Origin of the sequence: Aeromonas sp. QDB34 (genome assembly GCF_027705405.1) — a bacterium.
GTDB classification, from domain to species: Bacteria; Pseudomonadota; Gammaproteobacteria; order Enterobacterales; family Aeromonadaceae; genus Aeromonas; species Aeromonas hydrophila.
In genome coordinates this window covers 1-54,448 of record NZ_JAPDBT010000025.1, presented here as the reverse complement: position 1 = coordinate 54,448, position 54,448 = coordinate 1, and the positions used below count along the sequence as shown (strand labels likewise).

Annotated in this window: 51 protein-coding genes, 1 tRNA gene and 1 pseudogene; 29 read left to right on the top strand and 24 right to left on the bottom strand. The window is 62.4% G+C overall.

The features are described from left to right. Positions 1-131: 131 nt before the first annotated feature. From OKC29_RS20640 to rsmC, 4 genes are all read right to left on the bottom strand, one after another. Positions 132-217 (bottom strand) — tRNA-Leu (locus OKC29_RS20640). 116 nt (positions 218-333) lie between these two features. Further along, positions 334-1,794 (bottom strand): glycogen synthase GlgA, encoded by a 1,461-nt coding sequence (glgA, locus tag OKC29_RS20635; protein WP_073351890.1) that lies wholly within the window; start codon positions 1,792-1,794, stop codon positions 334-336. Further along, positions 1,784-3,001 carry a glucose-1-phosphate adenylyltransferase gene (glgC, locus tag OKC29_RS20630; protein ID WP_011707513.1) on the bottom strand — a complete coding sequence of 406 codons (1,218 nt, stop codon included), beginning with the start codon at positions 2,999-3,001 and terminating at the stop codon, positions 1,784-1,786. Before glgC ends, glgA begins: the two co-directional genes overlap by 11 nt. A gap of 149 nt (positions 3,002-3,150) precedes the next feature. After that, a complete protein-coding gene (rsmC, locus tag OKC29_RS20625) occupies positions 3,151-4,179 on the bottom strand; it encodes a 16S rRNA (guanine(1207)-N(2))-methyltransferase RsmC (RefSeq protein ID WP_073351873.1) in 1,029 nt (342 codons plus the stop codon). Between the two features lie 280 nt (positions 4,180-4,459). Here rsmC and dapA point away from each other — a divergent pair, with 280 nt between their 5' ends. The 4 genes from dapA to OKC29_RS20605 all read left to right on the top strand — a co-directional run bounded on the left by dapA (position 4,460) and on the right by OKC29_RS20605 (position 8,831). Then, the gene (gene dapA, locus OKC29_RS20620) at positions 4,460-5,332 is read left to right on the top strand and encodes a 4-hydroxy-tetrahydrodipicolinate synthase (RefSeq protein WP_073351870.1); all 873 of its coding nucleotides are present in this window, start codon (positions 4,460-4,462) and stop codon (positions 5,330-5,332) included. Positions 5,333-5,426: 94 nt separating this feature from the next. Continuing rightward, positions 5,427-7,067: a GGDEF domain-containing protein gene (locus tag OKC29_RS20615; RefSeq protein ID WP_073351868.1), complete on the top strand. Its 1,641-nt coding sequence runs from the start codon at positions 5,427-5,429 to the stop codon at positions 7,065-7,067. 4 nt (positions 7,068-7,071) lie between these two features. Continuing rightward, complete coding sequence (locus OKC29_RS20610; RefSeq protein WP_011707509.1) at positions 7,072-8,175, top strand: EAL and HDOD domain-containing protein; 1,104 nt, start codon at positions 7,072-7,074, stop codon at positions 8,173-8,175. A 65-nt stretch (positions 8,176-8,240) separates the two neighbouring features. After that, positions 8,241-8,831: an HAD family hydrolase gene (locus OKC29_RS20605; protein WP_049046126.1), complete on the top strand. Its 591-nt coding sequence runs from the start codon at positions 8,241-8,243 to the stop codon at positions 8,829-8,831. Positions 8,832-8,970: 139 nt separating this feature from the next. On the opposite strand, the gene hfq is transcribed toward OKC29_RS20605, so the two are convergent. After that, positions 8,971-9,333, bottom strand: coding sequence for an RNA chaperone Hfq (gene hfq, locus OKC29_RS20600; RefSeq protein ID WP_011707507.1), 363 nt, complete (start codon positions 9,331-9,333; stop codon positions 8,971-8,973). 177 nt (positions 9,334-9,510) lie between these two features. Between hfq and OKC29_RS20595 the strand changes: the two genes are divergently transcribed. Genes OKC29_RS20595 through OKC29_RS20585 form a run of 3 tightly spaced genes read left to right on the top strand, consistent with a single transcriptional unit; the run spans position 9,511 to position 13,005 of the window. After that, complete coding sequence (locus OKC29_RS20595) at positions 9,511-10,797, top strand: paraquat-inducible protein A (RefSeq protein WP_073351864.1); 1,287 nt, start codon at positions 9,511-9,513, stop codon at positions 10,795-10,797. Beyond that, on the top strand, positions 10,790-12,436 hold the full coding sequence (pqiB, locus tag OKC29_RS20590; RefSeq protein ID WP_011707505.1) for an intermembrane transport protein PqiB: 1,647 nt from the start codon (positions 10,790-10,792) through the stop codon (positions 12,434-12,436). Before OKC29_RS20595 ends, pqiB begins: the two co-directional genes overlap by 8 nt. Continuing rightward, positions 12,436-13,005 (top strand): PqiC family protein, encoded by a 570-nt coding sequence (locus OKC29_RS20585; protein ID WP_073351861.1) that lies wholly within the window; start codon positions 12,436-12,438, stop codon positions 13,003-13,005. Before pqiB ends, OKC29_RS20585 begins: the two co-directional genes overlap by 1 nt. Before the next feature lie 84 nt (positions 13,006-13,089). Here OKC29_RS20585 and ompA read toward each other — a convergent pair whose 3' ends face one another. Continuing rightward, the gene (ompA, locus tag OKC29_RS20580) at positions 13,090-14,148 is read right to left on the bottom strand and encodes a porin OmpA (RefSeq protein WP_073352600.1); all 1,059 of its coding nucleotides are present in this window, start codon (positions 14,146-14,148) and stop codon (positions 13,090-13,092) included. 233 nt (positions 14,149-14,381) lie between these two features. Between ompA and OKC29_RS20575 the strand changes: the two genes are divergently transcribed. Continuing rightward, a complete protein-coding gene (locus OKC29_RS20575; protein WP_043127047.1) occupies positions 14,382-15,116 on the top strand; it encodes a substrate-binding periplasmic protein in 735 nt (244 codons plus the stop codon). Positions 15,117-15,172: 56 nt separating this feature from the next. Here OKC29_RS20575 and OKC29_RS20570 read toward each other — a convergent pair whose 3' ends face one another. Beyond that, entirely contained in the window at positions 15,173-16,189 is a 1,017-nt protein-coding gene (locus tag OKC29_RS20570) for an SGNH/GDSL hydrolase family protein (protein ID WP_162275780.1), read from the bottom strand. A 237-nt stretch (positions 16,190-16,426) separates the two neighbouring features. On the opposite strand from OKC29_RS20570, the gene OKC29_RS20565 reads away from it, so the two are divergent. Beyond that, the gene (locus OKC29_RS20565) at positions 16,427-16,807 is read left to right on the top strand and encodes a YgiW/YdeI family stress tolerance OB fold protein (protein WP_024944710.1); all 381 of its coding nucleotides are present in this window, start codon (positions 16,427-16,429) and stop codon (positions 16,805-16,807) included. 74 nt (positions 16,808-16,881) lie between these two features. Here the strand turns inward: OKC29_RS20565 and mltC are convergent, their stop codons facing one another. The 5 genes from mltC to exeA all read right to left on the bottom strand — a co-directional run bounded on the left by mltC (position 16,882) and on the right by exeA (position 21,942). Beyond that, positions 16,882-17,982 carry a membrane-bound lytic murein transglycosylase MltC gene (gene mltC, locus OKC29_RS20560; protein ID WP_005305423.1) on the bottom strand — a complete coding sequence of 367 codons (1,101 nt, stop codon included), beginning with the start codon at positions 17,980-17,982 and terminating at the stop codon, positions 16,882-16,884. A gap of 93 nt (positions 17,983-18,075) precedes the next feature. Beyond that, complete coding sequence (locus OKC29_RS20555; protein WP_005305420.1) at positions 18,076-18,348, bottom strand: oxidative damage protection protein; 273 nt, start codon at positions 18,346-18,348, stop codon at positions 18,076-18,078. An 8-nt stretch (positions 18,349-18,356) separates the two neighbouring features. Beyond that, positions 18,357-19,418, bottom strand: coding sequence for an A/G-specific adenine glycosylase (mutY, locus tag OKC29_RS20550; RefSeq protein ID WP_060390644.1), 1,062 nt, complete (start codon positions 19,416-19,418; stop codon positions 18,357-18,359). Between the two features lie 197 nt (positions 19,419-19,615). After that, positions 19,616-20,296 (bottom strand): GspB family T2SS assembly factor variant ExeB, encoded by a 681-nt coding sequence (exeB, locus tag OKC29_RS20545; protein ID WP_073351855.1) that lies wholly within the window; start codon positions 20,294-20,296, stop codon positions 19,616-19,618. Then, complete coding sequence (exeA, locus tag OKC29_RS20540; RefSeq protein WP_162275779.1) at positions 20,296-21,942, bottom strand: type II secretion system protein ExeA; 1,647 nt, start codon at positions 21,940-21,942, stop codon at positions 20,296-20,298. Before exeA ends, exeB begins: the two co-directional genes overlap by 1 nt. Before the next feature lie 271 nt (positions 21,943-22,213). On the opposite strand from exeA, the gene OKC29_RS20535 reads away from it, so the two are divergent. Then, a complete protein-coding gene (locus tag OKC29_RS20535) occupies positions 22,214-23,452 on the top strand; it encodes a multifunctional CCA addition/repair protein (RefSeq protein WP_016352105.1) in 1,239 nt (412 codons plus the stop codon). A 74-nt stretch (positions 23,453-23,526) separates the two neighbouring features. Here OKC29_RS20535 and OKC29_RS20530 read toward each other — a convergent pair whose 3' ends face one another. The 4 genes from OKC29_RS20530 to OKC29_RS20515 all read right to left on the bottom strand — a co-directional run bounded on the left by OKC29_RS20530 (position 23,527) and on the right by OKC29_RS20515 (position 26,576). After that, positions 23,527-24,405 carry a hypothetical protein gene (locus OKC29_RS20530; RefSeq protein WP_073351853.1) on the bottom strand — a complete coding sequence of 293 codons (879 nt, stop codon included), beginning with the start codon at positions 24,403-24,405 and terminating at the stop codon, positions 23,527-23,529. Between the two features lie 76 nt (positions 24,406-24,481). Next, a complete protein-coding gene (locus OKC29_RS20525; RefSeq protein WP_073351852.1) occupies positions 24,482-25,396 on the bottom strand; it encodes a hypothetical protein in 915 nt (304 codons plus the stop codon). 96 nt (positions 25,397-25,492) lie between these two features. Further along, positions 25,493-26,182: an LrgB family protein gene (locus OKC29_RS20520; protein WP_011707492.1), complete on the bottom strand. Its 690-nt coding sequence runs from the start codon at positions 26,180-26,182 to the stop codon at positions 25,493-25,495. Then, on the bottom strand, positions 26,175-26,576 hold the full coding sequence (locus OKC29_RS20515; protein ID WP_011707491.1) for a CidA/LrgA family protein: 402 nt from the start codon (positions 26,574-26,576) through the stop codon (positions 26,175-26,177). The genes OKC29_RS20520 and OKC29_RS20515 overlap by 8 nt, the downstream gene beginning before the upstream one ends. A 127-nt stretch (positions 26,577-26,703) precedes the next feature. Between OKC29_RS20515 and OKC29_RS20510 the strand changes: the two genes are divergently transcribed. Further along, positions 26,704-27,597, top strand: coding sequence for a LysR family transcriptional regulator (locus OKC29_RS20510; protein WP_044800874.1), 894 nt, complete (start codon positions 26,704-26,706; stop codon positions 27,595-27,597). Between the two features lie 15 nt (positions 27,598-27,612). Here the strand turns inward: OKC29_RS20510 and pdxR are convergent, their stop codons facing one another. Beyond that, complete coding sequence (gene pdxR / locus OKC29_RS20505; protein ID WP_073351850.1) at positions 27,613-29,040, bottom strand: MocR-like pyridoxine biosynthesis transcription factor PdxR; 1,428 nt, start codon at positions 29,038-29,040, stop codon at positions 27,613-27,615. Between the two features lie 128 nt (positions 29,041-29,168). On the opposite strand from pdxR, the pseudogene OKC29_RS20500 reads away from it, so the two are divergent. From OKC29_RS20500 to OKC29_RS20485, 4 genes and pseudogenes are all read left to right on the top strand, one after another. Then, a pseudogene (locus OKC29_RS20500) lies at positions 29,169-29,634 on the top strand (OsmC family protein). 17 nt (positions 29,635-29,651) lie between these two features. Continuing rightward, entirely contained in the window at positions 29,652-30,089 is a 438-nt protein-coding gene (locus tag OKC29_RS20495; protein ID WP_073351848.1) for a rhodanese-like domain-containing protein, read from the top strand. Continuing rightward, entirely contained in the window at positions 30,079-30,801 is a 723-nt protein-coding gene (locus OKC29_RS20490; protein WP_073351846.1) for a GNAT family N-acetyltransferase, read from the top strand. Before OKC29_RS20495 ends, OKC29_RS20490 begins: the two co-directional genes overlap by 11 nt. A 224-nt stretch (positions 30,802-31,025) precedes the next feature. Beyond that, a complete protein-coding gene (locus OKC29_RS20485; RefSeq protein WP_073351844.1) occupies positions 31,026-32,288 on the top strand; it encodes a DUF1479 domain-containing protein in 1,263 nt (420 codons plus the stop codon). 48 nt (positions 32,289-32,336) lie between these two features. On the opposite strand, the gene ybaK is transcribed toward OKC29_RS20485, so the two are convergent. The 3 genes from ybaK to OKC29_RS20470 all read right to left on the bottom strand — a co-directional run bounded on the left by ybaK (position 32,337) and on the right by OKC29_RS20470 (position 34,915). Further along, on the bottom strand, positions 32,337-32,798 hold the full coding sequence (gene ybaK, locus OKC29_RS20480; RefSeq protein ID WP_073351841.1) for a Cys-tRNA(Pro) deacylase: 462 nt from the start codon (positions 32,796-32,798) through the stop codon (positions 32,337-32,339). A gap of 147 nt (positions 32,799-32,945) precedes the next feature. Beyond that, positions 32,946-34,211, bottom strand: coding sequence for an inorganic phosphate transporter (locus OKC29_RS20475; protein ID WP_016352095.1), 1,266 nt, complete (start codon positions 34,209-34,211; stop codon positions 32,946-32,948). Between the two features lie 23 nt (positions 34,212-34,234). Next, positions 34,235-34,915: a TIGR00153 family protein gene (locus OKC29_RS20470; RefSeq protein WP_005305357.1), complete on the bottom strand. Its 681-nt coding sequence runs from the start codon at positions 34,913-34,915 to the stop codon at positions 34,235-34,237. Between the two features lie 169 nt (positions 34,916-35,084). On the opposite strand from OKC29_RS20470, the gene OKC29_RS20465 reads away from it, so the two are divergent. Continuing rightward, complete coding sequence (locus tag OKC29_RS20465; protein ID WP_045788952.1) at positions 35,085-36,044, top strand: CYTH domain-containing protein; 960 nt, start codon at positions 35,085-35,087, stop codon at positions 36,042-36,044. 88 nt (positions 36,045-36,132) lie between these two features. Here OKC29_RS20465 and OKC29_RS20460 read toward each other — a convergent pair whose 3' ends face one another. Both OKC29_RS20460 and lpxL read right to left on the bottom strand, forming a co-directional pair. Then, positions 36,133-36,600, bottom strand: coding sequence for an energy transducer TonB (locus OKC29_RS20460; RefSeq protein WP_073351840.1), 468 nt, complete (start codon positions 36,598-36,600; stop codon positions 36,133-36,135). 152 nt (positions 36,601-36,752) lie between these two features. After that, the gene (lpxL, locus tag OKC29_RS20455) at positions 36,753-37,676 is read right to left on the bottom strand and encodes an LpxL/LpxP family Kdo(2)-lipid IV(A) lauroyl/palmitoleoyl acyltransferase (protein WP_045788954.1); all 924 of its coding nucleotides are present in this window, start codon (positions 37,674-37,676) and stop codon (positions 36,753-36,755) included. Positions 37,677-37,981: 305 nt separating this feature from the next. Here lpxL and hldE point away from each other — a divergent pair, with 305 nt between their 5' ends. Further along, the gene (hldE, locus tag OKC29_RS20450; RefSeq protein WP_016352090.1) at positions 37,982-39,409 is read left to right on the top strand and encodes a bifunctional D-glycero-beta-D-manno-heptose-7-phosphate kinase/D-glycero-beta-D-manno-heptose 1-phosphate adenylyltransferase HldE; all 1,428 of its coding nucleotides are present in this window, start codon (positions 37,982-37,984) and stop codon (positions 39,407-39,409) included. 103 nt (positions 39,410-39,512) lie between these two features. Here hldE and tolC read toward each other — a convergent pair whose 3' ends face one another. Next, positions 39,513-40,838, bottom strand: a complete 1,326-nt coding sequence (gene tolC, locus OKC29_RS20445) for an outer membrane channel protein TolC (RefSeq protein WP_024944694.1) — start codon at positions 40,836-40,838, stop codon at positions 39,513-39,515. A 304-nt stretch (positions 40,839-41,142) separates the two neighbouring features. Here tolC and nudF point away from each other — a divergent pair, with 304 nt between their 5' ends. The 12 genes from nudF (at position 41,143) to OKC29_RS20385 (ending at position 53,504) form a co-directional block, all read left to right on the top strand. Then, complete coding sequence (gene nudF, locus OKC29_RS20440) at positions 41,143-41,784, top strand: ADP-ribose diphosphatase (RefSeq protein WP_162275778.1); 642 nt, start codon at positions 41,143-41,145, stop codon at positions 41,782-41,784. 46 nt (positions 41,785-41,830) lie between these two features. Beyond that, positions 41,831-42,232, top strand: coding sequence for a DUF1249 domain-containing protein (locus OKC29_RS20435; protein ID WP_198426826.1), 402 nt, complete (start codon positions 41,831-41,833; stop codon positions 42,230-42,232). 26 nt (positions 42,233-42,258) lie between these two features. Continuing rightward, positions 42,259-43,077: a 3',5'-cyclic-AMP phosphodiesterase gene (cpdA, locus tag OKC29_RS20430; protein WP_011707475.1), complete on the top strand. Its 819-nt coding sequence runs from the start codon at positions 42,259-42,261 to the stop codon at positions 43,075-43,077. A 9-nt stretch (positions 43,078-43,086) separates the two neighbouring features. Continuing rightward, positions 43,087-43,674, top strand: a complete 588-nt coding sequence (locus OKC29_RS20425; protein ID WP_270669581.1) for a YqiA/YcfP family alpha/beta fold hydrolase — start codon at positions 43,087-43,089, stop codon at positions 43,672-43,674. 2 nt (positions 43,675-43,676) lie between these two features. Then, positions 43,677-44,300, top strand: coding sequence for an NUDIX hydrolase (locus OKC29_RS20420; protein WP_073351834.1), 624 nt, complete (start codon positions 43,677-43,679; stop codon positions 44,298-44,300). A 36-nt stretch (positions 44,301-44,336) separates the two neighbouring features. Further along, a complete protein-coding gene (locus tag OKC29_RS20415) occupies positions 44,337-44,738 on the top strand; it encodes a GFA family protein (RefSeq protein ID WP_043171324.1) in 402 nt (133 codons plus the stop codon). Positions 44,739-44,804: 66 nt separating this feature from the next. Further along, complete coding sequence (locus OKC29_RS20410; protein WP_011707471.1) at positions 44,805-45,074, top strand: DUF1656 domain-containing protein; 270 nt, start codon at positions 44,805-44,807, stop codon at positions 45,072-45,074. Further along, positions 45,067-45,933, top strand: coding sequence for an efflux RND transporter periplasmic adaptor subunit (locus OKC29_RS20405; RefSeq protein WP_073351832.1), 867 nt, complete (start codon positions 45,067-45,069; stop codon positions 45,931-45,933). Before OKC29_RS20410 ends, OKC29_RS20405 begins: the two co-directional genes overlap by 8 nt. A gap of 1 nt (position 45,934) precedes the next feature. Then, positions 45,935-47,986, top strand: coding sequence for an FUSC family protein (locus OKC29_RS20400; protein ID WP_073351829.1), 2,052 nt, complete (start codon positions 45,935-45,937; stop codon positions 47,984-47,986). Between the two features lie 114 nt (positions 47,987-48,100). After that, complete coding sequence (parE, locus tag OKC29_RS20395; protein ID WP_073351828.1) at positions 48,101-50,011, top strand: DNA topoisomerase IV subunit B; 1,911 nt, start codon at positions 48,101-48,103, stop codon at positions 50,009-50,011. A 71-nt stretch (positions 50,012-50,082) separates the two neighbouring features. Next, entirely contained in the window at positions 50,083-52,377 is a 2,295-nt protein-coding gene (parC, locus tag OKC29_RS20390) for a DNA topoisomerase IV subunit A (protein WP_073351827.1), read from the top strand. 122 nt (positions 52,378-52,499) lie between these two features. After that, positions 52,500-53,504: an alpha/beta hydrolase family protein gene (locus tag OKC29_RS20385; protein WP_232090975.1), complete on the top strand. Its 1,005-nt coding sequence runs from the start codon at positions 52,500-52,502 to the stop codon at positions 53,502-53,504. A gap of 267 nt (positions 53,505-53,771) precedes the next feature. On the opposite strand, the gene OKC29_RS20380 is transcribed toward OKC29_RS20385, so the two are convergent. Beyond that, positions 53,772-54,221 (bottom strand): hypothetical protein, encoded by a 450-nt coding sequence (locus tag OKC29_RS20380; RefSeq protein ID WP_123785053.1) that lies wholly within the window; start codon positions 54,219-54,221, stop codon positions 53,772-53,774. Positions 54,222-54,448 lie beyond the last annotated feature (227 nt).

Below are 54,448 nucleotides of genomic sequence, written 5' to 3'. Positions count from 1 at the left end.
AGAGGGACTCGAACCCTCACACCCGGGGGGCACTAACACCTGAAGCTAGCGCGTCTACCAATTCCGCCACCTTCGCACATTCGGGTTATCAGTCTGGATTGACATGCTGTCTGATAAAGCATGTTGCAGTATGGTGCGAAGAGAGGGACTCGAACCCTCACATCCGTGGGACACTAACACCTGAAGCTAGCGCGTCTACCAATTCCGCCACCTTCGCATCACTGCGGTGGGGGATTCTATAGAGTTTTGAAGGAGCGTCAACAGCCAAAGGGGACTTTTTTCGCTGTTGACGTTCAAAGCAGCATCAAGGGGACAAAACTTCAGCAATCTGCCTCAGTGGCGGGCCAGTGCGTCCTGATACATCTGCTCGTATTGAGTGACCGAATCCGGCCAGTTGAAGCGGGTGTTCATGGCATTGCGCTGCACCCGGGCAAACTGTTCGGGATCCTGCAGGTAGTAGAGCAGGCTGCGGCGCATGGCATCGAGCAAGATGTTGGCGGTTGGATCGTTGAAGCAGAAGCCGGTTGCGTGCTCCGGGTCGGCATCCCAGTCCACCACCGTATCTTTCAGGCCACCGACGGCCCGCACCAGCGGCAGGGTGCCATAGGCCAGGCTGTACATCTGGTTGAGTCCACACGGTTCGAACAGAGAGGGCATCAGGAAGAAGTCGGCACCCGCTTCCACCAGATGAGCGAGCCGGTCGTCATAGATGTTGATGAAGGCGAGCCGGTCCGGGAATTGTTGCGCCAGGGTCTGCAGTTGAGCTGCGAGGGAGGGATCCCCCGAGCCGACGATCACCACCTGCACCTTGTGATGCAGAAACTTGTCCAGCACCGGCAGCAGCAGGTGAACGCCCTTCTGTTCGGTCAGCCGGCACACCATGCCATAGATGGGCAGATCCGCCACCGGCAGGCCGGTTTCCTGTTGAAGACTCTGCTTGCAGATACGCTTGCCGGCCAGATTGTCGACGTCATAGGTGGCCGGCAGGAAGTCGTCAAACGCCGGATCCCAGTCCTGATAGTCACAGCCGTTGAGGATGCCGCGCAGATCCGCCGCCCGTTGCTGGAAGATGCTGGCCATGCCGTGGGCACCCAGGTGGGTCAGCAATTCGCTGGCATAGTTGGGGCTGACCGCGTTGATCTTGTCGGCATAGAGCACGCCGCATTTGAGCAGGTTGACGTGGCCGTAGTCGTAACTGATGCGCTGTTCGTAGTCGGCAATCTCGGGCACGGCCCAGAACTGCTGGCGCTCGAATACCCCCTGAAAGGCCGCGTTGTGAATGCTGATCACGCTGCGGGTGTGCTGGAAGAAGGGATTGTGGGCGTGACGGGTTTTCAGCAGCAGCGGCAGCAGGCCGGTGTGCCAGTCGTTGCAGTGCACTATGTCGGGGGCAAAGGCTAGCTGTTCACTGGCGTGCAGCGCTGCCGCGGCCAGAAAGGAGAAGCGCTCGCCGTTGTCCGGATAGGCCTGGTTGTTCTCGGCGTAGAGCTGGGGGCGATCGAAGTACTGCGGGCAGTCGAGCAGGTAGACGCAGACTCCCTCCAGATCCATCTGATAGATGCGGTAGCCGATATCCGGCAGGCCCGGGTGGGTTGGCAGCCAGCGCGAGACCAGCAGTTTGGCCTCATCCCGTCGCTTTATCGTCTTGTAGAAGGGCAGCATGATCCTGACATCATGCCCCTTCTGGGCCAGGTACAGCGGCAGGGCTCTGGCCACGTCTGCCAGGCCCCCGGTCTTCACAAGCCCCTCAACTTCCGAGGCAACGAACAGGATTTTCAGTGGGTTAATAGCCAACTCTTGCTCCCTTAGGTACCACGACGATACCGCCTTCGGACACGGTAAATCGTTCTCTGTCATGGTCCAGATTTTCACCGATCACGGTGCCGGGCGCAATTTCAACGTTCTTGTCGATGATGGCGCGGCGAATTGAGCAGCCCTCGCCGATCTTCACGTCCCCGAGCAGGACCGACTCGCTGATGTGGCTGCAAGGTCCCACGTTGCAGCGAAAACCCAGGATGGATCGCTGGATCTGGCTGCCCTGAATGAAGCAGCCGCCGGAGATCAGCGAGTTGGCAATCTTCACCTTGCAGTCGTCGGTATCGACGAAGGTGGCGGGCGGCAGCGGCGGGTAGTGGGTATGCAGCGGCCACTTGCGGTTGTAGAGAGAGAAGGGGGCATCGTCGGCCACCAGGTCCATGTGCGCCTGCCAGTAGGAGTCCAGCGTCCCCACGTCGCGCCAGTAGACGTTGGGCTTCTCGCCCGGAATGACGTTGGTGCTGTAGTCATAGACATAGACGGGGGCGCGCGGGAACAGGCTGGGGATGATGTCCTTGCCGAAATCGTGGCTGGAGTTCTCCTCGGCGGCATCGCGCTTGAGTTCGCGATAGAGCGCCTCGGTCTCGAAGATGTAGTTGCCCATGGAGACCAGCGCCTGGGTGGGATCGCCGGGGATGTGCTTGGGTCGCTTGGGCTTCTCTTCGAAGCCGATCATCCGGCCCTCCTGATCCACCTCGATCACCCCGAAGGCGCTCGCCTCCTCGATGGGCATGCGCAGGGCGGCGACGGTCAGGGCGGCGGCCTTCTGCTTGTGGAAGGTCACCATCTGGCTCACGTCCATCTTGTAGATGTGGTCGGAGCCGAAGATGCAGACGTGCTCGGGGTCGGAGATCTCGATGAAACGCAGGTTCTGGTAGATGGCGTCGGCGGTGCCGTCATACCAGCGTTTGCCCATCCGCATCTGGGCCGGAATCGGGTCGATGAAGCGATCCGTGATGCCGACGATGTTCCAGCCCTTCTTCATGTGCAGATAGAGGGACTGGGACTTGAACTGGGTCAATACGTAGATGCGCAGGAAGTCGGCGTTGACGAAGTTGTTGAGGACGAAGTCGATCAGTCGGTAGCTGCCGCCGAAGGGAACCGAGGGCTTGCTGCGGGTGGTGGTGAGTGGCTGGAGGCGAGTACCTTCGCCGCCGGCCAGGATCATGGTGAGTATGCCTGCCATCGTATTTCTCTCCCTGAATTCATACTATGAAAAGGTTTTCAGCTCGATGCAAAAAAACACCCCTAAAGGGGTGGTTTGAGGTGTGACAATTACCTTATCAGATCCCGTATGGGGCTCTCTACCTGTTTCCGGTGACTGGTTACACTTATTTACACTTTGCTCAGATAGACCTTGAATTTGGCATCGCTGCTGATCACTTCAGTCCGTTTGAAGTGCGTCTCCAGTATAGGCTGATATCGCAGGAAGGCGTTGGCAACTATCGTCAGCGAGCCCTGGGACTGCAGATGATCCGGCGCCTTGGCCAGGAAGGTCTCGGTGGCCGCGTAGAAGGTTTTGAGGCCGGCGTGGAACGGCGGATTGGAGACGATCCGGTCAAATTTCCCCTGAATGTCGGAATAGACGTCGGACGCCCGCACCTCGCCCTGCAGGCCGTTGATGGCCAGAGTGCGGCGGCTGGACGCCAGCGCCAGCGCGTTGATATCCACCATGGTGACCCTGAGTTCGGGATTGCGCTTGGCCAGCACCGAGCCAATCACCCCGGCGCCGCAACCAAAATCAAGCAGCGAGCCCTGCATGGCTGGCAGGCTGGCCAGCAGCATCTGGCTGCCGAGATCCAGTTCGGATGCACTGAACACGCCGGGCAGCGCAAGCACGGTCAGTTCGGTGTCGCCGGCCTTGCATTGATAGCGACCAAACCAGCTATCCAGCTCGAACGGGGCGACCGGTTTGCTCAGCTCGCCGTGATAGAGGGAGCAGCGGCGGGCCGAGTCGCGCTTGACCGGTTTGTCGCCATAGGGGGCCAGCAGCTTGTCGGCCCCATTGATGCCGCCGCGGTTTTCACCGGCGAGGAACAGCTCGGCACCGGCTTCCAGCAGCGGAGTCATCATGGCCAGCAGATACTGGGCCTCGGCCTTGGCCTTGGGCATCAGCAGCAGCAGGGCATCGAAACGGGGAGCGCCGCCGAGCTGATGGTCGAACAGGATGGCATCCCCCAGCGCGGCCTGCTGGCTGCGGTAATAGCAGTAGTCTGTGGTAAAGACGGTGAGGGAGTGGGCCAGGGTCGCCAGCTGGCGCGGATAGTCATCCTCCAGCGCGCCGCACACCAGCAGCCGCTTGCCGACAAAAAGGGCTTGGTTTCGTTCCAGCATCTGGCTGACGGCACTGATCGGGCTGCTCATCGGGTCTCTCCACGCAATTTTGGGCGGCCATTATACATAGCCGCTTTCGCCTTGACATTTATGCCGTGTTCCCGAAATATGCCCAGACACCATTTTTTGAGCAGAGATGACGCAATGCGGTTCAACGGGTTGAAACGAAAGCATAAAAAGAGCCTGACATTCGGGCCTGCCGACGTTCGCGCGTAACCTTTCATCCCTGAGCAGATTCAAACCCCGGTTGCGCACATCGTACCGGGGTTTTTTATTGCCACATTCATGAGTCAACGGAGAAGGAAATTCCATGTTCAAAGGTTCAATCGTCGCCCTGATCACCCCCTTTCGACAGGGCAAGCTGGATGAAGAGGCGCTGGCGCGTCTGGTGGAGTGGCATATCGAACAGGGTACCCACGGCATAGTGCCGGTGGGCACCACGGGCGAGAGCCCGACCCTGACCCATGACGAACACTGCCGGGTAGTGGAGCTGGTGGTCAAGCTGGTAGCGGGCCGCATTCCGGTGATTGCCGGGGCCGGCTCCAACAACCCGGTCGAGGCGATCGAATACACCCGTCATGCCGAGCAGGCGGGAGCCGATGCCACCCTGCACGTGGCCGGTTACTACAACCGCCCCAATCAGGAGGGGCTCTACCACCACTTCAAGGCGGTGCACGACGCCACCAGCAAGCCGATCATCGTCTACAACATCCCGCCGCGCGCCATCGTCGACGTGCAGTCGGCCACCCTGGCCCGACTGGCCGAGCTGCCGCGCATTGCCGGGGTGAAAGACGCCACCGGCGATCTGGCCCGCCCCTGGACCGAACGCCAGCTGATCAAGAAGCCGTTTGCCTGGCTGTCCGGTGAAGATGCCACCGCAGTGGCCTACAACATCGGCGGCGGTCAGGGCTGTATCTCGGTGACCGCCAACGTGGCTCCCAAGCTGGTGGCTGAAGTGCAGAACCTCACGCTGGCCGGCCAGTGGCAAGCCGCGCGTGAACTGCAAGACAAGCTGATTCCGCTCCATCAGGCGATGTTTGCCGAGCCGAGCCCCGCCGGTGCCAAGTATGCGGTCTCCCTGCTGGGCTTTTGCAGCGAGGAGTGCCGCCTGCCGGTGATGCCGCTGTCCGAGGCGACGCGCACCCGCATTCGTGACGCGATGCAGGCGTTGAATCTGTTATAAAAAGTGGGCTCTGGATCGCGCTTTTGACTGGCTAGTCAATTAAAGTGCAATGTTTGTCGATATACTCGCTTGGATACAACCAAGGATGACAGGCATGCAGGAATGGGATCCAGAGCACTTCACCAGTTTTGAACATCTCTGTGAAGTGACGCTGGCGGCAGTCAGGGAAAAAACCGAAGCCGAACAGATCTACTTGTGGCTGCGGGCGCCCGAGTCCCAGCTATACAGCTTTCAGCTCGAACAGGGGCTGGTCTGCCTGACTGCCGACGCCCTTGCTACGCTCCAGCTGCCAATCGTTTTCATCGAACATGCCCTCGACAAGGGACAGCTGGTGGTGGAGCAGCTAGCCCACCCTCACGACATCTGGGAGGCGGTTGAGCCGCAGACGACACGCCTGCGCGCCTGTTTCCCGCTCAAGCGCCACAAGGGGCTGGAGGCAGTGGTCTATCTGGAGACCCGCCGCCGCCTCGATCGTCTCTCCCGTCGCCAGCAACAGAGCATTCAGCTGCTGATGCACTATCTTGCCGCCGAGCTGGAGAGTCGGTTGCTCGCCAACCAGATCGATCTGGAACGGGATCAACGACTGCATACCCAGGCCGATCTCATCCGCAGCCAGGCGCTGCAAGGTTCCTTCCTCAGCATGTTGCAGGCGCTGCATCAGGTGGGGGTTCAGCTCTCCCGCTGCGACAGCGAGCATCAACTGCTGCGTGAGGCCGTGGTGCTGGCCCGCCAGGAGCTGCAGTTCGATCGCATCGCCATCTTCCTGGTCGACGCCGAGTTCAAGACCATGCACGGGACCTGGGGTACCAACGAAGCGGGCGAGCTGATCGACGAACATCACTTCATCAGTCCCATTCCGGATCACCCCACGGTGCAGGAGGCGCTGCGCCGCAAGGATTATGTGCTGGTGCTGGAGGATGCGCCGCTCTACTACGAAAAGCAGGAGGTGGGGCGCGGCTGGAACGCCATGGTGTCGCTGTGGGACGGCGCCACCCCGATCGGCTGGATTGCGGCCGACAACCTGCTGTGGCGTCGACCGCTCAAGGCCTATCAGAGCGAGATCTTCAAGCAGTATGCGGCCATGCTCTCCCAGTTGCTGATCCGCCAGCGCACTCAGGAGGCGCTTGAGCGTTTCAATCGTGAACTGGAGCTGCGGGTCAGCGAGCGCACCATGCAGCTGGCGGAGACCAACCGGGCGCTGGAGGAGGCCAACAAGCGTCTGTCGCTGCTGTCGCTGGAGGACCCGCTGACCGGCATCGCCAACCGCCGCCACTGGGATCTCACCATGCAGCGGGAGTGGGAGTGGGCGCGCCGCCATCAAAACCTGCTGGCGGTGCTGATGATCGATGTGGATGAGTTCAAGTCCTACAACGATCACTTCGGTCACGCCAAGGGAGACCAATGTCTGCAACAGGTGGCCGGTCTGCTGCAGGAGGCGGAGCGGCGGCGCACCAACCTGGTGGCACGCTATGGCGGCGAGGAGTTCGTGATCCTGTTGTGCGGTCCGCAACCCGGCGAGGCGGAGCGATTGGCGGAGCAGATTCACCAGGGGCTCAGCGAATTAAAGATCCCGCATCCGGCCTCCCGAGTTGCTGATTTCATTACGGTTAGCATAGGCTTTAGCTATCTGGTTCCCTCGCTGGATGGAACATGGCAGAGCTTGACCGAACAGGCTGATCAGGCGCTCTATCATGCCAAATCGCAGGGGAGGGCGTGTACGCTAGCCTATCGGTGAGCCCATGTTGTTACGTCGCTATCCCATCTTCAACCGCCGCCTCGCCCTCGTCGCCTATGGCATCGACTATCAGCTTGCCGACCCGTCCGAGTGGACGCTGCTGGCGGCCCAGTGCCGGCTGCTGGCACAGGGGCGACAATACCTGCTGCCCTTCACCCACGAGCAGCTCGATGAACTGCGTCCCCTGCTGTTCGATCAGGACACCATACCGCTGGTCGAGGCCTCGGCCGATCGGCTGCCCGCCTCCTTCCCCGTGCTGGAGCAGTGGCGCGACTACCGGCGCCGGTTGGCGGTGCACGGTGCCCAGCGCGAGCCGCGCTGGTTCAACGCCTCCCGGCTGCTGGTGTTCTGGATGGGCGAAGAGGGGATCCGCCAGCCGACCGAGCACAAGCGGATGGCGCTCGACATCGAGACCTGGGGAGACTTCCTGCCGCTCAAGGAGGCGGGGGTCGACTTCTTCGCCGGCGGTTTTCTCGCCCGCCCTGAGCTGGTCAACCAGCGTGCCGCCCAGCCGGACATGAAGCTGGTGCAGGAGATACTGCAGCTGATCTGCCGCGAGGAGTTCTCCTTCGCCCGGGTGGCCACCCTGCTGGAGCAGGATGCCTGGTTGCCGGGGCAACTGCTGAGCTATGTCAACGCCCCCGGTTTCGATCACGCCAGCCCCATCGTCTCGGTCACCCGGGCGCTCTCCTATCTGGGGGAGCAGGAGATCCGCAAGTTCGTGCTCATCTATGGGCTGGCCAGAGTCAGTCAGCACATGCCGGAGGCCTGCACCCGTATGGCCATCGCTCGCGGCCGCTTCTGCGAGCTGATCGCACTGAATGCGCTCGGCAAGGCGGCTGCCAGCTGGGCCTTTCTGGTGGGGTTGGTACTGGATGGCTCGCTGCTCTCCGAGCAGCTCAAGGCCCACCTGCCCAAGGACGTGAGACGGGCGCTGGAGTCTCGCGAGGGGCCGCTCTTTCATCTGTTTCAGCTGGTGAAGAGCTATGAACAGGGGGATTGGCCCTTGCTGGCCCAGCTGGCGCCCACTTATCAGCTGGAGCCAGCCAGACTGACGCCCATCTATTTTCAGGCACAAATGTGGGGGCAAGCGTTTCTCGCCACCTAGGTCGTGGCGAGCAAAGATGGCTCTGGCTAGAATGGGGGCCCTTTGTTCAGAGACAGACTCCGCACATGACCCTATCCGGATTTCAAGGCCTGGTATTTGACCTCGACGGCACCCTGGTGGACTCCATGCCGCTGCACCTCGCCGCCTGGGCGCACACGGCCCGCGAATTTGGCTTTCACTTCGATGCCGACTGGTTCTATGAGCTGGGCGGCATGCCGAGCCGCAAAATCGCCCTGCTGGTGGCCGAGCAGCAGCAGATCGCCCTGGATCCCCTCATCGTGACCCGCTGCAAGACCGAACACTACGTGGCCAACCTGCACAAGGCGACCGTCTTCCCGGCCATGCTGGAACTGGTTGAGCGCTATCATGGCCGCATCCCGATGGGGATCGGTACCGGCTCGCCCCGCATCAATGCCGAGGCCGTGCTGCGCAACACCGGGCTGGATCGCTACTTCCCCGTGGTGGTGACCGCCGATGACGTGGAGCTGCACAAACCCCATCCCGATACGTTTCTGCTGGTCGCACGTCGGCTGGCTGTCGAGCCGGCAGGCTGTCTGGTATTCGAGGATACGGGGATCGGTGTGCAGGCCGGTCAGGCTGCGGGGATGCAGACCTGCATGGTCAGGGATGGCAGACCGGTCGACTTGCAGTATTGAAGGGAAGAGAGAGAACACGGACGGATCCACTCGGAGGAAGAGTGGAGTCCATTCTCATACGGGACAGACATGATACATGAGAATGGACTCGGTCACCCTTTGACGCAGCAATGGCGTTGGGGTGACTCAGGCAAGTGCATTACTGCTCGCTGCTACCGCCGCCCTGGTTGTCGTCATAACGACCGGGAGCGCCGTGGGGGCGCGGCGCCATGGAGACGCGGGGCTTGCGGGCACGCTGGATGCTGACCTGTGGCCGGCCTGAGTGCATGGCGATGGTGGAAATCTTGGCCTTGTAGACCAGCTGCTGGTTGCCGTGGGCATCGGTCAACAGCACGCTGTACTGGTCGAAACCGCTGATGGTCCCCTCCAGCTTGATGCCGCTCACCAGGAAGATGGCGACCTGACTGCGATTCTTGCGCAACCAGTTGAGGGCAGAATCTTGCCCGTTCCCGAGGGAGAAGGCTTGCTCAATCGTGGAGTAGCTTGGGGATTCAGTTGTCATAAATTATTGTCCCGCGGAAAAAAAGTGGCGTTTGATTGTGCTAAATGGTCACTAGCTTGTCAAAGTCATTCTCACACCTGACCCGGATGGTGCAACGACAGGGCTGGTCGGCGCGGGCCGCTGCTGTAATAATTGGCTGCTCTGGCCCCGTGGCGGGCCTCATGCTGGGGTTTCATCTTGCATCCGGTTTCACACCAACACCAACACCAACCCACCTATACCCATGACGCTACTGCGTGCGAAGAGTGCGACCTGCTGGTGCCGGCCACCACGCTGGCCGTGGGGGAGGCGAGCAGCTGCCCGCGTTGCGGTCATACCCTGAGCCGCCATCTGCCGGAGCAGGAGCGCAGGCCCATCGCCTACGGCTTTGCGGCCATCATCATGTTCGTGCTCTCCAACTCCTTTACCTTCATGTCCTTCTCCGCCAAAGGGGTGGGGCAGGAAATGACTTTTCTGCAGTGCATCACCACCCTGGTGGATCAGGGCTACCTGTTCCTCGGGGCCGTGCTGAGCCTGACCCTGATCGGCCTGCCGCTGGTCTATATCGGTTCCATCATGCTGGTGCTGTGGCGGGTCGACAAGGATCTGCACAGCAACGCCCTGCGCTCCCTCGGCCGGCTGCTGTGCCGGATCAAGCCCTGGCTGATGGTGGATGTGTTCCTCATCGGGGTGCTCATCTCGCTGGTCAAGCTGATGGGGATGGCCGACATCAAGATGGGCCTGTCGTTCTGGGCGTTCGTCGGTTACACGGTGCTGCTGATCAAGATGATCTCATCGCTGGACCGGATGTGGCTGTGGCAGCGGCTGTTCGGGCCGAGCGAGCTGCACGGGCTGACGGTGGAGGATGAAGAGGCCAGCGCCATGACCTCCGGGCTGGTGGGCTGCCACATCTGTGGCGCCCTGAGCGAGGCCGGTGCCGACAGTTGCAAACGGTGCGGCGATCATCTGCACAGCCGCAAACCGGGTGGGCTGAACCGGACCTGGGCGCTGCTCTTCACCTCGGTGATCCTCTACATCCCGGCCAACCTCTATCCCATCATGGACACCGTCTTTCTCGGGGATGACAGCCCCTCCACCATTCTCGGCGGGGTGGTACTGCTGTGGGCCATGGGCTCCTATCCGATTGCCGCGGTGATTTTTTTCGCCAGCGTGGTGGTGCCGCTGGTGAAAATCCTGGCGCTGCTGTGGCTCTGCTACATGGTACAGCGCGGCCAGGGGGCATCGCCCCTTGGCAAGCTCAAGCTTTATCGCATGACTGAATTCGTGGGACGCTGGTCGATGATCGACGTCTTCGTGGTGGCCATCCTGGCGGGCCTGATCCGGCTCGACAACCTGATGACCATCTATCCGGGCCCTGCGGCCGTCGCTTTTGCGGGTGTGGTGCTGATCACCATGGTGGCAGCCATGAGCTTCGATTCCCGCCTGATCTGGGATTTACAACAAGGAGAACGCGAATGTGAGTGAGCGTAAGAAAAGGTGGAAACCCGGCTCTGATTTTCTGAGCTCGGCCGCCGCTATCTGGATGGTGCCGCTGCTGGCGCTGTTCATCGGGATCTGGATGCTGTTCCAGCACTGGTATTCACAAGGTCCCAGCTTCACCCTGACGGTGGCGACGGCCGAAGGCATAGTGGCGGGCAAGACGGTGATCCGCTCCCGCGAGGTGGAAGTGGGCCGCATCGAGGCGGTGGAGCTCAGCGAGGACTACAGCCATGCGGTGCTGAAGGCCCGTTTGACCAACGCCGCCGCCGGCATGCTCAAGAAGGACAGCCAGTTCTGGGTGGTCAAGCCCAGGGTCGGCCGGGAGGGGGTCTCCGGCCTCGGCACCCTGCTCTCCGGCGCCTACATCGAACTGGCACCCGGCAAGAAGGGCAAGGCGCGCGACGAGTACGCCATGCTGGACAAGCCGCCACTGGCCTCCCAGGACGCCAAGGGGCTGCGACTATCGCTGAGCAGCCGCGACACCCGGGCGCTCGGGGTCGGCTCGCCCATCAACTATCAGGGCTTCACCATAGGCCAGGTGGAAGAGGCGAAGTTCCTGCCCGAGAAGAGCGAGATGCAGTATCAGATCTTCATCAACGCCCCCTATGACGTGCTGGTGAGCAGCAACTCCCGCTTCTGGATGACCCCGGGTTTCGAGGTCTCCATGAGCAGCGAGGGGATGAAGGTGAAGATGGATTCGCTGGAGAGCCTGCTGGACGGCGGCATCACCATGGGGCTGCCGCCCGGCTGGGCGCCCGGTGAGCCGGTCAAGCAGATGGACGACTTCACCCTGTTCCAGGATCAGGCCAGCGTACTGGCCGGTAGCCTGGATCAGTTCATCGACTACGTGTTCCTGTTCGAGGACAGCGTCGGCGGCCTGCACCCGGGCGCGGCGGTGGAGTATCGCGGCATCCGGGTCGGCACCGTCATCTCGGCCCCCTATCTCATCGACGAGAAAGGGGTGCAGATGTTCCAGAGCCGGCAGATCCCGGTACTGGCGCGGATCGAGGTGCAGCGCCTCTCCCACCGCTATGCCAATGCGGAGAAGGAGCAGTGGCGGGCACTGTTCGGCAGGCAGTTCAAGGAGGGGTTGCGGGCGACGCTCAAGACTTCCAGCCTGCTGACCGGGGGCAAGGTGGTGGATCTGAACTTCTATCCGGATGCGCCCAGGTTCCAGCCCACCAAGCTGGCGGGCTATCAGGTGTTCCCGACCGTACAGGCCGGGCTGGATCAGATTGAGCGCAAGGTGAACCAGATCCTCGACAAGTTCGTCGACATGGACACCGCCAAGACGCTGAACCAGGTCAACCACACCCTGGTGACCTTGGAGCAGACCCTGAAGAACGTCAGCGCGGTGAGCGCCAATCTGGACAAGTTCACCGGTCAGAGTGCGACCCAGCAGTTGCCGGCGTCCCTCAACGACAGCCTGAAGCAGTTGCAGAGCACGCTGCAGGAGTATGACGCCAACTCCCAGACCAACCAGGATCTGCGGCAGTCGGTGCAGTCGCTCAACCAGCTGATGCGCGAGTTGCAGCCGCTGGTGCATTCGCTCAACGAGCAGCCGAGCTCGTTGATTTTCGATCGGGCTCGCCCCCGTGATCCCGAGCCCAAGCGAGGTCAATGATGAAAAAACAGATGATGGCGCTGGCCTTGCTGGGCCTGTTGGTGGGGTGCAGTTCCGCGCCGACGCAGCTGCACTACTACTCCCTCGACGCCGAGTCGCAGCAACCGGCCGCAGTGGTGGCTCAGCCGCAGCACCAGCTGGTGCTCAAGCCGGTGTCCCTCTCCGGCCAGCTGGATCGGATGAGCCTGGTCTATCAGCTGGAGGGCAAGGAGCTGCACTTCGCCGAGTACCATCGCTGGGCGGGGTCGCTGGATGCCCAGCTCGATCAGCTGACCCTGAACGGCCTCTCCAGCCGCTTGCCGGGTTGGGTGGTGCGGCAGGACGGTGCCCGCAAGGGGCCGGTGTTGACCATTGCGGTGGAGCGCTTCCAGGGGCGCCACGATGGTCGTGCCGTGCTGAGCGGCCGCTGGCGCCTGCTGACCGAAGAGGGCACGGTACTGCGTGACGTCCCCTTCCAGCAGGTGCGGGTGTTGCCGGCCGATGGCTACGGCACTCTGGTGAGCGAGCTGGGGGCTGGCTGGCAGCAACTGCTCGATCAGATTGCGGCAGAGGTGCGCAAGGGCGCCTGACGCTGTGCCGATGCACGACCCAAAATGGAACGGGAGGCCTTGGCCTCCCGTTTTTCATTCGTGGCCGTCAGCCACGCTTGAGGATCACTGCTGAACTTCCGAGATCCCTTCGACCTTGACCTCAACCCGGCGATCCGGGGCCAGGCAGACGATCAGCTCTTTCTTGGACTTGCTGGTGCAGCTGTCGCCGGTGACCGGATTGCCCTTGCCGCGACCTTCCACGTTGACCTTGCCTGCCGGCAGGCCCTTGCCGACCAGATAGTCGGCGACGGTCCGGGCGCGCTGCTCGGAGAGCTTCTGGTTGTAGGCATCGGAGCCGATGCGGTCGGTATAGCCGATCACGGTGGCGACGCCATCCTTGGGTCTGGCCTGCTCAATCTGGCTGTAGAGGTTATCCAGCGCCTGGCCGGCGGCCGGCTTGAGGGTGGCCTTGTTGAAGTCGAACAGCACGTCCGAGCTCAGGGTGAACTGCTTGTCGACCACTACTGGCTCGGGCGCCGGGGCCGGCACCGGTGCGGCCACCACGGGGGCTACCTGACCGAAGCGATAGACCACGCCGACCGCCAGCAGACCGTTGTCGAGTTCGGCCCCGGTCTTGTCGAGTGCCTTGTCGCCGAGCGGGGTGGTGTACTGGTATTCGAGACGGGCGGCCCAGTCGCGGTTGAAGGCGTATTCGGCGCCCAGGGCACCGACGAAGGCGGCGCCGTTGTCATTGTCCAGCTGCTTGCTGTCGGTCCAGGCGTAGGCGCCCCCCAGGCGGGTATAGAGATCCAGGCTCTCGTTGACCGGCAGGCCGATCTTCATGGTGAGCTGGGCCAGCTGGGCCTTGATCTCGTCCCGGCTGATGTCGGTGGGGATCAGTTTGTCGGTCGCCGTGTACTTGTATTTGCCGAGCCAGTCATAACCGAGCTCGACACCGAGGTTCTGGTTGATTTGATAGCCGAGGAAGGCGCCGGCACCGACGTCATTCTTGTCCTCTTCACTGATGGCGTAGTCGTCCTTGATAGCCTGGTTGTGATCGACGCCATAGACGTTGGACCAACCCAGCTTGGCACCGCCATACCAGGTGTTGTCCTGTCCGGCTGCCTGGGCGTTGGCCGCAAGCAAGCCTGAAACCAGCAAGGTAATCAGTGTTTTATTCATGTTGAGCCTCTGCAATTTCATATTGTCGGGGGGAGGTTGATAGGGTCGCCTCTCCTTATGGGTCGGGGCTTATAGCACAGCCACAACAGATTAAGGGTAGTCGCTTTAAGCAGGTTCTCAACCAACTGATATAAAACATAATGTGATTACCATTGCCGCAATTTGCCGCGGAAGTTTGCGCTCTGGCGAGGGAGCGCAATAGTTAACCGAGGCGGATTTGCTGCGAGGTGGGCATGAACATCAGATGGATATGGCTGTGCTGGGCATTGTGGCTGGCGCCGGGCTGGGCGGCAGAGACCCTGCAGGTGGTGACCGAGGACTATGCGCCCTACAACTATCTGGAGGAGGCTGACGTCAAAGGGCTCGGTACCGAGGTGGTGGAAGCCATGCTGGAGCAGGCCGGCTTCGAATACACGCTGGATATCTACCCCTGGGCGCGGGCCATCTCGCTGGCGCGCAGCCGCCCCAACGTGCTTATCTACAGCATCAGTCGCTTCCCCGAGCGCGAGGCACAGTTCCAGTGGATCGGGGCGATAGCGCAGATCAATTTTCACGTCTTCGCCCTGGCCAAGCGGGACGACATCAAGCCGTTCAGCCAGCTGTCGCAGGCACGGGCCTGGTCCATCGGTACGGTGCGCAACGACGCGCTGGAGCAGTACCTGATCGGTCGCAAGTTCTCCAACCTGCAACGCAACAACAACCACGAGGCCAACATGCTCAAACTGCTGATGGGGCGCATCGATCTCTGGCCGGTGTCGCAGGAGACGGCCAACTACTATGTGCGCCAGGCAGGCTATGGGCCTGAGGCCCTCAAGATAGTGCACGACATCGAAGATTTTACCGGGGGCGATCTGTACGTGGCGGCGAGTCTGAAGACGCCGCCCGAGGTGATCAAGCGGCTGCAGGAGGCGCTGGCCACCATCAAGCAGAACGGCATCTATGACGGCATAGTGAAGCGCTATCGCTGATTGATGGTGTCGTGACGAGGCAAAAGAGGGGCCGACCGAGTGTCGGCCCCTTGTCATCAGTGGGCGAGGAACTCGTACTGGCTCTCGATGAAGGTGGCGGCGCGCTCGCTCAGGGCGGCGTGCACGACAGTGGTGGGGTGCACCTGATCCCAGAACATCTTGCCCTCACAGTTGAGGGTGCTGGCGCTGCGGCGAGCCATGGGGCTGGCGACGGCCTGGGCCAGCAGCGGGTTGCCGGCGATGGCGAGCCGCTCCTGCGGGTTGAAGGCGGAGAGGCTGCTGTCGCTGGCGACGCTGGCTGCACTGCGGGAGGCAAACGGCTTCCACACATAGCCGCCGCCGTAGCAGGCGTTCTCGGTGTCGCTCAGACCGAAGTTCTGCGGCTCGCGCAGCATCTCGGCGAACTGCTTGTCGATCTCGAACAGCTTGACGATGCCGGTGGGGGCCAGCTGGCGTGCCAGGTTCAGCAGCAGCTGGTTGTGGTAGGCGGAGACATGGCTGGCCGCCTCGACCACCTTCTGGCTGCGGGCCGAGGGGTTCTGGCCCAGATCCGGCAGGTTGAACAACAGAATCTGCTTGGCGCCGTTCAATACCATGCGGTTGGCCGCATCGCTGATGGCGTCGCGCACCCGCTTGGCATCCTGTTCGGTGTTCCAGCCATAAGCCAGGTAATCGTTGGCGCCGACCCAGAGGATCACCAGATCATCGGGCTTGAAGCTGTCCTTTTGCAGGAACTGGGTCACCTCGTAATCCAGGTTGTTGATGACCTGATACTTGGGATTCCAGGAGATCTTGTTGTAGGCCACCGCGGTGGCGCCCCCTTCCGCCTCGTTGGCGATGGTGAGCCCCGGGAACTGCTGGGTCAGCTGCTCCAGCCAGACCGGCCCGTTGGAGAAGCGGCCCTGATAGTAGGGGGGGCTGGAGGGGAGGTAACCGCGCATCTTGCTATACATCTTGCCGGTATCGGAGAGGCTGTCGCCAAACATCACGATCCGGGAGAAGGCGGGGCGACTGTCGGCTGCCTGAACTGTCAGCGCGAAGAGTCCCAATAAACACACAAACCATTTCTTCATCTTGTTGTTCTCATTGGTTGGAAGCAGGTGGTGCCTGCAGACTGTTCCTCGATAGGCAAAGGTGCTGGGAAGCTGTTTTGCCATCTTGCAGGGTATCTAGCCGAATTTAATTTCGCAGTATGCGATATGGATTAAATCGATTACGGTCACACCGCTGTCCCCCAGATGGGGAGGCTTCACGTTTGTTTCACGCACCGGCCGGCACACTGCTCCCGTACCCAATGACAGGAGCATGAAATGAACAAGGCAAGCGTAATCGGTCTGTTGACCCTGATGTCCATCTCTTCTTTCGCCATGGCGGCCTATACCGGCCCGCAGGAGCAGAACAAGGTGTCCGTCGCGCAGTTGAAGGATCTGGCCGATGACAGCTGGGCCACCCTGGAAGGGAAGCTGGTCAAGCACCTGGGCGGCGAGAACTACCTGTTCCGCGACGCCAGTGGCGAGGTGGAAGTGGAAGTGGATCAGGATGTGTGGCGCGGCACCGAGGTGGGCCCGGACGATCTGATCCGCATCCGTGGCGAGGTGGACCACAGCTGGAACAAGACCGAAGTGGAGGTGGAGAGCCTGGAGAAGGTGGGCGCCGCTCCGCAGAGCAAGGGCGGTTTCATCGCCAAGTAAGGTCTGTATCCCTACGCCAGACGTAACAAGGGCGCCTCCATGGGGGCGCCCTTTTGCTTTTGGTCTTGGTCTGCTTAGCCGGTGCGGGCCAGCGTGCGCTTGAACCCCTTCTCGGCCTGATTGACCTTGTAGAGATAGCGCCTGGCTTCCGCCTTGGGGTGCTGTTCGGTCAGGATCTGGTACACCGCCTCGGGCGAGAGCTGGTTGATCATGCCGGGCGCCGCCTTGCGGTCGCTGGAGAAGGTGTTGAGCACCCCGCCGGCGCCGCCGTTGTAGGCGGAGATGACGGCGTAGCGACGCGAGCGCGGATCCTGGATATCCACCAGATAGACGGTCTGCAGCAGGTGCAGGTAGGCGGTCCCGACGTCGATGTTGTAGGCCGGGTTGAACAGGTCCTCCCGGGTCGGCTGGCCGCTCTTGCCCTTGACCCGCACGTAGACGTCCCGCCCGGCGGTGGCCGGGATCACCTGCATCAGGCCGTAGGCATTGGCATGGCTGACCGCATAGGGGTTGAAGCTGCTCTCGGTCTTGATCACCGCGTAGATCAGGCTCTCGGCCACCCCGTACTTGCGGGAGGCTTCCCGGATCAGGCTGGCGTACTTGTAGCCCCGTCGGTCCTCATGGTTGGCCACCATGGGGATGTCGACGAAGAAGATGGTGCGAATGCCCAGGGTGCGCTTCTTCATCGCCGTGTTGAGCAGGTAGTCGGCATAGCGCTCGGCGCGCCAGTCGAAGCGGATCGGCTGGCCCTGGTTGTCCAGCACCTGGCCGTAAAGGAAAGGCTCGCCGCCGGGCAGGATCTCGGCGTCGGAGTAAAGATCCACTTCCGCCGGATCGTCCGGGGTGAGCAGGGTCTCGATGATGGCGCGGCGCAGGTGGGAGCGCGGGTCGATGCCGGAGACGGTCTCGACCATGATGTGGCCGCTGGAGAAGTCGATGTGGGCCCGGCTCTTGTACTGATCCGTGTATTTGACGTAGTCAAACTTGCCCGCAAACAGCGCCTCACGCCCCCATATCTCGTTCACGTTGTGGGAGAGCGCGCTGATCATGTGTTCGAAACCGCGGATGTCCTTGCCGTTGACGAGATCGTCATCCTCGTTGCCATTGGGCTTGGGGGAGGATGAGCAGGCAGAGAGAAACAGCAGGGTGCACAGCAGCCAGAAAATTCGGCCCATAAAGTCCTCAAACTGGGCGGCGGGCCGCCCGTCACTTCCGTCGTTGCCGTGAGTCGGCGGGGCCGGCCTGCGCAGGCCGGCCCCGTTCACGGATTATTTGCTGGGCGGGGTATAACCGTCGATGGCCACTTCACCCGCTTCGAACAGGTAGTTCACCATCTCTTTCTCCAGCAGCTGGCGATGCTCGAGGTTCATCATGTTCAACTTCTTCTCGTTGATCAGCATCACCTGCTTCTTCTGCCACTCAGTCCAGGCTTCCTTGCTGATGTTGTCAAAAATGCGCTTGCCGAGTTCACCGGGGTAGAGCTGGAAATCGAGACCCGGGCCCTCTTTTTTCAGGCGCTGGCAAAATACGGTACGGCTCATGTTGACCTCTATGGTTGTAAGTCCGGATAGGCGAGCAGACGGGCCGTGGCGGCCGCCAGACCCACCTCTGCAGGATGGCGTAAGTTATACCAGAGTCGGTTATCCGCTTCCATGAGCAGGGGGGCCGGCGGCGCGTCGGTTTCGATCAGCATGGGCCGGATATCGAGGTGAAAGTGGCTGAAAGTATGGCGAAAACCGGCCAGTTCACGGGGTTCGCTGCCGGTCAGGCCGAGCCGCTGCAACAGCCCCGCCACCTCGGCGTCCGACTCCACCTGGGGGAAGCAGTAGAGCCCGCCCCAGATCCCTTGCGGCGGCCGCTTCTCCAGCAGCAGCTGATCGCCGTGGCGGATGAGCAGCATGATGCCGGTACGGGCCGGGATGCTCTTCTTGGGCTTGCTGTTGGGGTAGGCGGTGGGGTTGCCCTGCGACAGCCCCTGGCAATCCTCCCGCACCGGGCAGCGCTCGCAAGCGGGCTTGCTGCGGGTGCAGACGGTGGCCCCCATGTCCATCATGGCCTGGTTGTAGTGGGCCACTCCGAGCTTGGGGGTGAGGCGGGTGGCCAGCTCCCACAGATCGTTCTCCACCTGCTTCTGGCCGGGCCAGCCGGGCAGGGCCAGCCAGCGGGTGAGTACCCGCTTCACGTTGCCATCCAGAATGGCGTGGGGCTGGCCAAGGGAGAGGGAGAGCACGGCGCCTGCGGTGGAGCGGCCGATCCCCGGCAGCGCCATCACCTCCTCCAGCTGCTCCGGGAAGAGGCCGCCATGGAGGTCGCGGATCTGCTGGGCCGCCTTGTGCAGGTTGCGGGCGCGGGCGTAATAGCCGAGCCCGGTCCAGTGGTGCAGCACCTCGTCGATGGGGGCGTCGGCCAGTGCCAGCACGTCGGGAAAGCGGGCCATGAAGCGCTGATAGTAGGGAATGACCGTAGCGACCTGAGTCTGCTGCAGCATGATTTCCGAGACCCAGACCCGGTAGGGGGTCTTCTCCTGTTGCCAGGGCAGGGTCTTGCGGCCGTGGAGCTGATACCAGTCCAGGATCCTGGTGGCGAAGGTCGCGTTATCTGAGTTGTTCACATTATGCTCATGTTATTGATTTAAAACTAAGTTGACTAACGTGTAGCGGTCTTGGCGCTGATACCAGTGCAACGCCCGGTTGGCGAAGGTGGTGTTGTTCGGATTGCTCACGTTGTTCTCATGTTATTGATTAAAAAGGGGAGCTCTCAGGCTCCCTCTTGAAATGGTGGCCAGCCTCGGGCTGGCAGGGGCGCGCTTCAGCCGTGCCAGTCCTGCAGCGCCTTGAGGCTGACGTTCTGGCCGCCCACCTGCAGGATGATGTAATCCTGGGCGATGGCGAGCAGGGTGACGCCGGGGGCGACCTCGCTGCCTTCCCGGTAGGTGCGCCCGTTCAGGGTCACGGCCCGGTTGGCCGGGTTGGAGGAGAAGACGTGGGCGCCGTAGGCCAGCGGCGGCACCTGCTGGCGGAGCGCCTGCGGCAGTGCGCTGAGCGGCGTGGCCTGCAGTTCGGCCGGCACCTGTGGTGGCGCGCTCTGCTGCAACGGGGTGTTGTTGAGGGCATTGAGGATGCGCTCGGCCAGCCCCTGGCTGCTGTCGGCGGGGGCCGGTGCGGGCTGGGCATCGGCTTTGGGGATGACCACGGGGTCGGGCGGCGGCGGTGGCAGCGGACGGGTGATCATCGGCCTGGGCTCGACCCGCACGAAGGGCGGCGTCACCACCTCTTTCACCTCCACCGTCTTCTCGATGGGGCGGTTGTTGAGCAGGTGCCAGCCGTAGTTGGCGGCAGCCCCCATCACCAGTGCCAGCGGGGCCAGCAGCCACCAGATCCAGCGCCTGGGTTGTTCCTCTTCCTGGCTGACCGGCAGTCCCATCGCCGGGATGTGCGGGGTGAACTGGGGCTGGTCGGCCCGCCGCAGCGCCTTGAGCAGGGTGGACATCAGGAAGCCTCCTCCGACAGTGTGTTCATGGCATCGTCATCCTCTGCCGGATCAAGCTTGGCCGGCTTGCTGGCCCGCTGGGCAGGGTCTTCCAGCTTCGGCATGGGTTCGCCAGCCATCACGTTGAGGCGCAGCAGGGTGTTGCTGCCGGCGATGCCGTCCGGGTTCAGCCCCTGGGCGCGCTGGAACTGCTGCAGCTTGGTCTTGAGCTCGGCATCGAAGCGGCGGACCTTGCGATCCGGCTGCTGCAGGGCCCGGCTGAGGGCATTGTCGAGCCACTGTACCTGGTTGGGACCGGCGTTGTTGCCGATCAGGGTGACGCCCCCCTTGGGCATGCGCCACAGCAGGGTGTAGCTGCCGCCCCAGTAATCGCTCAGCCACTGCCTGTCCACCTGCCAGCTCTGGTTGCCGATGAGCAGGTTGGCCTTGTCGGGCCCGAGGTTGACCAGGGTGGCGTAATAGGTGCCGCCGGTCTCGTCGGTCAGGCTGACGAGGGCGGGATACTGCAGGGCCTGCAGATCGGCCAGGGAGGCCTCACCCTCCTGGCAGCGCAAGCCGGCGCGCGGCGCGTTGTCGCAGGTGGCCTCTTCCAGCTCGGTCTGGTAGCCCCACACCTTGTAGAGATTCTGCATGGCGCTGTCCGGTTCCAGCGCCTGATTGATGGCGCGGGTCAGCTGCTCCTGCTGCTCCGGGGTGTCGTCCACCTTGACCGGCACCTCCACCGTGACCACCGGGCGGGTCGGGAAGAAACCGAAGAACTGCCAGCCCCACCAGCCGGTGGCCACCAACAAGGCGCCGACCAGCGCCACCATCAAGCCGGACTGCCAGGTGCCCTCGTCACGGATACCGCTCACCTCGAAGGCCGCCAGGCTGATGTCGCCGTGCACTATCTTGTGGCTGCCGCGGGCGAAAGCGGCGATCAGGGCGCGGTCGCAGATGAGGTTGATGAGGCGCGGGATACCGCCGGAGAGGCGGTGCAGGGTCTGGATAGCTTTGGGGGTGAAGATGGGCTGCACGCAGCCGGCCACCTGCAGGCGAAAGCGGACATAGGCGTCCACGTCCTGGCAGGAGAGCGGCAGCAGGTGGTAGCGGGCGGTGATGCGCTGGGCCAGCTGGCGCAGCAGGGGCTGGCGCAGCATCTGCTGCAGCTCGGGCTGGCCGATGAGCACTACCTGCAGCAGCTTCTTCTCGTCGGTCTCCAGGTTGGTGAGCAGGCGCAGCTGTTCCAGCACGCCGGGCAGCAGGTGCTGGGCTTCGTCCACCAGCACCACGCTGCGCTTGCCCGCCGCCAGATTGGCCAGCAGGTGATCGCGAATGAGGTCGAACAGCTGCTTGAGGCCGGCCTCCTGGCCATAGGCCAGCTGGAACTCGTCGCAGATGGCCGCCAGCAGATCTCGTTCGGTCAGGGATGGATTGAGGATGTAGGCGATCTCGGTCTCGGCCGGCAACTGCTGTAACAGGCAGCGGGAGACGGTGGTCTTGCCGGTGCCCACTTCCCCGGTCAGCAGCACGAAGCCGCCCCCATCCTGCAACCCGTAGTTGAGGTGGGCGAGGGCTTCCCCGTGGCGTTCACTCATGTAGAGGTATTTGGGATTGGGCGAGATGGAGAACGGGTGCTCCGACAGACCGAAGAACTGTGTGTACATAAGGATCCATTCCGTTGTTATGGGCGGCAGGTTAAAGCCTCCCCAAAGGGATGTCAAAGACCCGGATGCCATAAGGGGGGCCAGCGCGCACCCTGATTTGCCGGCGGGAGAAAGGGCGCCGCCGGGTTGGCTGGCAAGGCGGGTGGCGAGGTGCGTTTTGCCTCTCACTGGGCCATCGTCGGCTCGTCCCGCCGACGGGGGATGGGGGCAGCCATAGTCTCCACCGGCCAAACCGGTATAATCGGGACAGGTTTATCAAGGGAGACACAGCTTGCAGACTTATCTGGTTGGGGGCGCGGTACGGGATCGCCTGCTGGGATTGCCGCAGGGCGACAGGGATCACCTGGTGGTCGGGGCGACCGTGGAACAGATGCTGGCACTGGGCTTTACCCAGGTGGGCCGCGATTTTCCCGTGTTCCTGCACCCCAAGACCCAGCAGGAGTACGCGCTGGCCCGCACCGAGCGCAAGCAGGGCCGGGGATATACCGGCTTTGTCTGCCACGCCTCGCCGGAGGTGACGCTGGAGCAGGATCTGCTGCGCCGGGATCTCACCGTCAACGCCATCGCCGAGGATGAGGCGGGGCAACTGCATGATCCCTATGGCGGCATCGAGGATCTGAAACAACGGCTGTTGCGCCACGTCTCCCCCGCCTTTGCCGAAGATCCGCTGCGCATTTTGCGGGTGGCCCGCTTCGCCGCCCGCTTCCACGCTCAGGGCTTCGTGGTGGCCCCCGAGACGCTGGCGCTGATGCGCGAGATGACCGAGGCCGGCGAACTGGCCCACCTGACCCCGGAGCGGGTCTGGAAGGAGCTGGAGAAGGTACTGCTGGGACCGACCCCGCAGGTGTTCTTCGAAGTACTGCGTGAGTGCGGCGCCTTGGCGGCGCTGTTCCCCGAGCTGGATGCCCTGTTCGGGGTGCCTGCCCCCGCTAAGTGGCACCCGGAGATCGATACCGGCATCCACACCATGATGGTGCTGGCACAGGCCTGCCGGCTTTCACCTGAGCTGGCGGTGCGCTTCGCGGCGCTGTGCCACGACTTTGGCAAGGGGCTGACCCCGCCGGAGTTCTGGCCGAGCCACCATGGCCACGGCCAGAAGGGCTTGCCGCTGATCCGCGATTTCTGCGAGCGGTTCCGGGTACCGAACGAGTGCCGCGATCTGGCGCTGCTGGTGAGCGACCTGCACACCCATATCCACATCGCCTTCGAGCTCAAGCCCGCGACCCTGCTCAAGGTGTTCGACAAGGCCGATGCCTGGCGCAGGCCGGAGCGCTTCGCCCAGCTGCTGGACGCCTGCCGCGCCGACTTCCACGGCCGCACCGGCTTCGAGGAGCGGGTCTATGCCGAGCCCGATTATGTGGCGCAGGCGCTGGCGGCGGCCCAGGCCGTGCCGGTGAAGGAGATAGTGGCGGCCGGGTTCAAGGGGGAGGCTATTCGCGAGCAGCTGGCCAAGCGGCGGCTCGACGCCATCAGCCGGGTGCGCGACGAGTGGACCTTCCTCGAGGATTGACGAGGCATGAACAGAAAAGCCCGGGTCACTGACCCGGGCTTTTTCATTGCTGCGCCTGCACGGCAGGCGAGTGGCTATTCACCTGGGCCGAAGCGCCCCTGCACGGGGTCGTAGAAGTAGTCCTGATAGTTGAAGTCGATCCCCTCGATGTAGGGATTCTCCAGCCGAAACAGCCGGCGGGTATGGAGGTGGGCGAAGCTCAGGGAGGGTTTGAAGGTCTTCAGCCAGAGCGCCTGCAGGGAGCCGTCGCGCCAGGCGGCCTTGAGTCCCTGCTGCACCCGGGCGATGGCCTGTTGGTTGCTGTTGTGGGTGAAGAAGACCCTGGGCAGCGGATAGTAGAGCGCCACGCTCTCATCCATCACCAGCCCGGGTACATCCCGGTGGTTCAGTTTCTCCTGGGGCAACTCGTTGATCCCGCGGCAGAAGAGCGCGAAACGGCTACGCGCCACCATCTTGAACAACTGCTCGTAGCCCTCCACCTCCTGCACCTTGAAACCGGCTCGCTGCAGGATCTGCACATCGAGCCAGCCCTTGCCCTGACCGATGTCGAAGCGCTTGAGCCCTTCTAGGCTGGTCACTCCGGCGACGGCGCTCTGCTGCTCGGGGCTGACGAAGCAGATGCGGTAGCTGACGATGCCGAGGTGGATGGGAAAGCGCACGTAGTCGATGCCGCTCATGTCCCGATCGGAGCGGTAACTGTCCATGGCGAACAGGTTGGGGTAGTCATTGAAGCGCAGGCTGACCCACATCCGGGCCAGGGTCATGGGGGGCGCGGCCTGCATCCGGTAGTCGCCATGGCTGGCGCGGGTCTTCTCCAGCGCCAGGCGCAGCAGCTCGCGATCATAGGTGCTTCTGGGATCGTGCTCGCTCTCCGGACTCATGTAGGTGAACAGGGTCGGGCTGGCCAGCACGGGTAGGGCCAGCAGCAGGGCGAGCAGCGGGGTCCAGTGCATCATGAGCTCCTGTGAAAGGCTGAGACTCCTCTGAGTGTAGTGGCTCTCCCCGGCGGTGAGCGGGGAGCCGCTAGGGTCACTGCTTGCCGCTGGCCGGCTCGCCGGGCCCGAAGCGCTGGGTGAGGGGATCGTAAAGATAGGGCTGGTAATCGAAGTCGAGCCCTCGCAGCAAGGGGTTGTCCAGCCTGAACAGCAGCCGCTGGTCCAGCCTGGCAAAATCCAGCGCCGGCTTGAAGGTCTTGAGCCAGAGCGCCTGCAGGGAGCCGTCCTGCCAGGCCAGTTGCAGGCCAGCCCGAACCCGGCGCAGGGCGTGCTGGTTGTCCTTGTGGCTGTAGAAGAGGTGGATGAAGGGGTAGTAGAGCGCCAGATGTTGGTCGACCGTCAATTGTCCCAGATCCCGGTGCGTATCCAGTTCGGTCAGCAGCTCGTTGGCTCCCCGGCAGAACAGATCCACCCGGCCGCGCACCACCAGCTTGAACAGCCGCTCGTAGCCCTCCACCTCCTGCACCTTGAAGCCGGCACTGCGCAGTATGTCGGCATCCTGCCAGCCGCGACCCTGGCCATGGCTGAACTGCTGCAGTTCGTGCAGGGTGCGCACCTGGGCCACGGCCTGCTGCTGCTTGGGGCTGACGAAGCAGATGCGATAGCCGAGGATGCCGAGATCCACCGGGAAGCGGACGTAGTCGAGATCGTGGCTGCCCTCCGGGCGCGGGAAGCTGTCGATGGCCAGCAGGTTGGGGTAGAAGTTGTACTGCAGCACCTGGCGCAGCCGGGTCCGGCTCATGGGCGGGGCCGGTCGCAGCTCGTAGTCGCCGAAGCTGTCGCGGGTCTTCTCCAGCGCCAGTTGCAGCAGCTGCTGGCCGTAGAGGGTGCGCAGGTCCCGCTCACTCTCCGGGCTGACGTGGGTCACTATGTCCAGGGCCGGCAGAAGGGGGGAGAAGAACAGGCTGCCGGCCAGCAGCCCGAGGATCATCACTCTGTGGTTCATCATACCGCTCACTGCTGTCACATTGAGTTGAGTGTAGCGGCTGTGGCGCCAAGGCTGGGGGCCTGGGCCCGGGAAACCCGGCTTTTACCGACGCGCTGGTTACCAGAACAGCTGGCCGAGCAGGGGGGCCAGCAGCACGGTCACCATGCCGGCGATCATCATCACCATGCTGGAGACCACTCCCTCTTCATTACCCATCTGATAGGCCTTGGCGGTGCCGGCGCCGTGGGCCGAGGCACCAAACCCTGCCCCCTTGCCGAGTCGGCTGCGAATGGCCAGCAGGGTGAGCACGCTCTCGCCGACCGCCATGCCGATGACGCCGGTCAGCACCACGAACAGCGCGGTGAGATCGGTCTGGCCGCCGATGGCGCGGGTCGCCTCCACCGCAAACGGGGTGGTGATGGAGCGCATCGCCAGACTGCGCTGCAGCATGTCGGAGAGATCGAGCCAGCGGGCCAGCAGCACGGTGCTGCCCACCGCCATCACCACCGAGGCGACCACCCCCACCGACAACGACAGCCAGTGGCGGCGAATGAGCTGGCGGTTCTCGTAGACCGGCACCGCGAAGGCGACGGTGGCCGGCCCCAGCAGCCACAGCAGCCAGTGGGATTCGGCCATGTAGTCCTGATAGGGGATGTGGAACAGCATCACCACCGCCACCAGCAGGGTGGGGGCCAGCAGCAGCGGCATCAGGGGCAGGATGCGCTTCTTGCCGTAGAGCCACTTGCTGGCGTAGTAGAACAGCAGGGTGAGGGCGAAGCAGAGCAGGCCGAGCAAGGTATCAGACATGACGACGACTCCGGCGGGCCAGTTTCAACTCGAGGCGATAGACCCGGTCCACCACCAGCGCCGTGGTGCCGAGCACCAGTATGGTGCTGAGCAGCAGTACCACCATGATGCGCCACCCCTCCTGCAGCAGCAGATCCTGATAGTTGACCACCGCCACCACCGCCGGCACGAAGAACAGCAGCATCTCGGCCAGCAACCAGCGGGCGCCGGCGCTGAACCAGTGGGTCTTGACCACGCCGAGCAGGATCAAGGCCAGCAGGGCCAGCATGCCGGTGAGGTTGGCAGGCAGCGGCAGATGGAAGGTACGTACCGCCAGATCCGCCAGCAGCCAGATGGCGGCCAGCAGGGCGATTTGGAAGGGGGTCTGGAACCAGCGAATGCAGAGGGCTTTCATGATCTAGGTCTTTCTGTGAACTTGCTCACAGTATAGAGAGAGGCCAAACCTGCAAAAAATGAATTTAAATTATCAAAATCATGCCAAAGAGGCATGATCAGGTTTTGCCGTCCGCCAGGAGAGAGCCATGGACATCCGCGCCCTGCGTTACTTTGTCGAACTGGTGCGGGAACAGAGCTTCACCCGCGCCTCCGAGAAACTGTTCGTCACCCAGCCCACCATCAGCAAGATGATCCGCAACATGGAGGAGGAGCTGGGTCAGCCGTTGCTGAGCCGCGCGGGGCGCCGCTTCACCCTGACCGACAGCGGCCGGGTGTTGTTCAACCGGGCCCAGACCATTCTGGCCGAGATGCAGCAGCTGGAAGCGGAGCTCGCCGATCTGCAGAGCCTGCAATTCGGTCGGCTGGCACTCGGCATTCCGCCCATGGTGGGCCACGTCTATGCCGATCTGATCCGCGCCTACCGCAGTCGCTACCCCAGGGTCGAGCTCTCCATCGTCGAGTACGGCGGCCGGCGCATCGAGCAGGCGGTGCTGGAAGGGGAGCTGGATCTCGCCATCACCATGCTGCCGACCAAAGAGGGAGGCGCCCTCAGTGCGCTGGAGCTGGACCAGTACCCGATCCAGGTGGTGCTGCCCGATCTGCCGCGCTGGCGCGACTGCCCTGAAATCCGGCTGGAGGCGCTCTGCGACGAGCCCTTCTTGCTCTACACCCAGGCCTTCACCCTGAGCGAGCGGCTGGAGCAGGCGTGCCGAGTGGCCGGCTTCGAGCCCCAGGTGGCGGCGCGCAGCAGTCAGTGGGACTTTCTCACCGCCATGGTGCGTAGCGGCATGGGGGTCGCCTTTTTGCCCGAGCCCATCTGTCGGCGGCTGGCGCCGGACGGGCTGGTGCTGCGACCGCTGGTGCCCGAGCTGAGCTGGCGGCTCGGGGTGATCTGGCCGAGCGAGCGCTACCTCTCCCGCACCGCCGAGGCCTGGCTGGCGCTCTGCCGCGAGCAGGGGCAAACCGGCCCCCAAGGCTGAGCAGACGGGCCGCCTTCAGCGGGTGGCCAGCAGGCTGCCCAGCTGGCGGCAGAGACGGCGCAGGGCCTGGTTGTCGAGGGAGGCAAAGCCGAGCAGCCACCCCTCCTGCGTCGGCGGGCCCAGGTAGAACTGGCCGAGGGGGCGCAGCCCCAGCCCCTGTGCGTTGGCGGTCTCTGTCCAGCGCGCCTCGCCGCCGGGGGGCAGCAGCACGGCGCACTGCAGGCCGGCCCCGCTGTGGATGGGGGTGAGGGCGGGGCAGTGGCTGGCCAGCTCGGCCAGCAACAGGTCGCGGCGGCTCTGGTAGACCAGCCGGCTCTGGCGCAGGTGGGTGGCGAAGTGGCCGGCGCGGATGAAGTCGGCGGTCACCGCCTGCAGCAGCTGGTTGCTGTGGCCGTCGACCGCGGCCCGGGCCCGACAGAAGGACTCCATCAGCGGCCTGGGCAGCACCAGGTAGGCGAGGCGCAGCGAGCCGAACAACACCTTGCTGAAGGTGCCCACGTAGAGTACCCGTCCCTGGCCATCCAGCCCCTGCAGGGCGGGGAGCGGCCGCTGATCGTACTGGTACTCGCCGTCGTAGTCGTCTTCCAGGATCCAGGCGCCGTGCCGCTCGGCCTCGGCCAGCAGCGCCATCCGCCGCGGCAGGCTCATGGGCACGCCGAGCGGATACTGGTGGGCGGGCGTGGTGTAGATGAGCCGCGGCACCGGGTGTTCCCCCTGCGGGTTGAGCCCCTCTTCATCCACCGGCACCGGGTGCACCCGGGCGCCGGCACTCTCCATGGCGGTGCGGGCCCCGGGGTAGCCGGGATCCTCCACCCAGACGGTATCGCTGGCATCGATCAGCAGCTGGGTCGCCAGCAGGATCCCCTGCTGGGAGCTGGTGAGGATCAGGATCTGGTCCGGCTCGCACACCACGCCGCGCGATTGCACCAGATAGCTGCTGATGGCGCCGCGCAGCGCCTCCAGCCCCTGCGGCTCCCCGTAATTCATCCAGTCGCCGGCGTGCCGGCGCCACTGCTGCTGCATCAACCGGCCCCACAGGGCCTGCGGGAAGAGGCGGGGATCCGGCTGGCTGGAGGCAAAGGAGCGGCCCACCTCGGGCACGTCGTGACAGGCGCCGCTGTCGGCCATCTCCTGACCTCGGCGCGACAGACCGGCCGCCGACTGGGGCGGACGCGGAGTTGGGGAGACCGCGGCCAGTGCCACGAAGCTGCCGGCCCCCACCTTGCGCACCAGATAGCCCTCCGCCTCCAGCCGGCCATAGGCCAGCTCCACCGTGCTGCGGGAGACCCCCAGATCGGCGGCCAGCATGCGGCTGGCGGGCAGCCTGCTGTGCTGGGGCAGGTGGCCGGCCAGCATGGCCGAGCGCAGGGTGCGGACCAGCTGTTCGTGCAGCGGCAGATCGCTGGCTTGCTGGGTGGCAAACAGGGTGGGCAGGGCAGGCATGGGGATCTCCCGGGCGCTAATTGGTCTGCTCATATTGGCAAAATTGGTCGGCGTGGCAAGGCCATTATGTCGCTACATTGAGGCTCAAGGTTCGGGATTCACAACTATTGGCAATGAAAGGAGTCTGCATGTCGGAGTACAGCGCCACCATCAGCTGGCTGCGCGGGGCCAGCGAGCCCTTCGTCGATCAAGGTTACAGCCGGGCCCACTGGTGGGAGTTCGACGGCGGCGTCAGGGTGCCCGCCTCCTCGTCTCCCCACGTGGTGCCGCTGCCCTGGTCGGTGGCCGAGAACGTCGACCCGGAAGAGGCCTTCGTCGCGGCGATCTCAAGCTGCCACATGCTCACCTTCCTCTGGCTGGCGGCCAGGGGGTTACCTGGTGGAGAGCTACCGGGACGAGGCGGTGGGCATCATGGAAGCCAATGCCCGCGGTCGTCAGGCCATCACCCGGGTCACCCTGCAGCCGCTGGTGCAGTTCGGCGGTGAACGTCAGCCAGATCTGGCCGCGCTGGAGCAGTTGCACCACCAAGCACACGAGGAGTGTTTCATCGCCAACTCGGTCACCACCGACATCACCACCCGGATCCGGGTTTGAGTACAAGGAGCGTCACTATGAGTCATGTATTGAGCAGCGGGCTGGCCAGTGCCGAACAAGCCCGCCTCTTCTTCGAGGCCCAGCTGGCCTTGCGCACCGATCCGGCGGATCTGGCCGCCGATCTGCTGGCCGGCGAAGAGCGGATCGTGGTCATCGACACCCGCTCTGCCGGTCACTACGCCGAGGGACACATCCCCGGTGCCATCAGCTTTCCCCACGCCACCATGAACCCGGCCACTACGGCCGCGCTGGCGCGGGACAAGGTCTATGTCTGCTATTGCGACGGCATCGGCTGCAACGGCTCGACCCGGGGTGCCTGCAAGCTGGCGGCGCTCGGTTTTCAGGTCAAGGAGCTGATCGGCGGTCTGCACTGGTGGCGGCAGGACGGCTTTGCCGTCGCCACCGGTAGCGAACCGGGCGTGCTGCAAACGGGAGGGATTGCCTGTGGCTGCTGACATCCATCTGAACGAGTTCGGCCAGCCGGTCGGTGCGCCGCTGCCCGACTGGCGGGGCGCCGAGTTCCCGCCCCGTCGCCCCCTCAACGGCTGGGGTTGCCGGCTGGCGCCGCTGGATCCTGAGCGTCATGGCCCCGGCCTGTGGCAGGCCTTCAGCGCCGACAGCGGGGCCATGTGGACCTACCTGACTACAGGCCCTTATGCAACAGAAGCGGACATGCTGGTCTGGCTGCGAGAGTGCGCCGCCAAGCAAGATCCCCAGTTCTACACCATCTTCGACGAGCATGGCGAACAGCCGCTGGGGCTGGCCAGCTATCTGCGCATCGACCCCCTGGCTGGCAGCATCGAGGTGGGCTGGCTGCACTTTTCCCCCGCCTTGCAGCGCTCGCGGCTGGCGACGGCGGCCATGGCGCTGATGATGGCCAATGCTTTTGCCCTCGGCTATCGGCGTTACGAATGGAAGTGCAATGCCTTCAACCAGCCCTCTTGGCAGGCGGCGCTGCGCCTTGGTTTCTGCTACGAGGGGACCTTTCGCCAGAGCAGGGTGGACAAGGGGCGCACGCGCGATACCGCCTGGTTCTCGGTGATCGATAGCGAGTGGCCGGCGCTGCAGGCCTGCTTCGAGCGCTGGCTGGCGCCTGACAACTTCGATGCACAGGGGCACCAGCGCCTGCGCCTCTCGACCCTCACGGCCGCCTTGCGCGGCGTTTGAATAAACCAGGGCGGCCATGGCCGCCCTGTTGCTTTTGCCGTCTTGTCTGCTCGCTTCCGATCTCCCTTCGCTTCTCTCTCTGCACGGCTTCTCTGCTGCGCCTTCACTGCTCGAGTGCGGCGAGGATTGTATTAACATTTTTTTAATGTATCTTGTTTTTGAAATTAAATGTTATTTCGAACGAAAGCAATTTACTGGCTTTCGTCCATTATCCAGGAGGCAAGATGAGCGTCACCCATACCCAGTTGCCCGCCGATCACAAGGCGGCCATCCGTCAGATGAAACAAGCCCTGCGCGCACAACTCGGCGACGTGGAGGCGGTCTTTGCCGAGGTCAGCCGCCGCATCGAGGCGCGGGTGGTCGAGGTGGAAGCGCTGCGAGCCCGTGGTGAGCCAGTGTGGCCAGAACTGGATTACCAGGCGCTGGTGGCGGGCCAGGTCGGCGAGGCCGAGCGTGCAGCCATACGGCGGCGCGGCTGCCTGGTGATCCGCGGACACTTTGCACGGGAACGGGCGCTGGCCTGGGATCGCGACATGCTCGACTACCTGGATCTCAACCGTTTTGATGAGCTGTATCGCGGTCCCGGCGACAGTTTCTTCGGCTCCCTTGCCGCGTCGCGCCCCGAGATCTATCCCATCTACTGGTCACGGGCCCAGATGGAGGCGCGCCAGAGCGACGAGATGGCGAACGTGCAGTCGTTCCTTAACCGCCTGTGGCAGTTCGAGCGACCGGATGGGACACACTGGTTCGACCCGGACGTGAGCATCATCTATCCCGATCGCATTCGCCGCCGTCCGCCCGGCACCTGTTCTCGCGGGCTGGGGGCCCATACCGACTCGGGGGCCCTCGAGCGCTGGTTGCTGCCGGCCTACCTGCAGGTGTTCGCACCGATTTTCCGGGGGGACATAGCCGCCTACGATCCCTGGGATGCGGCCCATCGCACCGAGGTCGAGGAGTACAGTGTGGAGAACACCACCAAGTGCTCGGTATTTCGTACCTTCCAGGGGTGGACGGCGCTCTCCGACATGTTGCCGGGGCAGGGGTTGCTGCACGTGGTGCCGATCCCCGAGGCGATGGCCTACGTGCTGCTGCGGCCGCTGCAGCCGGACGTGCCGGAAGATGAGTTGTGCGGTGTCGCGCCGGGCAAGGTGCTGCCGGTCTCCGAGACCTGGCATCCGCTGTTGCTGCGGGCGATGAGCTCGATCCCGGCGGTGACCGCAGGGGATTCGGTCTGGTGGCACTGCGACCTGATCCACGGCGTGGCGCCGGTGGAGCAGCAGCAGGGGTGGGGCAACGTCATGTATATTCCGGCAGCGCCCCGCTGCGAGAAGAACATGGCCTATGCGCGCCTGGTGCGGCAGGCATTGGAGCAGGGGGCTTCGCCTGGCGACTTCCCCCGCGAAGATTACGAGGCCGACTGGCAGGGGCGCTTCACCCTGGCCGATCTGAACGACCATGGCCGCCGCGCACTGGGCATGCTCCCGTAAACGAGACTGGCCGGGCGGGCCTGCGCAGTGGCGGGCCCGCTCACGTTTTTATTCCCCGATGGGGGCGGCGATCCACTTCATCAGGAGCAGCATGTCAGCGGGTGCCACCCCCACCGAAAGGCCGCGCTTGCCACCGCTCACCAGGATCTCGTCAAACTGCATGGCCGAGTCGTCGAGCACGGTGGGCAGCAGTTTTTTCTGGGCCAGCGGACTGATGCCACCGACCTTGTAGCCGGTCAGCTTCTCTGCCTCCGCCGGCTTCATCATCTCCACCTTCTTGAGACCGGTGGCCTTGGCCAGCTGCTTGAGGCTGCACAGGCCGGACGAGGGGACGATGGCCACCACCGCCTGCTTGTCGTGATGGGCGATCAGGGTCTTGAACACCTGGGCCTCCGGCAGGCCGAGCTGGGTCGCGGCATGCTTGCCGAAGTCGTCGTGGGCTTCGCACTCGTAGGGGTAGAGCTTGTGGGGGATCTTGAGCTTCTTCAGCAGGTTGATGGCTGGCGTCATGATGGGTGCCTTGAGTCGAAACAAGGCCAAACAGTCTGCGCCTGTGGGGCGGGTGATGCAAGTTGCTCGCGTCCTCCAGGTGCGGATAAGCACGCCGAGATAAAAAAAGCCCGGATCAATGACCCGGGCTTTTCACTGCAGCGCGCCTCAGGAGAAGCAGATCTGCAGCACGTAGAAGATGGCGATGGCCAGGATGGCGCCAGCCGGCAGGGTGATGACCCAGGAGACCACGATGTTGCGCAGCACACCCAGATTCAGCGCCGCGATGCCGCGCGCCAGACCCACGCCCATGACCGCACCGACCAGGGTCTGGGTGGTGGAGATGGGCAGACCGGTGCCGGAGGCGATCACCACGGTGGCGGCGGTGGCCAGCTGGGCGGCGAAGCCGCGGCTCGGAGTCAGGTGGGTGATGCCGGTACCGACGGTGGCCATCACCTTCTCGCCCATGGTGGCCAGACCGATGACGATACCGATGCCGCCGAGCGGCAGGATCCACCAGGCGATGTGGGAGCTACCGCCGATCTCGCCGCCGGCCGCCACGATGGAGGCGACTGCGGAGAGCGGGCCGATGGCGTTGGCCACGTCGTTGGAGCCGTGGGCAAAGGCCATGGCACAGGCGGTGATGATCATCAGGATGCCGAATACCTTCTCCACGTTGGCGAAGTGCATCTTGCTGTCATCCTGCGGGTTGTACTGCTGGCCACGAATGTAGAGCCAGCCGGCAAACGCCACCGCGATGGAGATGGCGATGGAGAGCAGGATGCCCTCGCCGTCGGTCAGGTGCAGACCGACGTGGGTCAGCCCCTTCTTGATGGTCACCAGACAGATCACCAGCGCGGTCAGGAACATGTAGAAGGGCACGTAGCGCTTGGCGTTGTTCAGCGGATCATCGGTGTTGAAGATGAGCTTCTGCACGCTGATGAACATGAAGTAGGCGATGACGCCGGAGATGGCCGGAGTGATGATCCAGGAGCCGACGATGCCGCCGAACTTGCTCCACTGCACCGCTTCCGGGCCAATGCTCACCACGGCGAAACCGACGATGGCGCCGATGATGGAGTGGGTGGTGGAGACGGGCCAGCCGAAGTAGGAGGCCAGGATCAACCAGGCACCCGCAGCCAGCAGGGAGGCTATCATGCCGAGCACCAGCAGATCCGGCGTATCGGCAAAGGCGTTGCTGTCGATGATGCCGTTGCGGATGGTCGCGGTCACTTCGCCGCCGGCCAGATAGGCACCGGCAAACTCGAAGATCATGGCGATGATGATGGCCTGACGGATGGTCAGGGATTTGGTGCCGACCGACGTGCCCATGGCGTTGGCGACGTCATTCGCACCAATACCCCAGGCCATCAAAAAGCCGAACAAGGCCGCCACGAGCACCAGGGTGGTGCCGTAATTCGCGATAATGTCCATTCAGTGTTTACCCAGTCAGTCGATTACGAACGAGCCAGCATCAGTTCCAGACGGGCGCCAACGCGCTCGGCCTGATCTGCCAGGTCACCTACCCATTCGAGGATCTTGTAGAGGAACATAACGTCGATCGGATTGTATTTCTGCTCAACGGCTTGCAGCTGTTGGCGCAGCCCGATCTGCATGGTGTCAGTATCGTCCTCGATAAGATCCAGCTGGTGGATCATCTCGGCAACCATTTCAACTTCACGTCCTTTAAAGCCGGTTTCGAGCAGCTCATCGAGTTCTCCGATGGCTTTCTCGGCTTGGGCGGTCGCATCGATACAGCGTTTGAGATAGGCCATGAAATCGGCACGCATCTCGGAGGGGAATTCCATTTTGCGGCCAAGCATGCGGCCGGAAATATCCTTGGCACGATTGGCAATCTTGTCCTGCTGGGTCAGCAGTTCGAGCAGGTCGGTACGGGCAACCGGCAGGAACAGGCCGCGAGGCAGCTTCAGACGAATTTCACGCTTGAGGATGTCCGCTTCTTTTTCCAGCTGGGCAATCTGCTGCCGGATCTTCTCGGCATCTTCCCAACGGTCTTCGGCAACGGCATCAAAGAAGGGAACCAACTGCTGGGAGCACTGGTGAACCTTGACGATATGCTTCTGCAGCGGCTTGATGGGGGACTTGGCAAAAAGCCCCAAAATAGTATTTACTGGCATGGCCAAACCTGTGTCGGTGAAAAAACACTCGATACGATTTTATGAGGGGCGCATGGTAACCGAACTGCGCCATCAATAAAACCGTGAATTAATCCTGATGTATCGCAGGCATTATATCCTCGCGCTTAGCATCACGCCCCCCAAAGTTGCCTGCCAGCCCGGAATGACTATGCAAACTGAGATCGAGATAAAGTTTTTTGTCTCCCGAGATATTCGACAGCCTTTTTTCAACCTTCTGAATTCACTGGAAATTATATCCAACTCTCAAGCCGAACTCGGCAATGTCTATTTTGATACGCCAGCGCTGGATTTGCGCCGCCTGGAGATGGGTTTGCGGATCCGTCGCAGCGATGATTTCGCCGAACAGACGATTAAATGTCGGGGCCAGGCGGTGGGCGGACTGCATGCCAGACCCGAATACAATGCCCCGGTCGCTGGCGATATGCCCGCGCTTGACGCTTTTCCTGACGAGATTTGGCCGAGTCTTTCCACACGCGATGCAATCCAGGGTGCCCTGGTGGCCCAGTTTCGTACCGATTTCCTGCGTCGCCACTGGTTGATCGCCTTCGCGGGGGCCGAAATCGAGCTGGCCTGGGATCAGGGGGAGATCGTCGGCGTATTCGGCAAGAGCCGCATCGACGAGCTAGAGCTGGAGCTCAAGTCCGGCGAGGCGAGCGCCCTGTTTGGCTTGGCAGAGCAGCTGGCCGGGCTTGGCGGCCTGCGGCTCGGGGCTCAGTCCAAGGCCCAGCGCGGTTATCGGCTGGCTGGGCTCGGCAAGCCGCTGGCGCTGCAAGCCTTGCCTGCATTGACCGACCTGAGTGCGGCCGAGCGTATCGCCCTCGGCCTGCAGCACTGGCAGCATCACGAGCAGTATTGGCTTGAGCAGACAGACGCCGAGGCGCAGGGGTTGGCGTTGCAGCAGCTGCGCCTGGGCATGGACCTGATTGCCGAGGCGGCCGGCAGGTTGCCGGCAGCGGACTGGCTTGACGACCTGACCCGGCTCGAGCCGCGGCTGGCCTCGGTCGCCGGACAGGCCGACTGGCAGCAGGCGTTGCCGGCCCTGTTCCTTCAGGCCGACTATGTGCGGCTGCAACTGGCCATCGCCGCCTGGCTGCACCGGCAAGGGTGATGAGCCGCGCGCCGCAGCGCTTGCAATGCAAAAAGGTGAGCCTGGCTCACCTTTTTCTTTCGCTGTCGATAGGGCCTGCACGGCTGATTCAGACCTGGGTGTAGATCAGCCCGGTGCTGCGCACCACGTCTTCCCCCTGGCAGCGCAGTTCCAGTTCGCTGGTGTCGCAGGGCTGGCCGTTGTGCTCGATGCAGAATTCGAAGCGGGTGCGGGATTTGACCGGAATGTGCTGCGAGTTGGTGGGGGTGGCCTGCCATTGCCACTGCTGCAACACGGCGATGGCGGCGTCGCTGAACTGCGGGTCGCTGCTGTCCAGCACCCGGATCTGTTCGGCCCGTCCCGCCGGGTTGATCACGTACTCGAGCGAGCTGCAACCGGCCTGCCCGGCCAGGATGGCCTCTTTGGGATAGCGGGACTCCATCCGGGTGAGCGGGCTCCACTGGGCGTTCACGTCCTTGAGATCGCTTAAGTGGAGGGAGGTCAGATGGACGCTGTGGGTCTGCTGGCTGCAGCCGGTCAATGCGCACAAGGCGCCCAGCAAAAGAGTGGCTTTCATGTTCGCTTCCCTTCGTTATTGGTATTACTGGCGAGCCGGGGCCCGCCGCTCGGCAGGGCCATTAATAAAATATTCAGCCACGAATGAAAACCCTTTACCGGCAACAGACCAGAAAAAACCGCCTTTCGGCGGCTTTTTCGGTTTTTTCCCACTCAATAATAGCTCGCATCGTCCGGGTTGGGCCTGGTCTTGAAGCGGCGGTGCAGCCACATGTACTGCTCCGGCGCCTTGCGCACGGCGGCTTCTATCTCGCGGTTGGCACGGGCCGCATCGACCAGGTCGTCGCCGCTGGGATAGTCGGCGAGCGGCGCCCCGATATGCAGGGTGTAACCCTCGCTGGTGCGGATGTTGTAGCAGGGCAGGGTGACGGTGTTCTTCACCCGCGCCAGGGTGGCGGTGCCGGTGATGGTGGCGGCCTGCTCGACCGCGAAGTAGGGCACGAACACGCTGGCATGGCTGCCGTAGTCATGATCCGGCGCATACCAGAGCGCATCCCCGTTGCGCAGCGCCTTGATCATCCCCTTCACGTCCATCCGGTCCACCAGGTATTTGTTGGAGGCGCAGCGACCGTGGTACTGGGCATACTCCAGCACCGGGTTGGTGTTGGGACGGTAGACGCCGACCCCGGGCCGTACCAGGCCGAAGCAGCGGGCGTTGAGCTCCAGCGTGAGGAAATGGCAGGAGAGCAGCAGCATGCCCTGACCCTTCTCCATGGCGGCGATGACGTGCTCTTCCCCTTCTACCTTCATCAGGTTGCGCATCCGCCAATCCGGCCAGAACCAGGCCATGCCGACTTCGAAGATGGCGCAGCCCACGCTCTCGAAATTCTGCTTGAGCAGTTTCTCGCGCTCATCCTTGGTCAGCTCGGGCATCGCCAGCTCCAGATTGCGGCGGGCAATCTTGACGCGGGATTTCAGCAGCTTGCGGGCCAGACTGCCGAGCTGGCGTCCCAGCCACATCTGGCTGCGCCAGGGCAGCAGCACCAGCAGCCAGAGCAGGCTGAGGCCGAACCAGCTGGCCCAGTAGCGGGGATGAAACAGGCGGGGTTCGAGGCGGGGAGCATTGTCGTGGGCCATGAAAAGTCTCTTGTTCGCAATCGCCATGCACCGGGCAAGCCCGGTCGAATAAGGGGAGGCGATAAAGGCACGTGGGGATCCTGAACGGATCGTTTTATTCGCAAGCGGGGATTCTAGCCGAAAAGCGGGGTCGGGGGCGAATGGCTATGTGCTGGTCAGAGGGGCTGATGGTGGTTCACTGGCGTGACGGGAATCGTCACTACCGGTTTCTTTAAATGGAAACCGCAGGTTTGCTTTTTCTCCCTCAAATAAAAGAGTGTGATAAAATCGGCGACTGATTTTTCAGGTTTTGAGAGTCGATACAGATGAAGATCACCCTGCCCGAGTTTGAAAAAGCCCGCGTTCTGGTCGTTGGCGATGTCATGTTGGACCGTTATTGGCATGGCCCCACCGGCCGGATCTCGCCCGAAGCACCGGTGCCCGTGGTCAAGGTCGAACACATTGAGGAGCGCCCGGGTGGCGCCGCCAACGTGGCGCTCAACTCCGCCGCGCTGGGCGCCCACGCCGTGCTGCTGGGTCTGACCGGTCAGGATGAGGCCGCCGATGCCTTGGCTGGCCAGATGGCCGGCGTCAAGGTCGCCTGTGACTTCGTTCGTCTGGCCGACTACCCGACCATCACCAAGCTGCGCGTGCTGTCGCGCAACCAGCAGCTGCTGCGTCTGGACTTTGAAGAGGCCTTCCACGATGTGGACTCCACCCTGCTGATGGGCAAGGTCGAGCAGGCGCTGCCGCACAGCGACGTGATGATCCTCTCCGACTACGGCAAGGGCGCCCTCAACGACGTGCCCGGCATGATCCAGCGCGCTCGCGCCGCCGGCATCCCGGTGCTGGTCGATCCCAAGGGGACCGATTTCGAGAAGTACCGCGGCGCCACCCTGCTGACCCCCAACATGTCCGAGTTCGAGGCCGTGGTGGGCAAGGTGAAGAGTGAAGAGGAGCTGGTTGCCAAGGGGCTGGAGCTGGTCAAGCGCTTCGAGCTGGAGGCCCTGCTGGTCACCCGTTCCGAGAACGGCATGACCCTGATCCGCGAAGGCCAACCCGAGCTGCACCTGCCGGCCCAGGCCCACGAGGTGTATGACGTGACCGGTGCCGGTGATACCGTCATCTCCACCCTGGCCACCTCGCTGGCCGCCGGCAAGAGCCTGGACGAAGCCTGTGCCTTGGCCAACACCGCCGCCGGCATCGTGGTCGGCAAGCTGGGCACCTCCACCGTCAGCCCGGTTGAGCTTGCCAACGCGCTCTACACCGAGCAGGAAACCGGCTTTGGCGTCATGTCCGAAGCCCAGCTCAAGATTGCCGTGCAGGCCGCCCGTCTGCGTGGCGAGAAGGTAGTGATGACCAACGGTTGCTTCGATATTCTGCATGCCGGTCACGTCTCCTACCTGGCCAATGCCGGCAAGCTGGGGGATCGCCTGATCGTGGCGGTCAACACCGACGAGTCGGTGCGCCGCCTCAAGGGGCCGGGTCGTCCGGTCAATCCGACCGAGCGCCGGATGGCCGTGCTGGCGGCGCTGGGTGCCGTGGACTGGGTGGTGCCCTTCGCCGAGGATACCCCGCAGCGGCTGATCGCCGAGGTGCTGCCGGATCTGCTGGTCAAGGGCGGCGACTACAAGCCGGAAGAGATTGCCGGTTACGCCGAGGTGACCGCCAACGGCGGCGAGGTGCGAGTCCTCAACTTCGAGGATGGCTGCTCCACCAGCGACATCATCAAGACCATCCGCGAACGCGGCTAATACTGCTGGTCCCGTTTATCCGGTACCATCGCCAGCAAGCGACGATTCCCGGATAACAAAAAGGCGACCTTATGGTCGCCTTTTTCATTGCCGATAACGACTATCAGACTTTGGTCTTGGCTTTTGCAGTGGCAGGCATCAGACCCTGGTTTACTTCCACCAGATCCTGCGCCTCCAGCACACCGGCAGCCTGTTTCAGGCTCAGGATATTGAGGATGTAGTTGTAACGGGCTTCGGAGAGCTTCTGCTTGGCCTCGTACAGCTTGCGGGTGGAGTCCAGCACGTCAACGATGGTACGGGTGCCGACCTCGTAGCCCGCTTCGGTCGCCTTGAGGGCGCTGTCGGCGGAGATGACGGACTGGCTGTAGGCGCGTACCGAGCCGATGCTGGCGTTCACGTTGTTGTAGGAGGAGCGCACCGTGCTCTGCACCGAGCGGAAGTTCTTCTCCAGCAGTTCGCTGGCCGCCACGTAGTTGTACTGAGCCTGTTTCACTTTGGAGCTAGTGGCGCCACCGCTGTAGAGCGGCAGCTTGAAGGTCAGGCCGATATTGGCCTGATTGTCATTGCCGCCTGGCATGCTATCAAGCTTGTAATCGGTATTGCTGGTTTGCAGTCCGGCACCCAGATCCAGAGTCGGCTCATGGCCGGTCTTGGCCAGGTCAATCTGCTCCTTGGCGATGTCCTTGCCGATGCGGGCACTGTGCAGTTGCAGGTTCTTGTCCAGCGCCAGCTCCAGCCACTTGTCGGAGCCGAAGGCGGTTTTCTGCGGGCTGAAGCGATCGGTGTTGAGCACGTCCAGCTGACGGTGGTCGATACCGGTCAGCTCACGCAGGGTCTCGTAGCTGTTGTCCAGCGAGTTCTCGGCGTTGATCTCGTCCGCCAGCGCCTGGTCACGAGAGGCCTCGGCTTCGTGGACGTCGGTGATGGCGGTCAAGCCCACTTCGAAACGCTGCTGGGTCTGTTCCAGCTGACGCTCTACCGCAACCTTGTTGGCGCGCACGAACTCCAGGGTGTCCATCGCCTTGAGTACGTTGAAATAGGCCTGGGCAGTGCGCAGCATCAGGCTCTGGATCTCGAGGTTGTAGGCAACATCAGACTGGGTAGCCTGCTTCTCGCTGATATCCAGATTGACCCAGTTACTGCGACGATAGAGGGACTGCGACAGCGTCACTTCACCCTTGGCGTTGTTGTTGCTCTGGGTATCGTTCTTGTTTTTCAGATAATTGAGTCCGGCACCCAGATCGATCTGGGGCAGCAGAGGGGCACGGGTTTCGTTGATCTTCTCGAAGGCCTGATCGCGAACGGCTTTGGACTGCAGCAACTGCGGGTCTTTGATCTGGGCTTGCTGGTAGATGTCGAGCAGGTTTTCGGCATGGGCACCGGCACTGACGCCCAGCAACACCATGACGGACAAAAGTGTTCTTTTCATAGATCGATTTAACCTTATGTAGTAACCCAAACTGGTTGCTGGAGAGGGCAAATATTGTCACCGACCAAGCTTGATTGCAGCTTAATCACTCTACTATAAGCAAAATTTTATGATAACTGTCTCTTTTCCAGCGACAGGAACGTCAAGAACGAGGGTGAGTTTTCTCCCCCTCGTGCCTAGCCAAATGTCCTGTGGCTGCTAAAATCCGTCCCTCATCTCCGACGGGAGCGAGTGAATGAATGTTCATTCATATTCCCGGATTTTATGGTCTAACCGAGCCAAGTCAAGCTGGCGGGAGTCTCGTATGTCGCAGCAAGCCTTGCCCCAAACCCGTCACTATTCTGCCGATGACGTGAAAATTATCGATAAATCAGCAGGATATAACGGGTTCTTCAAAGTGAACGTCTATCGTCTGCAGCACAGGTTATTTGCAGGGGGCTGGAACGAGCCCATCGTCCGCGAGCTGTTCGAGCGCGGCCATGCCGCCGCCCTGTTGCCTTACGACCCGGTGCGTGACCAGATCGTACTGGTGGAGCAGTTTCGCATCGGTGCCATCGAGACCGGCGCCACCCCCTGGCTGCTGGAGCTGGTGGCCGGCATCATAGACCCGGGTGAGGTCGCTGAAGAGGTGGTGCGGCGCGAAGCGGTGGAAGAGGCGGGCATCGAGGTCGGCCGCTGCGAGCACGCCATCAGCTATCTGGTGAGTCCGGGCGGCAGCACCGAGCGCATCGAGGTCTACGTGGGCGAGGTGGATGCCAGCAAGGCCGAGGGGATCCACGGTCTGGCGGAAGAGGGGGAAGACATCCGGGTCCACGTGGTGAGCCGCGAGCAGGCCTATACCTGGCTCAAAGAGGGGCGCATCGACAACGCTGCCTCCGTCATCGCCTTGCAGTGGCTGGCTCTCAATCACGGCGAGCTGCGTGCCCGCTGGCTGGCGGAGCGCTAAGGTGGCGCTCGTTCATACCCAGGCCAAGCGCTATGTGCCTGATTTGATGTCCTTGCAGCGTACCTGCGAGGTCAACTACATGACCTTGATGAAACTGCTGCCCCCGGGCGGCAGTGTCGGCGCCGAACGCCGCTATCAGGTGGGCAACGGCCTGCAGTTTCAGCTCACGGTGAGCGAGGAGAGTCGCTTCACCAGCCAGGTGATCCTGGCCCAGCACAACCCGGAATTGCCGAGTTATTTGCAGGCCCGAATAGAGATTCGTTTGTACCATGATGTGCGGATGGCGGAAGTGTGTGCGGCGCAACAGATTTCAAGGTTGCAACCACGTTATGATTATCCCAATAAAAATATGCACCAGCGGGATGAAAAGGAGCAGGTAAACCTGTTTCTGGCCGATTGGCTAAAATTTTGTCTCAGACATGGTACCAGCCTGATAAACATCCTCTAGTTGAACTCATAAAAAGAAGCGTGATTTTGGAAACAGAGCTACCCCAGGCGCAGGACGGCAGTGTGCGCCTGTTGCAAATTACCGACACCCACCTCTTCGCGAGTGCCGAGGGGCGGCTATTGGCCGTGCGCACTGCCGAGAGCCTGGCTGCCGTGCTGGAACGGGTACAGGCCAATGACCATCCGTTCGATCTGATCCTCGCCACCGGGGATCTCTCCCAGGATCACAGCCCGGAGTCCTACCAGCGCTTCGCCTCCATGATGGCGCCGCTGGCGCGCCCCATCTACTGGCTGCCCGGCAACCATGACGACGGCCCCCTGATGACCGAATACCTGCATGCGGCTGGCATCAGCGAGGCCAAGCAGCTGGTAGGCGAGCACTGGCAGGTGATCCTGCTGGACACCCAGGTGCGCGGCAAACCCCACGGGGTGCTGGGGGATCACCAGCTGGCGGCGCTGGATCAGGCGCTGCGCCAGCATCCCGAGCGTCATGCCCTGATCGCCCTGCACCATCAGGCGGTGCCGGTGGGCTGTGCCTGGCTCGATCAGCACAATCTCAAGAATGCCGACGACCTGTTTGCCGTGCTGGCCCGCCACCCGCAGCAGAAGACCATACTGTTCGGCCACGTCCACCAGGAGTTTGACGAGGTGCACCGCGGGGTGCGGCTGATCGCCAGCCCCTCCACCTGCATCCAGTTCAAACCGCTCTCTGATGGCTTCGCGCTGGACGAATCCGGCCCTGGCTGGCGCTACCTCACCCTCTACCCGGATGGCCGCATCGCCAGCCAGGTGTGGCGTCTGCCGGTGGGGCAGTTCGTGCCCGACCCCAATGCCACCGGTTATTGAGGAGCCGCGATGAAGCCCGTTCTCCTCTACCTGCACGGTTTCAACTCCTCGCCCGGTTCTGCCAAGGCGCAGCAGATGGCTGCCTGGGTAGCAGAACACAGACCCGATATCGAGGTGGTGATCCCGGCCCAGCCCAACACCCCGGCGGCGGCCTGGGCGGCCATCGAGCAGACCATTGCCGATCTGCAGAGCCGTTATGGCAACGAATTCAAGCTTGGCGCCGTGGGCAGCTCCCTCGGCGGCTTTATGGCGACCCGGGTCAGCGAGCGCTACGGCTGCCACGCCGCCCTGATCAACCCGGCGGTGCGCCCGCACGAGCTGCTCTGCGATTACCTCGGCCCCCAGACCAACCCCTACACGGGGGAGCAGTACCAACTGCTGCCTGAACACATGGATGAGCTGCGGGCGCTGGCGGTACCGGTGAGCGCCCCCGAGCGACTCTGGGTGCTGCAACAGCAGGAGGACGAGGTGCTCGACTACCGCAAGGCGCTGGACGAATACCACTTTGCCCGCCTCTCGCTGGAGTGCGGTGGCGATCGCGCCTTCGTGGCGTTCGAACGCTACCCCGCCCAGATCGTCCGCTTCCTTGGGCTCTAGCCATGCAGCCGCCGTTGGCCACCTTTCTGGAACAGGTGCTGGCCACGGCGCAAGCGGGCCTCACCTACTCCAACGATCCCTTCGACATCGGCCGTTTCGAGGCGCTGCGAGCGGCCACGGTGGCGCTCATCGCCAGCCAGAGCGAGCTGGCACCAGAAGCCATCAGCGACTGGATCGCCCTCGACAGCGGTTATCCCACCCCCAAGCTGGATGTGCGGGCCTTCATTCAGAACGATGCGGGCCATATCCTGCTGGTGCAGGAGCGCAGCGACGACTGCTGGACCCTGCCGGGGGGCTGGTGCGACATCGGTGACTCGCCGGCGGGGGCCGTGGTGCGCGAAGTGGTGGAGGAGACCGGCCTGGCATGTCGGGCCGTGCAACTGCTGGCGCTGTTCGACAAGCTCAAACACCCCCATCCACCCCAGCTGCCCCACGCTCACAAGGCGTTCTTCCTGTGCGAGGTGACCGGCGGCCAGCTGCTGGACGAAACCGATGAAACCAAAGGGGCGGGGTTCTTTCCCATCGATGACTTGCCCCCGCTTTCTCGCCATCGGGTTGTGGCGTCCCAGCTGCGCACCCTGTACGACCATCTTTTGCAGGGGCGGCAGGATACCCTGTTTGATTGACATCTGAGGATGTGACCCCGTCTGCAAGGAGGCAGCATGATCAAGCGCATCGGCAATACCCCCATTCAGGAGCGACACAAAGCCAGCTGCCACTGCGGTGCCGTGGTGCTGGAGCTGACCCTGCCGGATGGCGTGGTGGATCCGCGCCGCTGCGACTGCTCGCTATGCCGACGCCGGGGCGCCATCGTCGCCTCGGTGCCGCTGTCCGGCATCCGCATCCTGCAGGGGGAGGAGGTGCTGAGCTGCTACCAGTTCAACACCCGCACCGCCAAACACTACTTCTGCAGCATCTGCGGCATCTACACCCACCATCAGCGCCGCTCCAATCCGGCCCAGTATGGTTACAACCTCGCCTGCCTCGAAGGCGTCAATCCATTCGAGCTGGGCGAGGTGCCGCTGCTCGATGGCATCAACCATCCGGCGGATCGGCTGGTCTGACCGGCAGGGTCTCATCTGCTCCTGTAGCGCCCTGCGGGGCTGTGATAGTCTTGCCAGACCCGCCACATGGCGGGTCGTGAGTCCGCATTATCTCGCTTGCCAACAGGGAGCCCGCTTGTGACAACTTCAGCACTGCCGGATCTGATCCTGGGCGCCTCTCTCTACTTTCCGCCCCTGTTCAAGGCGGTTCTGCTCGGCCTGCTGGGCTGGCTGCCGGTGCACCACCTGCTGCGCGACTGGCTCTACGGCGGGGATGTCTGGCATCCCCTGCTGATGGATCTCTCCCTGTTTATCCTCGCCGTCAGCGGCGCCCTATGGATATTGCTACATGGCTAAATCACCCCTCGCGACCCTCAAATACTTCTCTACCCTGCTGGTCTGCGCGCTGGCGCTGGCGGCGGGCTGGTGGCTGTGGAACTACTACATGCAGGGGCCCTGGACCCGGGATGGCAAGGTGCGTGCCGAGCTGGTCAGCGTCACCCCCGAGGTGTCGGGCAAGATCATCAAGATAGCGGTGAAGGACAACCAGCTGGTGAAGGCGGGGGAGGAGATCTTTACCCTGGATCCCGAGCCCTACCGGATCGCGCTGGACAACGCCCTGGCGGCGCTGGCCAAGGCCAAATCGGATCTCGACAAGGCAGAGCACGAGGCGAGCCGGCGCAGCGGCCTGTCGCGCAGCGTCATCTCCGCCGAGGCGGTGGACGAGGCCCGCCTCAATGCCCAGGCGATGAAGGCGGCCTACCAGGTGGCCCAGGCCAATCTGGAGCAGGCCCGATGGTCGCTGGCCAAGACCCGGGTTCATGCCGCGAGCGACGGTTACATCACCAACCTGCAGACCCGGATCGGCAACTATGCCAGCGCCGGTGTACCGCTGGTGGCGCTGGTAGACATCCACTCCTTCTACGTGCAGGGCTACTTCGAGGAGACCAAGCTCAGGCACATAGCGCCGGGCAAACCGGCCGAGGTGGTGCTCTACAGCGGGGAGCAGCGGCTGCGCGGCGAAGTGGAGAGCATAGGGCGCGCCATCCACGATCAGAGCGTGGAGGGGGCCGACAACCTGCTGCTGGACGTCAAACCCAATGTGCCCTGGGTGCGGCTGGCCCAGCGGGTGCCGGTGCGGATCAAGCTGCTGGAGGTGCCGCCCGGGCTGACGCTGATCGCAGGCACCACCTGCACCATCACCATAGGGGAGTAAGGTGACCGCCTCGCTCTGGCGCCAGACCCCCTGGGGCAAGGCCAATGGCGGCCAGTGGCGCTACGCCCTGCGCAACAGCCTGGCGATGTGCCTGTCGCTCTGGCTGGCCTTCGTGCTGGAGCTGGATTCCCCCTACTGGGCGATGACCTCGGCCGCGGTGGTGAGTTTTCCCACCGTGGGCGGGGTCATCAGCAAGAGTCTGGGACGGGTGGTGGGCAGCCTCATCGGCGCCATGGCTGCGGTGGTGATCACCGGCCTTGGCATCAGCGATCCCTGGCTGTTCAGCTTCCTCATCGCGCTCTGGCTGGCGCTCTGCACCTACATCTCCAACCACCATCAGAACAACGTCTCCTACGCCTTTGCGCTGGCGGGCTACACCGCCGCCATCATCGCCTTCTCCTGCGTCAACGTGACCGACCCGCAACACATTTTCGACATCGCCCAGGCGCGGGTGAGCGAGGTGATCATCGGCATCCTCTGCGGTGGCCTGTTGATGATGATCCTGCCCAGCACCTCGGATGGCGAGACCCTGCTGCAGTCGCTGCACAAGACCCAGGCCCGCCTGCTGGAGCATGCCCAGCTGCTCTGGCTGGGGGAGGCGAGCCCGGAGGTGCGCACCGCCCACGAGGGGCTGATCGGCCAGATCCTCACCATGAACGTGCTGCGCATCCAGGCGGTCTGGAGCCACCATCGGCTGCGCCGCCACAACCGGCTGCTCAACTTCCTGCTGCACCGCCAGCTGCGGCTCATCAGCCTCATCTCCAGCCAGCGCCGCATGCTGCACAACTGGCCGGCGCAACCGGAGGGGCTGCAGGCGTTGCTGGAGCGGCTGCTGGCCGAGCTGGGCCAGCCCGGCTGCGACAAGTATCGTATCGCCCGGCTGCTGGCCCCCTTGGTGCCGACGGCGGCCAGCGACTACCGGCTGCTGGCCCCCTTGGTGCCGACGGCGGCCAGCGACTACCGGCTGCACACCTTCTGGCGACGGCTGCGCCACTTCTGCTGGAGTTATCTGGAGTGTCAGCGCTGGCTGGATCGGTTGGCCCGCTACGACGATCAGGAGTGGCCGGCACCGCCGCGCCACTCTTCGCTCACCAGCCACACCGACACGCTGGAGGCGGCCTACAACGGCGGGCGCACCTTCCTCTGCGTGCTGCTGGGCTGCGCCTTCTGGATCCACAGCCAGTGGGATGCGGGCAGCTCGGCGCTGACCCTGCTCTCCATCTGCTGCGTGCTCTACTCGGCCACCCCGGCGCCTGCCAAGGGGGCCAACACCATGCTCAAGGCGATCCTGCTGCTGAGCCTCATTTGCTTCGCGGTCAAGTTCGGCCTGATGATCCGCCTCGACGACTTCTGGCTCTTCTGTGCCCTGCTGTTCCCCGTGCTCATCACCATGCAGCTGTTCAAGCAGCAACAGCCCAGGCAGGCGGTGTTGTGGGGCCAGCTCATCGTGCTGCTCGGCTCCTTTCTCGCCATCACCAATCCGCCCAGCTACGACTACCTGCAGTACATCAACGGCAGCCTGGGGCAGGCGCTGGGGGTGATGAGCGCCGGACTGGCGTTCCAGCTGCTGCGACCGAGCTCGGATCGGCGCAAGAGCCGCCGCCTCATCCGCTCCCTGCGCCGCCACTTCATGGATCAGCTGGAGCCGGCCCCGCGCCAGAGCGAGAGCCAGTTCGAATCGCTCATCTACCACTGCATCAGCCAGCTCAGCCAGAGCCAGGATCAGACCGCCCGCCTCTGGGTGCTGCGCTGGGGCGTGGTGCTGCTCAACTGCAGTCACATCGTCTGGCAGCTGCGCCAGTGGCGCGGCGAGGATCAGCCCCTCTACCTGGTGCGCGACAACTGCATCCGCTCTCTGCAGGGGATCCTCACCGAGCAGGGGGTGCAGCATGCCTCCCTGGGTCGCACCCTGGCCGAGCTGCAGCGGATCAGCGCGGCCCTGGCCAACCACAGGGAGCCGACGGCGCGGGAGCTGGCCGGCATGGTGTGGCGGCTGCACAGCTCCCTCTCCCAGTTGCAGCAGGCGCTGCCGGTGGCGGCCGAGGCGCGCTGAACGGGCCGGCGGGGCGACTTACCCCGTCCGGATCAAGCTTTGCCGCCGCCGGGTTTGTCCAATACCCTCCCAACGAGTAAGATTCTCCCCAAACGTCAATTCGCAAGGCCCTCCATGTCTACTCAATACAATGCGGATGCCATTGAGGTCCTCAATGGCCTTGAACCGGTGCGTCGCCGCCCCGGCATGTATACCGACACCACCCGGCCCAATCACCTCGGCCAGGAGGTCATCGACAACAGCGTCGACGAAGCGCTGGCGGGTCACGCCCGTACCCTGGAGGTGACCCTGTATGAAGATCAGTCCCTCGAGGTGATCGACGACGGCCGCGGCATGCCGGTCGACATCCACCCGGAGGAAGGGGTGTGCGGGGTGGAGCTGATCCTCTGCAAGCTGCACGCGGGCGGCAAGTTCTCCAACAAGAACTACCAGTTCTCCGGCGGTCTGCACGGGGTGGGCATCTCGGTGGTGAACGCCCTCTCCGAGCGGGTCGAGGTGACGGTGCGCCGCGACGGCCAGGTCTACGACATCGCTTTCGAGAAGGGCGAGAAGGTACAGGAGCTGACCATCACCGGCACCTGCGGGCGCCGCAACACCGGCACCCGGGTGCGTTTCTGGCCGGAAGCCCACTACTTCGATTCGCCCAGGTTCTCGGTCTCCAAGCTGGAGCACCTGCTCAAGGCCAAGGCGGTACTCTGCCCCGGCCTCACCATCAAGTTCCTCGACAAGAACACCGGCATCAAGCTGGAGTGGTGCTATGAAGACGGCCTCAAGGATTACCTGGTCGACGCGGTCAAGCAGTTCACCTGCCTGCCGGAGCAGCCCTTCGTCGGCGCCTTCAGCACCGAGCAGTCGGCGGTGGACTGGGCCCTCTGCTGGTTGCCGGAAGGGGGCGAATGCCTCGCCGAATCCTATGTGAACCTGATCCCCACCGCCCAGGGCGGTACCCACGTCAACGGCCTGCGCCAGGGCCTGCTCGACGCCATGCGCGAGTTCTGCGAGTTCCGCAACCTGCTGCCGCGCGGGGTCAAGCTCACACCGGAAGATATCTGGGATCGCTGCGCCTACATCCTCTCCATCAAGATGCAGGATCCGCAGTTCGCTGGTCAGACCAAGGAGCGGCTCTCCTCCCGTCAGAGCTCGGCGTTCGTCTCCGGCGTGGTGAAGGATGCCTTCAGCCTCTATCTGAACAGCAACACCGAGCTGGCCGAACAGCTGGCCGAGCTCTGCATCTCCAGCGCCCAGCGCCGGATGCGCGCCGCCAAGACGGTGGTGCGCAAGAAGATAACCCAGGGCCCGGCCCTGCCCGGCAAGCTCACCGACTGCGGCTGCGCCGACCCCATGCAAGGTGAGTTGTTCCTGGTGGAGGGTGACTCCGCAGGTGGCAGTGCCAAGCAGGCGCGGGATCGCGAGTTTCAGGCCATCATGCCGCTGCGCGGCAAGATCCTGAACACCTGGGAAGTGGAGGCCGGTCAGGTGCTCGCCTCGCAAGAAGTGCACGATATCTCGGTGGCCATCGGGCTCGATCCCGACTCTGAGGATCTCAGCGGCCTGCGCTACGGCAAGGTGTGCATCCTCGCAGATGCGGACTCGGACGGTCTGCACATCGCCACCCTGCTCTGCGCCCTCTTTGTGAAGCACTTCCGCGCCTTGGTGGAGAAGGGCCACGTCTATGTTGCCATGCCGCCGCTTTACCGGATCGATATCGGTAAAGAGGTCTACTACGCCCTCGACGAGGACGAGAAGAACGGCGTGCTGCAGCGGGTCGAAGCCGAGAAGAAGAAAGGCAAGGTGATGGTGACCCGATTCAAGGGCTTGGGCGAAATGAACCCGAAACAGCTGCGGGAAACCACCATGGATCCCAACACCCGCCGTCTGGTGCAGCTCACCATGGATCCGGCAGGGGAGAGCGAAGGGGATGCGGCTGACGAGACCCTGCAGCTGATGGACATGCTGCTGGCCAAGAAGCGGGCGAGCGATCGCCGCGAGTGGCTCGAAGAGAAGGGCAACCTCGCCATCATCTAAGCCGTCGGTCACCTGCCGACCCGCATTTCAGGCGTGCCCTTCAGGGGCGCGCCATAGCAAGAGAAAAACATATGAGTGATGCTATCGAGCTCAGTCTGGACGGGGTAGAGCGCCAGCCAATGCGCACCTTTACCGAACAGGCTTACTTGAACTACTCCATGTACGTCATCATGGATCGGGCCTTGCCGCATATCGGCGATGGCCTCAAACCGGTGCAGCGGCGCATCATCTACGCCATGAGCGAACTGGGGCTGTCGGCGCTCTCCAAGCACAAGAAGTCCGCCCGTACCGTGGGTGACGTGCTGGGTAAGTACCACCCCCACGGCGACATCGCCTGTTATGAAGCCATGGTGCTGATGGCCCAGCCCTTCTCCTACCGCTACCCACTGGTGGACGGCCAGGGCAACTGGGGGGCGCCGGACGATCCCAAATCCTTCGCCGCCATGCGTTATACCGAGGCGCGGCTGTCGCGCTTCTCCGAGCTGCTGCTCTCCGAGCTGGGCCAGGGCACGGTGGAGTGGACGCCGAACTTCGACGGCACCATGAAGGAGCCGGTGGTGTTGCCCGCCCGCCTGCCGCACATCCTGCTCAACGGGGTGACCGGCATCGCGGTGGGCATGGCGACCGATATCCCGCCCCACAACGCGCGGGAAGTGGCCCACGCCTGTGTGGAGCTCTTGGACAACCCCAATGCCGGCCTGGATGCCCTGATGGCCCATGTGCAGGGGCCGGATTACCCGACCAACGCCGAGATCATCACGCCGCGCGACGACATCCGCAAAATCTACGAGACTGGCAAGGGTTCCATCAAGCAGCGAGCGGTGTGGAGCGAGGAGGATGGCGACATCGTCATCACGGCGCTGCCCCATCAGGCCTCAGGCGCCAAGATCATGGAGCAGATTGCCGCCCAGATGGTGGCCAAGAAGCTGCCCATGGTGACCGATCTGCGCGATGAGTCGGACCACGAAAACCCGACTCGTCTGGTGATCGTGCCGCGCTCCAACCGGGTGGACGTGGAGGGGCTGATGGCCCACCTGTTCGCCACCACGGACTTGGAGAAGAATTACCGGGTCAACCTCAACATCCTGGGTCTGGACAACCGGCCCCAGGTCAAAGACCTCAAAACCATCCTCACCGAGTGGCTGAGTTTTCGCCGTGAGACGGTGCGCCGCCGCCTGCAGTATCGTCTCGACAAGGTGCTGGCCCGCCTGCACATCCTCGAAGGCTTGCTCATTGCCTACCTCAACATCGACGAGGTGATCGAGATCATCCGTACCGAGGAGGAGCCGGGCAGGGTAATGATGGAGCGCTTCAACATCAGCGAGACCCAGGCCGAGGCGATCCTCGAGCTGAAACTGCGCCACCTGGCCAAGCTCGAAGAGTTCAAGCTGCGCGCCGAGCAGAATGAACTGGCCGAAGAGCGCGACAAGCTGGAACTGATCCTGGGTTCCGAGCGCCGTCTCAGCACCCTGCTGAAAAAAGAGATCCTGGCGGATGCCGAGAAGTACGGCGACGATCGCCGTACCCCGCTGGTGGAACGTGCCACCGCCGTGGCCTTGACCGAGAAGGAGCTCACCCCGAGCGAGCCGGTTACCGTGATCCTCTCTGACAAGGGCTGGGTGCGCGCCGCCAAGGGCCACGACGTGGATGTGGAGGGCCTCTCCTACAAGGCGGGGGACAACTATCTCGCCCACGCCCATGGCCGCAGCAACCAGCAGGCGGTGTTCCTCTCCACTCTGGGGAGAACCTACTCGCTGGAGGCCCACACCCTGCCCTCCGCCCGTAGTCAGGGCGAGCCGCTCACCGGTCGCTTCGCGCTGGGGGCTGGCGAAGAGGTACGCCATCTGGTGATGGGCAACGAAGGCGAGCCGTATCTGATCTGTTCCGACGCCGGTTACGGCTTCGTCTGCAAATATGACGACCTGATTGGCAAGAACAAGAACGGCAAGGCGCTGCTGACCGTGCCGGAAGGGGGCCTGGTGATGGCACCCCAGAAGATAGGCGCGCCGGACACCGATCTCTGCATGGCCATCTCCAACGAGGGGCGCATGCTGCTGTTCCCGCTCAATACCCTGCCGGTGCTCGGCAAGGGCAAGGGCAACAAGCTCATCAGCATCCCGTCCGCGCGGGTCAAGGCACGGGAAGAGTTTATGGTGATGGTTGCCATTATTCCCCAAGGGCGGTCGGTCACTCTGTTCTCTGGTAAGCGCAAGCACATGCTTAAACCTGCCGATCTGGACTTCTACCGCGGCGAGCGCGGCCGCCGTGGCGCCAAGCTGCCCCGCGGTCTGCAGCGGGTCGATCGTATCGAGATTGAAACCGTCGTCGGCGCCGAACCGGCAGCCGGGGAAAATCAGGAAGGGTAGTCAAAAGATCTATACAAGATGGGAGCGAATTATTCGCTCCCATTTTTTTGTGAAAAATGACTCCTCAAGGGGATAGTGGTAGCGTGTCGTCCCAATGTCGATTGGATCAGAAAGGATATCTGATGAGGGTTCTTTTTCGTTATTTTTTATTTTGTGCAATATGTACGTGCAGTGCCTTGCCATCCTTCGTCGTATCGGCTGAATATACAGGGTTTAAGCGTCTCATGGTGACTGATCCTGTAGGTGGAAAGCCTATGGATGCCGTATATTTCTATCCCGGTGTGGCCGCAGAAAAGACACCAAGTACGATAGGCCCTTATCAAATAGCGGCACAAAAGGCGCTGAATATAGTACCAGGACGCTATCCAGTCATAGTGATCTCACATGGCAACGCCGGTAGTTTATGGAGTCATCATGACCTTGCCACGACTCTAGCTCGGCAGGGGAATATTGTTATTACCCTCACGCATCCTGGTGATAACTACAAGGATCAGGCAGGGGCTGGGGCCATTAGTTCCTGGTATGGTCGTCCATTACAAATATCTGCCGTCATTACTGCTGCGATCAATGATGTTGAAATAGCCCAATATATTGATAAAGATAAAATAGCGTTTGTTGGTTTCTCTGCCGGTGGAGCAACAGGATTGTTGTTGAGAGGAGGGGATATTGATGTAGGACGCTATGAAAATTATTGTCGTAAATATGAAATGAGTGCCATATGTTCAAACAAAGGGGTAATAATAAATGACCATCCTGGTCTAGTTGTGCACCCCGATTCTAGGATAAAGGCATGGGTTTTCATGGCTCCGGTGAGTATGGCATTCGCTCCCGACTCACTCAGAAGAGTGATTGCACCTACCCTTATTTTTACTGGTAATAAAGATGAAGAGCTTTCTTGGGGAGAAAATGCCAGAGACCTGGCCACCACGTTGGTTGCAGAAAAAGAATTTCAGGTAATACACAATGCCGGTCATTTTGTTTTTCTCTCTCCATGCTCTGCTCAATTAAATAAAATGGCACCAGATATTTGTAATGATGCACTAGGAGTAAACAGAGATGATATACATACGGTAATTAATAGTGAAATCTCTGAGTTTCTCAGCAGAGCGTGGCTTAAAAGGCCGTAGGTCTGATTAGCGAAGCGTAATCAGACGATCGCGAAAACAGGTTGCCAGCAATTCTGCTGGTGCTACAGCTGATATTTTCTCTATGTCCATAGCTACCGAGATTGCGGTGCGGACGATTACGCTTCGCTAATCGACCCTAGGTGCTGAACCGGTAGCCGGAGAAAATCAGGAGGGGTAATTAATAGAAAGGGCGTGAAAGCGCCCTTCTTTATTAGAAAGAAAATCTAAGGGAAATAGATACTCTGCAGTGTGTTATGTCAGTAGACGTTATTGAATATATAAGATTATATTCTTAATCATGAAGTCATCAACGTCAGTTGTTCCTGTCGCATTTTTGGCTTCTATTGTAATGATGTTACTTCCCTTGTTAAAGTATCGCTTGTCAATTACAAAGTAATACGGCTTCCATTCATTTTCGGATACATTGTTGGGGTCCGTGAATTTGGCGTAAAATTGGTTGTTTATATAAATGTGATTTCCATGAAGGCCATTTGTAGATGGTGATACTTGATAGGCATCAAAAGAAAGAATAATGTAATTATCTGGTCTGGGAGATAATTCGAAATCTAATTCAAGGTTTTTTCCTATGGGTGTTGGAGCATCCCATGATGCCATGTAGTTATCGCCTACATGTAATATGCTTTCTGTTAGTTCTAATCTACCAGCACTTACAGTACTTGATAGCATAATTAATGAAAGTAATAATATATTTCTCATGATTGTTCTCCATTTATCATGGTTGTCTGATGGAAAAGATAATTGGAATTATAAGTTGGGGTTGGACGGGGCTCAATGGAGGATTAAATTTGTTTTCTTAAGTTGTGATGAATATCAACTTCTAACAGCTACTTATAATTCATGATATTTCGGGAATTCAGATAATAAGTGCGACACTCATGGATGAATGGCGAGAGGTGGCCAACTGCTGATTGGTGGTACCCTTC

What these genes read in the sequence shown, in the direction of transcription:
- glgC (WP_011707513.1), bottom strand. Translation starts at nt 3,001, where the DNA reads ATGGCAGGCATACTCACCATGATCCTGGCCGGCGGCGAAGGTACTCGC.
- rsmC (WP_073351873.1), bottom strand. Translation starts at nt 4,179, where the DNA reads ATGAGCAGCCCGATCAGTGCCGTCAGCCAGATGCTGGAACGAAACCAA.
- dapA (WP_073351870.1), top strand. Translation starts at nt 4,460, where the DNA reads ATGTTCAAAGGTTCAATCGTCGCCCTGATCACCCCCTTTCGACAGGGC.
- OKC29_RS20615 (WP_073351868.1), top strand. Translation starts at nt 5,427, where the DNA reads ATGCAGGAATGGGATCCAGAGCACTTCACCAGTTTTGAACATCTCTGT.
- OKC29_RS20610 (WP_011707509.1), top strand. Translation starts at nt 7,072, where the DNA reads ATGTTGTTACGTCGCTATCCCATCTTCAACCGCCGCCTCGCCCTCGTC.
- OKC29_RS20605 (WP_049046126.1), top strand. Translation starts at nt 8,241, where the DNA reads ATGACCCTATCCGGATTTCAAGGCCTGGTATTTGACCTCGACGGCACC.
- hfq (WP_011707507.1), bottom strand. Translation starts at nt 9,333, where the DNA reads ATGACAACTGAATCCCCAAGCTACTCCACGATTGAGCAAGCCTTCTCC.
- OKC29_RS20585 (WP_073351861.1), top strand. Translation starts at nt 12,436, where the DNA reads ATGAAAAAACAGATGATGGCGCTGGCCTTGCTGGGCCTGTTGGTGGGG.
- ompA (WP_073352600.1), bottom strand. Translation starts at nt 14,148, where the DNA reads ATGAATAAAACACTGATTACCTTGCTGGTTTCAGGCTTGCTTGCGGCC.
- OKC29_RS20575 (WP_043127047.1), top strand. Translation starts at nt 14,382, where the DNA reads ATGAACATCAGATGGATATGGCTGTGCTGGGCATTGTGGCTGGCGCCG.
- OKC29_RS20570 (WP_162275780.1), bottom strand. Translation starts at nt 16,189, where the DNA reads ATGAAGAAATGGTTTGTGTGTTTATTGGGACTCTTCGCGCTGACAGTT.
- OKC29_RS20565 (WP_024944710.1), top strand. Translation starts at nt 16,427, where the DNA reads ATGAACAAGGCAAGCGTAATCGGTCTGTTGACCCTGATGTCCATCTCT.
- mltC (WP_005305423.1), bottom strand. Translation starts at nt 17,982, where the DNA reads ATGGGCCGAATTTTCTGGCTGCTGTGCACCCTGCTGTTTCTCTCTGCC.
- OKC29_RS20555 (WP_005305420.1), bottom strand. Translation starts at nt 18,348, where the DNA reads ATGAGCCGTACCGTATTTTGCCAGCGCCTGAAAAAAGAGGGCCCGGGT.
- exeB (WP_073351855.1), bottom strand. Translation starts at nt 20,296, where the DNA reads ATGTCCACCCTGCTCAAGGCGCTGCGGCGGGCCGACCAGCCCCAGTTC.
- exeA (WP_162275779.1), bottom strand. Translation starts at nt 21,942, where the DNA reads ATGTACACACAGTTCTTCGGTCTGTCGGAGCACCCGTTCTCCATCTCG.
- OKC29_RS20530 (WP_073351853.1), bottom strand. Translation starts at nt 24,405, where the DNA reads ATGCACTGGACCCCGCTGCTCGCCCTGCTGCTGGCCCTACCCGTGCTG.
- OKC29_RS20525 (WP_073351852.1), bottom strand. Translation starts at nt 25,396, where the DNA reads ATGATGAACCACAGAGTGATGATCCTCGGGCTGCTGGCCGGCAGCCTG.
- OKC29_RS20520 (WP_011707492.1), bottom strand. Translation starts at nt 26,182, where the DNA reads ATGTCTGATACCTTGCTCGGCCTGCTCTGCTTCGCCCTCACCCTGCTG.
- OKC29_RS20515 (WP_011707491.1), bottom strand. Translation starts at nt 26,576, where the DNA reads ATGAAAGCCCTCTGCATTCGCTGGTTCCAGACCCCCTTCCAAATCGCC.
- OKC29_RS20510 (WP_044800874.1), top strand. Translation starts at nt 26,704, where the DNA reads ATGGACATCCGCGCCCTGCGTTACTTTGTCGAACTGGTGCGGGAACAG.
- pdxR (WP_073351850.1), bottom strand. Translation starts at nt 29,040, where the DNA reads ATGCCTGCCCTGCCCACCCTGTTTGCCACCCAGCAAGCCAGCGATCTG.
- OKC29_RS20495 (WP_073351848.1), top strand. Translation starts at nt 29,652, where the DNA reads ATGAGTCATGTATTGAGCAGCGGGCTGGCCAGTGCCGAACAAGCCCGC.
- OKC29_RS20485 (WP_073351844.1), top strand. Translation starts at nt 31,026, where the DNA reads ATGAGCGTCACCCATACCCAGTTGCCCGCCGATCACAAGGCGGCCATC.
- ybaK (WP_073351841.1), bottom strand. Translation starts at nt 32,798, where the DNA reads ATGACGCCAGCCATCAACCTGCTGAAGAAGCTCAAGATCCCCCACAAG.
- OKC29_RS20475 (WP_016352095.1), bottom strand. Translation starts at nt 34,211, where the DNA reads ATGGACATTATCGCGAATTACGGCACCACCCTGGTGCTCGTGGCGGCC.
- OKC29_RS20470 (WP_005305357.1), bottom strand. Translation starts at nt 34,915, where the DNA reads ATGCCAGTAAATACTATTTTGGGGCTTTTTGCCAAGTCCCCCATCAAG.
- OKC29_RS20465 (WP_045788952.1), top strand. Translation starts at nt 35,085, where the DNA reads ATGCAAACTGAGATCGAGATAAAGTTTTTTGTCTCCCGAGATATTCGA.
- OKC29_RS20460 (WP_073351840.1), bottom strand. Translation starts at nt 36,600, where the DNA reads ATGAAAGCCACTCTTTTGCTGGGCGCCTTGTGCGCATTGACCGGCTGC.
- lpxL (WP_045788954.1), bottom strand. Translation starts at nt 37,676, where the DNA reads ATGGCCCACGACAATGCTCCCCGCCTCGAACCCCGCCTGTTTCATCCC.
- hldE (WP_016352090.1), top strand. Translation starts at nt 37,982, where the DNA reads ATGAAGATCACCCTGCCCGAGTTTGAAAAAGCCCGCGTTCTGGTCGTT.
- tolC (WP_024944694.1), bottom strand. Translation starts at nt 40,838, where the DNA reads ATGAAAAGAACACTTTTGTCCGTCATGGTGTTGCTGGGCGTCAGTGCC.
- nudF (WP_162275778.1), top strand. Translation starts at nt 41,143, where the DNA reads ATGTCGCAGCAAGCCTTGCCCCAAACCCGTCACTATTCTGCCGATGAC.
- OKC29_RS20435 (WP_198426826.1), top strand. Translation starts at nt 41,831, where the DNA reads ATGTCCTTGCAGCGTACCTGCGAGGTCAACTACATGACCTTGATGAAA.
- OKC29_RS20425 (WP_270669581.1), top strand. Translation starts at nt 43,087, where the DNA reads ATGAAGCCCGTTCTCCTCTACCTGCACGGTTTCAACTCCTCGCCCGGT.
- OKC29_RS20420 (WP_073351834.1), top strand. Translation starts at nt 43,677, where the DNA reads ATGCAGCCGCCGTTGGCCACCTTTCTGGAACAGGTGCTGGCCACGGCG.
- OKC29_RS20415 (WP_043171324.1), top strand. Translation starts at nt 44,337, where the DNA reads ATGATCAAGCGCATCGGCAATACCCCCATTCAGGAGCGACACAAAGCC.
- OKC29_RS20410 (WP_011707471.1), top strand. Translation starts at nt 44,805, where the DNA reads ATGGCGGGTCGTGAGTCCGCATTATCTCGCTTGCCAACAGGGAGCCCG.
- OKC29_RS20405 (WP_073351832.1), top strand. Translation starts at nt 45,067, where the DNA reads ATGGCTAAATCACCCCTCGCGACCCTCAAATACTTCTCTACCCTGCTG.
- parE (WP_073351828.1), top strand. Translation starts at nt 48,101, where the DNA reads ATGTCTACTCAATACAATGCGGATGCCATTGAGGTCCTCAATGGCCTT.
- parC (WP_073351827.1), top strand. Translation starts at nt 50,083, where the DNA reads ATGAGTGATGCTATCGAGCTCAGTCTGGACGGGGTAGAGCGCCAGCCA.
- OKC29_RS20385 (WP_232090975.1), top strand. Translation starts at nt 52,500, where the DNA reads ATGAGGGTTCTTTTTCGTTATTTTTTATTTTGTGCAATATGTACGTGC.
- OKC29_RS20380 (WP_123785053.1), bottom strand. Translation starts at nt 54,221, where the DNA reads ATGAGAAATATATTATTACTTTCATTAATTATGCTATCAAGTACTGTA.